Origin of the sequence: Qipengyuania soli (genome assembly GCF_015529805.1) — a bacterium.
In the GTDB taxonomy this organism is placed as follows: Bacteria; Pseudomonadota; Alphaproteobacteria; order Sphingomonadales; family Sphingomonadaceae; genus Qipengyuania; species Qipengyuania soli.
The window spans coordinates 1,746,793-1,801,899 of sequence record NZ_CP064654.1 but is presented as its reverse complement, the minus strand read 5'-3'; the positions used below and the strand labels follow the sequence as shown (position 1 = coordinate 1,801,899).

Sequence of the window (55,107 nt, the reverse complement as noted above, 5' to 3'; positions counted from 1 at the left end):
CTCTGATAACGGTTGACGTTTGCGTAAACGTAGCCCAGCAATGGCGCAAGGCAAGTTTCAATTTGCAATGGGAGAGAGCCGCGTGAGCGAAGAAGTCCTGACGAGCGAAGAAGACGGCATCCTTGTCGTCACCATCAACCGCCCGGAAGCCAAGAATGCGATGACCAAGGCGGCTGCGGAAGGCATCGCGGCAGCGATGGATCGCCTTGACAGCGACGACAATCTGCGGGTCGGCATTCTGACCGGCGCTGGTGGCACTTTCTGTTCGGGCATGGATCTCAAGGGCTTCCTGCGCGGCGAATCGCCCAGCATCGAAGGGCGCGGTTTCGGTGGCATCGTGCAGAAGCCGCCAGTGAAGCCACTGATCGCTGCGGTCGAAGGCTATGCCCTTGCGGGCGGGCTCGAACTGATGATCGCCTGTGACCTGGTGGTGGCCCATTCCGGCGCCAAGTTCGGCATTCCCGAAGTAAAGCGCGGGCTCGTCGCCGCAGCCGGTGGCGTGATGATGCTGCCGGACCAGATTCCCGAGCGAGTCGCCATGGAACTAGCCCTTACCGGTGATTTCATCTCTGCTGCGCGGGCCTACGAACTGGGGCTGATCAACCGCGTGACCGATGGCTCGGCGCTCGACGGGGCGAAGGAACTTGCCGCAAGCATCGTGGCCAACGGCCCGCTCGCTGTCCGTGTCTCCAAGCAGATCGTCAAGGAATCGCGCGGCTGGCCGATGGAGGAACGCTACACGCGCCAGGGCCAGCTGATCGCACCGGTCTTCGTCAGCCATGATGCCCGCGAAGGCGCGGCTGCATTTGCCGAGAAGCGCAAGCCAAACTGGACCGGCAAGTAAGCGAAAGAATACGAGAGAGGACCCCCGAGAAATGCCAGCAATCGACGTGCCGCAGCCCGAGTTCATGAACGACGAGGAGATTTCGATCTTCGCCGACGCCGTGGGCAAGTTCTACCAGCAGCATGCGCCTGAAAAGCGCGTCCTCCAATGGCGCGAGAACGGGCAGGTGGAACGCGATTTCTGGCGTGAGGCGGGCCAGGCCGGACTGCTCGGCGTGTCGGTTCCGGTCGAATACGGCGGCCACGGCGGCGATTTCCGCCACGACATGGTGGTCATCGACCAGCAGGGCAAGCACGGGGTCGAAGGCTTCGCCGCCTCGCTGCACAATACCGTGATCCTGCCCTACCTCGTGCGTCACGGGACCGAGGAGCAGAAGAAGAAATACCTGCCCAAGCTCGTCTCCGGCGAACTGGTCAGCGCCATCGCCATGACCGAACCGGGCGTGGGTTCCGACCTCCAGAGCATCACCACCACAGCCCTGAAGGACGGCAACGGTTACCGCATCAACGGGGCCAAGACGTACATCTCGAACGGCCAGACCGCCGACTTCATCGTCGTCGTCGCCAAGACCGATCCCAACGAGCGGGCCAAGGGCATTTCGCTGATGCTGCTCGAAACCGAAGGGGCGGAAGGCTTCCAGCGCGGCAAGAAGCTCGACAAGATCGGTCTCGACGCTGCCGACACGTCCGAACTGTTCTTTGACGATGTCTTCGTGCCGGCCGAAAATGTTCTCGGCGGGGTCGAGGGCAAGGGCTTCTACCAGCTGATGGGGGAACTGCCGCAGGAACGCCTGATCATCGCCATGGGCGCGATGAACGGGATCGAGAAAGCGCTCGAGGTCACGCTGGACTACGTCAAGAGCCGCAAGGCCTTCGGCCAGACCATCTGGGATTTCCAGAATACCCAGTTCGTGCTCGCCGACCTCAAGGCGCGCGGCACTGCGGCGCGAGTCTTCGTCAACGACTGCATCGCCCGCCACCTGAAGGGCGAACTCGACGTCGCAACCGCCTGCATGGCCAAATACTGGGTCACCGAGCTGCAAGGCGAGGTTGTCGACAAGTGCCTGCAGTTCCACGGCGGCGCCGGCTACATCAACGATTATCCGATCGCACGGATGTATCGTGACAGCCGCATCACCCGCATCTTCGGCGGCTCGAACGAAGTCATGAAGATGGTGATCGCCCGCTCGATGTAGGCGAAAGCGGTGGATAGGCCGCGCCTGCAGGTTCGCTGTATGCGCGGCGCGATCTAAACCGGTTCCCGAAGGAGCCGGGACGAGCCATGACGGGTCTGCACAAGCGCCTGCCGCAAACGCGCCACGGTTGGGTCGTGGCCGCCTATGTCGCCATCGCCATGGTCCTGGGTGGGGGCGGATCGCCGAGTGCAGCGGCCGAAATCCTCGTCCAGATCGGCTTTGCGGCCTGCGTCATCGCATGGGTATTCTGGGCCGGCGAGACCCGGCGACTGCCGAAGCAGATCGTCTGGATTGCCGCGCTCATTGTCGGTTTGCCGATCCTTCAGCTGGTTCCTCTGCCGCCGTCCTTGTGGAAGGCCTTGCCCGGTCGCGAATTGTTCGCGGGCTCGCTCGAACTGGTTGGCGCGGAGTCGGGTTGGCAGCCACTGTCAGTTGCGCCCTTCAACACACTGGCCAGCCTGCTCGCGTTGATCCCTGTCGCCGGGACGATGCTCGCTGTCTCGACCCTTAGGTCGGCCGACCGGCGTGCCGTGACCCTCCTCATCGGGCTGCTCGCCCTTGCTGGATCAGCACTTGGGGTATTGCAGATGGCAGGCGGGCCAGGTGCGTTCCGACTCTACGAGGTCAGCCACGATTTCTGGCTCACGGCCTTCCATGCCAGCCGGAATTCGGCTGCAGATGCACTTCTCATCGGATCGCTCGCGCTTACTGCCTGGGTGGCAACGACAACCGGAAGGCGACCGCTTTTCCGCGGCGACCTTGGCCTGTTGCTATTGTTTCAGGCTTTCCTGTTGCTCGCCCTCGTACTGACAGGATCGCGTGCAGGTATCGGCCTGTTGCCGCTGGTCCTTTTGGTGGAGTTCCTCATGCTGCGCAGTGTCGGGCTAGCGCGACAGCTGTCCGCCGGCATGGCTGCTCTGGGGGGGCTCGTTGCGGCGGTCGCAGTGACAGCTACAACATTGTCCGGCAATCCCCGCATCGACGCCGTACTCGCTCGCTTCGATGCCTCGCGCGACTTCCGCAGCGAACTGTGGCAGGACACGGTCACCGCAATCGGTCACTACTGGCCCGCGGGCAGTGGGCTTGGGACCTTCACCCGCGTGTTCCTCCCGGTCGAGCGCGCGCAGGTCCTCGATGACCTGTTTCCCAATCGCGTGCACAACGATTTCCTCGAGTTCTTGCTCGAGGCAGGGGTGCTGGCTCCGCTACTACTCGCAGCGGTACTGGCGCTGATTCTGCCGCTCGCACGCAAGGCGTGGTCGCGTGGCACCGCCGACCGTCCGATGGTCCTACTCTCTTTCGGTATTTTAATGGTGATAGGGCTCCACAGCCTCGTTGATTATCCGCTGAGAAACATGGCATTGGCGAGCCTTGCTGGGGTCGCGGTCGGCCTGCTGGGCGCATTGTCTCGCGTGTCCGGGGATCACCGCAGGATGGACGCGGAAAATGACGGTTCGCAGCTTGGGTTTACGCAGCATGCGTAACATCGGTCTTCTTGCCGCATGCCTGGTCATGACTGCCTGCCAGCGCGGCAATGACTCCATCATCCCTGAGGGGGATGCGGGATATGCCGCGATTGCCATCGACGATTCCGACCGGCTGCCTAGCCGCTACGCACTTTCGCCAGGTGACGTCATTTCCGTTCGGGTCTTCGACGAGGCGGATCTCAGTGTCGAAGAGATTGCGCTCGACAACGCGGGTGTCGTCAGCCTGCCGTTGATCGGTGACGTACATGCAGCCGGATTGACTGCGACCGAGCTCGCCCACGCGGTCGAGGCGGCCTATGCCGCCGACTATGTGCGCGATCCGCGCGTATCGGTGCTGGTCAAGAAGACTCAGGTTCGTACAATCGCGGTCGAAGGCGAGGTCGCGCTTCCCGGGGTATATCCCTATGCCGAAGGCCAGACCTTGCTGACCGCACTGGCGCTTGCCCGCAGCCCTACGGAAAAAGCCCGGCTCGACGAAATCCTCATTTTCCGCACGGTAGACGGTGAGCGGATGGCAGGCCGCTTCGATGCACGGGCCATTCGCGGTGGCCGAATGCCCGACGTCCCCCTGCTGCCGGGTGACACAGTGGTGGTCGGGTTCTCCAGCTCGCGTGGGGCATTCCTCGATGCCATTCGGGCTATTCCCGTGATCGGCATCTTCAGGCCCTGGCCATGAGCGCAGAGCCGGCTATCCCTACTGCGCGCTATCAGGCGGCTTACCTGGCTGCGGGCGAGAACCCGATCAGCGCGAATATCCGCCACGCCGTTGCCGCGCTCCGGCGCCATTTGTGGATGGCCTTGGCGATCATTGGCGCGGCGATCATCCTGGCGCTGATTTCGACGTTGCTGGACACGCCTCGCTATACCGCCGAAACCAGCGTGCAGATCAACGACCAGAGCGACGAGGTGCTTGGCTCCAAGTTCGAGACCGGCACTGTCTCGCCGGTAACGTCCGACTGGGACATCGACCGCTTCCTCAATACCCAGCTGGACGTGCTGCGTAGCCGCGGTCTTGCCGAGCGGGTAGCCGATCGGCTCGATGTAGCGGGCAACGAGCAGTTCTTTTCCGCGATGGAAGTCCCGCCATCGGCTCTCACCGGCGATCAAACGCAGGACCGCGCGCTGGCCGTGGAGCTCCTGCGCGACAATCTTGAAGTGGAGCTTCCCCGCGCCACCCGCGTCGCGAGCATCTCGTTTACTTCGACCGATGCAACGATGAGCGCTTCCGTCGCCAACGCCTTCGCCGAAGAATTCATCCAGGCGAACCTGCAACGCCGCTTCGACAGCACCTCCTATGCCCGTGACTTCGTGGCCGATCAGCTCGAAGAGGCGCGTGCCGATCTCGAGGATTCGGAGCGCGAGCTCAACGATTACGCCAAGAGCGTGGGCCTCATCCGCACGCGTGATGCGCTCACTCCCGACGGACGCGATGCGCTGACCGGCACAGTGACCACGTCCAGCCTCGTGCAGCTCAATGACGCCGCGATCCAGGCGAAGGCGGCGCGGATCGAGGCGCAGGCTCGCTGGCAAGCGATCCAGGGCTCCCCGTTGCTTGCATCCCAACCGGTGCTTGCCAACCCCACGGTGCAGGCGCTGATGACCAAGCGGGCCGAGATCCAGAGCGAACTCCAGGTCGCGAGGGATCGTTACCTCGACAACCATCCTGCGATCAGCAGGCTGGAAGGCGATCTGCAGGCGGTCAGTCGACAGCTTGAAAGCACGGCGCGGCAGGTGCGGGAATCGATCCACGCCGAATATCGCGCTGCGCAGAGCGCGCAGGACCAGCTGGATGGTCAGGTAAAACGTGCTCGTGGAGACAGTCTTGCCGAACAAGACCAGTCGGTTCGTTACAACGTTCTCGCCCGACAGGCGGATACGGCGCGCTCGATCTACGACGGCTTGCTCCAGCGCTATCGCGAACTGAATGCGTCGGCCGGTATTGCATCGAGCAACATCGCGATCATCGACCGCGCGGAGGCACCGACCGACCCGTCTTCGCCCAATGTGCCGCGCAACCTTGCGTTGGGCCTTTTGCTGGGGCTCGGCCTTGCCGGTGTCGCGGTATTCCTGCGCGACCAGCTCGACGACGTGATCCACACGCCTGAAGACGTCGAGGACAAGCTCGAAATGCCGCTCCTGGGCGTGGTCCCGCGTACCGAAGATACGTCACCTCTCGAAGCGCTGGACAATCCCAAGTCGCCAATCGCCGAGGCGTACAATTCGCTGCGCGGTGCCTTGCTCTATTCGACGCCGCAAGGGCTGCCCAAGGTGCTTGTCGTCACCAGCGCCCAGGCGCACGAAGGCAAGAGCACCTCGAGCCTCGCCATCGCCATGGGTTTTGCCCGCATCGGTCTGAAGCCGCTGCTGATCGATGCCGATTTGCGCCGTCCGGCCCTCGACAAGCTGCTTGGGCTTCGGCTCGAACGGGGGCTCACAGACCTGCTTGTTACGCAGGACGATCCCAAGACCGCGATCGTGAAGATCAAGGATCGCAAGATCGACCTTCTCCCGACCGGCCCGCTTCCGCCGAGCCCTTCGGAAATGCTTTCATCGCCGCGGATGGCGCAGTTGCTGGAAAGCTTCGCCGACACCTACGACGTGGTCATCCTCGACAGCCCGCCGGTCCTCGGCCTCGCCGATGCGCCAATGCTGGCTGCGATTGCGGACGGCACCATCTTCGTCGTCGAGGCGGAACGCGGACGGAGCGGTTCGCTGAAGGCGGCGCTGCGGCGCTTGCGGTCGATGAAGCCGGTCCTGCTCGGTGCCGTGCTGGCAAAGTTCGATCCGACCAAGTCGGGTAATCGCTACTCGGCCTACTATGGCTACGATTACTACCAGTACGCCACCGGCGAGCGGCGTAACGAGGCCTGATCGTGGGGCGCCGGCACCTGGCTACAGGGGTAGGTGTCCTGGCATTTGCCTTCCTCGCGCTGGTGAACGGTTTCGACCGGATGAGCGAGCAGCGTCCCTCGTTCGGGCGATTCGTCCCTCAGACCTTCGCTGCGACTTCATCCCGACGTGCTGCGGCTGATTTTCTCCTCGAACCTGATGTGCAGGCGGCGCGAGGTGCAGCAGCCGCTGCAATAACGAAGGATCCTCTCGAAGCGAGATCTCTGGGATTTCTCGGCACTGCTCTGCTTCAGTCGGGCCAGGTCTTGCCCGCGCATCGCGCCTTCCTCCAGGCCGCGAAGCTGAGCAAGCGCGAGCCACTTTCCCAACTCTATTTCTTCGAGCAGGAGCTGTCCGTGGGCTCCTATGCGCGGGCAGCTGCCCGGCTCGATGCATTCTTGCGCAGCGTCGCCAATCGGGACGTGGCACAGGTGATGCTCGCAATGTTCGAGGAAAGGGCAGGCAACGGGGCCTACCTCACCCAACGGCTGGCCGATAGTCCGCGATGGGCCGATGCCTATCTCAGGGCCGAAGGAGCTGACCCCGAAAGGTTGCGCAAGCGTGCGACATTCCTCGCGCGCAGCGATGTTTCGCTCGACGCTATCGGTTGCGACGCGGTTCTTCCGATGATCCGCGAACTGGGCCGGCTCAATTTCCGTACCGAGGCGGACAGTGTTACGCGAAGGCATTGCCCCGGCAGGGCGCCGGAAGGTGACATTGCCGATGCCGAGTTCGAAGCTTTTGGCGACGATACGGCTCCCCTCGGCTGGCGACGCTATCGCAGCGGCGATGTTCGGGTGACACGCCTTGCAGGAGATGAAGCGCGTATCGAACTTGAGAACCGGTCGAGTGTCACGCGACTGGTGCTGTCGCAGCCGGTGTCGCTGGCGCCTGGCAGCTATGTGATCCGCGCCAAGGTCGACGGTCCGGGAGGGCAGGACCTCGTGGCCTCGTTAAACTGTACTACCCCGTCGCGTCCGCGGGCGCAGCGCCAGAGGATAGATCGCGATGGTCAGACGTTGACCGCCGTGACCTGCGCGGATGCAGTTCTTGGCTTGTGGTTGCGACCGGGGTCGGGACGGGTGGTGGTCGACCGGATCGAGCTTTCGCCGCTCAACCCCTGATCAGGGCTGCATAGGTCGCTTCCCACTGCGCTAGCACGGCGTCCCTCCCGAAGGTTTCGCCTGCAAGCCTTTGCGCAGCGCGCGACATGGCCCGCCATTGGGTCTCCGTCATTGCGAATGCTTCGACCAATTTCGCGGCAATTCCGTCTGGTTCGGTGGAACAGGCAATTGCCGCACCTTCCGCATAACCCCCGTGCAGGTGGCATGCCTCGGTCATGATGGTCGGTGTCCCTGCCGCCCAGGCCTCGAGCACGGTTACGGGCAGGCCCTCACTCTTCGTCGGCAAGACGAAGAAACGGGCCATGTCGAACAGCGCGGCCTTTTGCGATTCGAACACCGTGCCGACGAAATCGATCGAGTCCTCGCCGGCAACAAATGCGCGGTTGAGCGCATCGATGCTGGCATCGTCGCCCCATCCCGCAATGGTCAGATGGGCGTCTTGCGGAAGGTGTGGGCGGGCAAGGCGCCAGGCTTCGATCAATGCACCGATGTTCTTCTTCTCGTGGATACGGCCAAGGTAGATTGCGCTGGCCGAGGGCATCGAAGTCCGGCTTGGGCCTGGCGGAGGAGCCATGTTGGGAATGATCGACACCAGCATGCCGGGTACCTCGCGCAGGCTATCGTGCGCTTCGGCTTCGGTGAGGGCGTGGAACGCGTTGGCCGAGCGCCATGCCCTATGCTCCCACAGCATTCGCGCGGGCAGCTTCTTCCAGCGGTTTCGCCGGGTGATCCACGGGTCGAGCATTCCGTGCGGGCTGAGCAGCATCGGCTTGCCGGTCCTGCGCGCCCACTTGCCCGCGGCGTGGCTGGGGAATTGCCAGATGCCGTGGAGGTGCAGCAGGTCGAGCTTCGCATCGGCCAGAATGCCGTCCAGTTCGGGCGAGTAGGCGAGGACCTTGGGGCCGGTCCTGCGCGCCAGACGCACCTCGAATCCTTCAAGGCGGTGACGGTCCTTCTCGTGCGCCTCGTCTTCGACTGCAATCACGACAGGGATCGCGCCAAGCGAGCGGAGCAGATCCGCCTGCGCGATGACGGCCTCGAATATCCCGCCATTCGCCCGGCTCGCCCAGGCCGACAGCAGCCCAATGCGCTTGCCGGTCAAAGACGGTTCGGGTGGCGAAGGCGTACTCAGGCTTGCACCACCTTCTGCTCGATCGCACCGAAGATCGAGTGATGGTGGGCATCCTTCATCTCGACGCGGACGACGTCGCCCGGCTTCATGAAGGGCGTGCTCGGCTTGCCCGTAGCAATGGTCTCGATCATGCGGATTTCGGCAATGCAGCTGTAGCCGAGACCGCCTTCGCTGACCGGCTTGCCCGGGTCGCCATCGGGACCCTGGTTCGACACAGTGCCTGAACCGATGATGGTGCCTGCGGACAGGCGCCGGGTCTTGGCAGCGTGAGCGACGAGTTGCGCCAGGTTGAAGGTCGCGTCCTTGCCGGCATCGGCACGCCCGAAAGCCTCGCCATTGTAGTCGACCATCAGCGGCAGGTGGACGAGGCTGTCGCGCCAGTCGTCGCCCAGCTCGTCGGGTGTCACCGCGACCGGGCTGAACGCACTGGCCGGCTTGGACTGGAAGAAGCCGAAGCCCTTCGCGAGCTCGTCGGGGATGAGACCGCGCAGCGACACGTCATTGACCAGCATGACCAGCTTGATGTGATCCGCGGCAGCCTCCGCCGACACGCCCATCGGCACGTCGTCGGTGATGACCGCGACTTCGCCTTCCATGTCGCAGCCCCAGGCGATGTCGCCCAGCGGGATGTCCTCGCGGGGACCAAGGAAGGCATCGCTGCCACCCTGGTACATAAGCGGGTCGTGATAGAAGCTCTCCGGCACTTCGGCACCGCGCGCCTTCCTCACCAGTTCGACGTGATTGATGTAGGCCGAGCCGTCAGCCCACTGGTAGGCACGCGGGAGCGGCGACATTGCCTCACGCTCGTGGAAGCGCTCGCACGGCACCGCCTGGTGCTCCACATCGCGATAGAGCGCTTCGAGGTTGGGCGACACGCGCTCCCAATTGTCGAGCGCATATTGCAGCGTGGGCGCGATATAGCCTGCGGCGCAGCAGCGGGTCAGGTCTTTCGAGACCACCACCAGCTTTCCGTCACGGGTTCCGTCGTTGAGCGTGGCGAGTTTCATGGCGTCAGTCTCCTTGCGGTCCCTTGTAGTCGGGACTGTCTATCTGGTTGTCCGGATATGCGCGCCGGAATTCGTCGCGCGCGAGGCAGGCGGCCTCGATCCGGGTGATGTGGGGGTGGTTGCCGAGGTCGAAAGACAGCTTCCGCGCGTTGAACACCTGCGGCAACAGGACGACTTCGAACAGGCCGGGACGATCCATCAGGAAGTCCCCTGATCCCAGCTGGGCAAGCTTCACCTCGACCGGGTCGAGCGTGCGGGCGAGCCAGTGGCGGTACCATTCGTCGGTTTCCTGCTCGCTATGGCCCATCGCGCCGCGCAGGTGCTTCAGCACCTGCAGGTTGTTCAGCGCATGGATTTCGGTCGCGATGGCATAGGCCAGTTCGCGCACGGTGTAGCGATCCTCGACCGAGGCAGGCAGCAGCGGTTTTTCCGGATAGGCCTCGTCCAGCCATTCGAGGATGGCCATCGACTGCGCCCGGTCGCGTCCGTCGGCTTCGAGCATGGGCACGCCGCCGAACGGATTGCGCGCCACGAATTCCGGCGCCTTCTGCCCGTCGGTGCGCAGGTCGACCGGGATGACCTCGTAGTCGAGCCCCTTGAGGTTAAGGGCGATGCGCAGGCGATAGCTGGTCGAACTGCGGAAGTAGGCGAAGAGGCGCATCATGATTCCGCTCCTACAATATGGAACACATGGAACACGGTCCTGGAAATAAGGACGAAGGGCGCCCGAAATGCCGCAAAACCGAGGCTTTCAGCTGGTTGCGAACCGATCATGCGACCTTCCTGCCACCATGCCGAAAAGTGGGAAAGGGCTTCAGAACGCCGCAATCCCCGTCACCGCGCGACCCAGGATCAGCGCATGGACGTCATGCGTGCCTTCGTAGGTGTTGACCGTCTCCAGGTTCACCATGTGGCGGATGACCTGATACTCTTCCGAGATGCCGTTGCCGCCGTGCATGTCGCGGGCCTTGCGCGCGATATCGAGCGCCTTGCCGACATTGTTGCGCTTGACGATAGAGATCATCTCCGGCGCGAACTTGCCTTCGTCCATCAGGCGCCCGACGCGCAAGGACGACTGCAGGCCGAGCGAGATTTCGGTCATCATGTCGGCCAGCTTCAATTGGTACAGCTGCTTGGAAGCCAGCGGCACGCCGAACTGGTGACGGTCGAGTCCATACTGGCGCGCGGCGTGCATGCAGAATTCGGCCGCGCCGAGCGCGCCCCAGCTGATGCCATAGCGGGCACGATTGAGGCAGCCGAAGGGGCCCTTGAGGCCCTGGACCTCGGGCAGCAGCGCGTCCTCGCCCACTTCGACCTCGTCCATGACGATCATGCCGGTGGTCGATGCGCGAAGGCTGATCTTGCCCTTGATCTTGGGGGCGGAGAGGCCCTTCATGCCCTTTTCCAGGATGAAGCCGCGTATGCCGCCGCCATGCGCCTCGCTCTTCGCCCAGACGACGAAGACATCAGCGAAGGGAGAATTTGAAATCCAGGTCTTCGAACCGGAAATGACGTAGCCGCCGTCGACCTTCTTAGCGACGGTCTTCATGCCTGCCGGGTCCGATCCCGCATCGGGCTCGGTCAGGCCGAAGCAACCGATGAGCCTGCCGCTGGCGAGACCGGGCAGGTACTTCTTCTTCTGCTCTTCCGACCCGTATTCGCTGATCGGGAACATGACGAGGCTCGACTGGACCGAGGCCATCGAGCGGTACCCCGAGTCGACACGCTCGATTTCACGCGCAATCAGGCCATAGGCCACGTAGCTGGCACCGGCGCCACCGTATTCCGGGTCGATCGTCGCGCCGAGGAGACCGGCTTCACCCATCATGGGGAAGAGTTCGGGATCGTCGATTTCCTTCGAAAATCCTTCGATCACGCGGGGTTGCAGCTCGCCCTGTGCGAAGGCGTGGGCTGCGTCGCGGATCATCCGCTCTTCCTCGGTCAACTGCTCGTCGAGGTTGAAGGGATCTTCCCAGGCGAAGGGCACCATTCCGGCCATGTGGTCTCCTTTGTTACGGTCCCGCCACTGGCAGGCTTGCCCGCCTTCCGCAAGGGGGCGTCAGGCCTGTTGCGGACCCTTGTTGGTGAACAGCGTGTAGCGGCTCTCGTCGCAAATTCCCGTGACCCATTCGTCGTCGACCTTGAGCCAGGCATGGAAGCGCGGGACGCCGGCGTCGTCGCGCATCGTGCCGATATAAAGCTGCGAAGGAATCCCGCGCCGCTCCAGCATACGCCGTGCAGCCAGCGCCTGGGGCAGGCACTGCGGGGACCCCGGCATATTTCGCAGAGCCCGCGACACGGCGAGCCGGATACGGCGCACTGTGGCGATGTCGGTGCCCCTGGGATGCTTTGCCGGATCGGACGGCGCTCCGGTGCCGAAATGCGAGCGCCAGTGCCGCGGAGGGACGGCGCGCACGAGCCATTGGGCCCAGGCGATCCGTCCCATCGCCTCGATCGTGGCGACGCGGTCAGCCGCGTCGAGCGCAATCAGGGTCTGCAGCTTCGGCACATGGCGAGATTACCATGCGCCGTCGCAAATCCAATCAGTTGATGAGGGGCAGCGCCTTGCGGCAGTCCTCTGCGCATTCGCGGCACATCTGCGCACAAAGCTGGCAATGCGGATTGTCATGCCCTTCGCATTCGGCGGCGCAGGTTTCGCAAGCCTTGATGCACGCTTCCACCTGGGCGCGCAGGACATCGATGTTCTGGGCAGTACGGCGCACTGCGAGGCGGGCGGTTGCAGCACAGACGTCGGCGCAGTCGAGGCAGTTGCGGATGCACTGCGCCATGTCCATGTCCTCGGCCACGCAGGCGTCGGCGCAGGAAGTGCAGAAGAGCGAGCACAGCATTGCGTGGCGGGCAGCAAGGACGAGTTCCTCGGTCTCGTCCTGCACCTGCGGATGGGCGGCGATCATTTTCGGGAGCGACATGAAAATTCCTTTCGGGATTGGTGGGTTACCTTACCCAACCGATCCCGAACGGCGCCGGTTCCGAAATTGTCCGTCAGTGCTGGTGGAGGGCCTGCTGTACGCTGGCGATGACATCGGCCGGGGGGCAAGGCTTGGCAAGTGCCTGGGCCGAGGGATAGCGCTGGGCAACCTCGCCGGGGGTCAGCTGGCCCGAGTGGAAGATGACGGGCACGTTCTCGGCCATCATCTGCTCTGCCAGCGGATAGACGATGCCGTCGCCGAGCTGGACGTCGAGAATCGCGACGTCGGGCTTGTTCTTCTGAAAGGCGAGCATGGCGGACGAAATGTCGTCGTAGGGGCCTTCGACTTCGTAGCCGGCTTCGGCCACCGTGTCGCAAAGATCGTAACCCACGATGAGCTCGTCTTCGGCGACGAGAACACGCAATTGCTGTCCCATCCTTGCTCTCCTGTCAGGCGACGACCCTGAGGGAACAACATCGCTTCCGAAGGATTGTTCCCGCCTTAATCGAGCTTGCCGTACTTTCCTGCAAAACCGGCTTCGTCGCCCTCTGCGAGCAGTTTCGCCTGGCCTACCCAGTCGTCACGGCGGATACGCCCCTGGAAGCGACCGAGCTGGGCATCGACCCGCTCGATCTCGGCGTCGTCCCAGGCGGCGATTTGCGCAAATCCGGTGATCCCCATCTCGCCCAGCGTGGTGGCCAGCTTGGGACCCAGGCCCTTGATCCGGGTGAGGTCGTCGCCCGTCGACGGTGCCGGAGTCGCGGCTTTCGGTGCCGGGTCGACGGTTGCCGCGGGGGCGCTGTCGATCAGCGCACGGTTTCGTTCGGCAGGTGCTGCGCCCTCGTCGAGCACGTCATGCAAAGTGCCGGTCACGCGCGTCTTGCGATTGGCGCGGAAGACGTACCAGGCGATGACAAGCCCGACGACCAGCGCGAGCACGATCGCGGGCCAGTAGGTTTGCAGCAGTTCGGTCATTCGCCATCCCTTTCGGTGTCGCTGCGGCCCCAAAGGACCCAGCCAATTCCTATTCCGGCCCCATATCCTGCAAGCATCAGGGCGACCAGTTCGAACCAGACAGGCATCTCAACGCGCTCCCGGGGTATCGACAGGCGTGGGGGTCAACGGCTCGGTCCGTATCACGGCAAATTCGATGCGCCGATTGGCAGGATCTTCGGGCGTCAGGCCGTCAACCGGTTCCGAGGAACCGACCCCGCGCGCCCTGAGCCCGTCGCGGGGAATGCCCCGGCCGACAAGCGCCTCGCGCACGGCGCGGGCACGCTCCATGCTGAGAGCGATATTGCCCGCCTCGTTCCCGATCCTGTCGGTATGCCCCGTGATGGAGATTATCGAACCGAGGCACGGACGCAGGGCATCGGCGACCTCGTCCAAAAGCTTGCGGCTCGAAGGGTCGAGCGAACTCGACGCTTCCTCGAACCTGATGGATCGCGTGCGCAACAGACCGGCGACATCATCCTGACAATGGAGCGGTTCGTATTTCAGCTTCGCGCTCTCGGCACGTGCCGTCCCATCGGCCCAGGCCACGCCGCCAACTCCCGGGACAGCGGCGACGGCATGGGCGACGCGGGCACGGGTGTCGTCATCGAGCCTGCGACCGCCCTTGAGCCACGGATGGCGTGTCGGCGAGCCATTCCGGTCGACGAAATCCGCCTCGACGCCGCGGCCGCCGGCTTCGTCGATGGCTGCCTTGGCTTTCGCCTGAAGCGGAGCGACGAAAGCGTCTGCCGTCGGCAATGCAACGGCATAGCCTATGGCGGCGATCAGGACGGCGCCGGAAAAGATCGCAAGGGAAGGGCGGATGCGCATGGCGGGGTTCCTAGCCGAGCCTGGCCTGCCGTGCCAACCGGGCGCGGCTCAGCTTTCCTCGACCGCTTCCTTGCTGCGGCTGCGCTTGAACAGGACGCGGTCCTCAGGTCCGAAGCCGCGCCGCCAGATGACCCAGCCGTAGACGCCGAGGATCGCGGGAATGCCGAAAGCCAGCTCGGCCCATTCGGGCAGCCTGGTCGCGATGAAGCCGACGACCACGGCGGGTGCCGCAGCCCAAACCAGTGCCCAGCGGAAATTGTTGATCGACTGGCCGAGGATCTTCGACAGGAGGATCGCCTTGACGAGGCTCGCCGTGCCAAGCGCAAGGGCAAGTGCGATTGCGGCAGCGGCAGCCTTGAAAGGCTCGCCATAGCCGCCTGCCACCATTGCCTCGATCAGGACGACGGTAAGCACGCCCTGCAGCACAATGGTGCCGATCGAGATCCACAGGTTCTTGACCCGCGCGACATAGATGAGGACCGCTTCGGAAACCACGGCCGTAGCGGCCACGACTTCGGCTGCGAGCAAGAAGGCCAGCGCACCCGTTCCGCCGACGAATTCGGGACCGACGAGGCCCATGACAGCCTCGCCCGGCACGCCCAGCGCGAGGGCAATGCCGGCCTGCATCGCGACGATCCAGAAGCCGACCTGGCAAACCTGTCTGGCGATGGCTTCGTAGTTCTTGGTCTTGAGGTTCTTGGTGATGACCGGCCCGAGGATTGGCTCGAAGCTGGTCTTGAGCTTCTGCGGCAGGCTCGCGACCTGCTGGGCGATGTAGTAAACGCCGACGGCAGCAGGCGCGGCGAAGAGGCCGAGAATGAAGATGTCGAGCCTGCGCGTCCCCCACTCGATCGCATCGGCAGTGGCCAGCGGAAGCGCCCTCGCTGTCATCCGCGCCATGTAGGACGGATGGGGTCGCCATGCGCGGGGCGGGCCATAGCTGCGGAAAAACGACCACAGCCCTGTCAGCAGGCCGGCGTAGATCGACACGAGGTATGCCAGCGCGAGACCGGATTCGCTCGTCGCCGGAATGAAATAGAATACCCCGGCCATGATCGAGATCGTCCACGGCTCGACCACGGCGCGTGCGCGCACGGTTGTCGCGATGTCGTAGCGATAGGCCTGCGCCGCGAGCACGATTTCGGTCAGCGCGTATCCCGGGATAGCGAGCACGACCAGGCGGTCGAGTTCGGTATACTGGCCCGAGGGAAACAAGGGGGCAGGGACGAGCCAGAAGAAGGCAGCCGCGACCGCCGAGAACATGACCGCCAACAGCATGCCGTCATAGACGAGGTTGGCAGGGTGGGCGTCCTCTCCTTCGGTCAGTCGTTGGGCCAGCCCGCGCTTCTCGCCCATCGCGCAGATCATCGCTGCGAGTTCGACCACGACCAGGGCAGAAGCAAAGCGACCGAGCGCGTCGGGGCCATAAAGGCGCCCGGCGATGAACAGGAACGGCAGGCGTGCAAGCAGGCGCAGGAGGAAGCCGATGAAGTTCTGGCGTCCGCCCTTTGCGAGTGCGGTCAGGTCCTCGTCGGACTGGTCAGCGCTCATCCGGCGTTTTCCTGCTCGGCGCGCAAGGGCCGCGAAAGCAGGGCCGAGACCGTAGCGCGCGGGTCGTTGCCCTTGATGAGGCCGTAAACGGCGGTGACGATCGGCATGGCGACGCCATGGCGTGCGGCGAGTTCGACAAGCACGGGTGCGGTATGCGCGCCTTCCGCCACCGTCCTGCGATCGGCCATCAGGTCTACAGCGCTGTGACCTTCTCCCAGTGCCTTGCCGAGCGAGAAATTGCGGCTCGAGGTCGAGGAACAGGTAAGGACCAGATCGCCGAGGCCGCACAGGCCCGCCAGGGTCTCGACCCGGGCCCCAAGTGCCTCACCGAAACGCAGCATCTCGGCATATCCGCGTGCGATCAGGGCAGCGCGGGCATTCTGGCCAAGGCCGAGGCCATCGACCACTCCGCAGGCAATGGCGAGGACGTTCTTGACCGACCCGCCGATCTCTGCCCCGGTAACGTCGTCGGAGAAATAGGGCCGGAAGGTCGGCCTTGCGATGACCGGAGAGAGGCGTTCCCACTGCTCTTCGCCTCCACCACAGGCCAGTGTGACTGCGGTTGGCAATCCGGCAGCAACCTCATGCGCGAATGTCGGGCCCGACAGGACTGCGATGGCGCTTCCGGGCGCAGCGTCGGCTGCAACGTGGTTCATCAGTCGTCCGGTGCCCGCCTCGATACCCTTGGAACACAGCACGAGGTCGCGCGGGTGTCGGGGCATTGCAGCCAGCACGCTGCCCATGTGCTGCGCCGGAGTGACCACCAGGAGCGTGTCCAGCGCTGCCATTTCCGCAAGGTCGTTGGTCGCCTTCACCTCTGGTGACAGGTCTGCGGAGGGAAGGAAGATCGAGTTGGTGTGCTGCGCGTTGATTTCGGCGACGAGCTCTTCCTCGCGTGCCCACAGGAGCACCTCGCGCCCGTCGCTCGCCAGCATCTGCGCGAGCGCCGTGCCCCAAGCGCCCGCACCGAGGACGCCGACGCTCATGCCTTCACTCCGGCACCGCGAACAGGTGCGGCGTCGGGATCGAGCGGCCAGCGCGGGCGGGCCGAGATATCGAGCGGGGCGGGGGAGAATTCCGGCAGCGCAAGTCGCTCGACCCCGGCCCAGGCAATCATCGCGGCATTGTCGGTGCACAGTTTGGGCGGCGGGGCGGCGAAGCGCATGCCGTGGTCTGCCGCCACCTGCTCCAGTGCTGCGCGAACCGTCGCATTCGCGGCCACGCCGCCCGCGACGACCAGCGTGTCGATATCGTCGGTTTCCGCTAGTGCGACCCTCAACCGGTCGATGACGCAATCGACCGCTGCCTGCTGGAAGCTGGCAGCGATGTCGGCGATTTCGAATTGGCCGCTTTCGTGCGCGCGGAGGACGGCGCTCTTCAATCCCGCGAAAGAAAAATGGGGCTCGCCGCTGCCGACCATCGGGCGCGGCAGGGGAACCGCCGAGGGATCGCCCTCCATTGCCTTGCGCTCGACTGCGGGGCCGCCCGGAAAACCGAGGCCGAGGATCTTGGCGGTCTTGTCGAACGCTTCGCCCAGCGCATCGTCGATCGTGGTGGCAAGGCGCTTGTAGCGTCCGACGCCGTCGACCCGCAGGATCTGGCAGTGTCCGCCGGACACCAGCAGCAGGACATATGGGAAGCCGATGCTGGCGTCGGCCAGGCGCGGGCTCAGGGCATGGCCTTCGAGATGGTTGATCGCAATCAGTGGCGTGTCGCTCGCCATGGCGAGCGCTTTGGCGCTGACGAGACCGACCATGACCCCGCCGATGAGACCCGGGCCGGCGGTCGCGGCAATCGCGTCGCAATCGGCCAGGGTAACGCCGGCATCTGCAAGAACGCCTTCGATCATCGGAGCGAGGCGCTCCGCATGGGCGCGCGCGGCGATTTCCGGGACGACACCGCCATAGGGCGCGTGTTCCGCGTCCTGCGAAGCGATGCGCTGTGCCACGATGCGGCGATCACCGTCGACCAGCGCGGCTGCGGTTTCGTCGCAGGAACTTTCTATGCCGAGAACCAGTGTCATCAGTGGCTTCCCCTTAGCGCCCCTGCTCGCTAGGGCAAGCAAACCCGATGCCAGTCTCACCGATCATTCGTCTTGGAACCAGGCGTTCGCCGCTTGCCCTGGCGCAGGCGCACGAGGCCCGTGCGCGCCTGTGCGCGGCCCACGAATGGGACGAATCCGCCGTCGAACTGGTCCCGGTCGTCGCAAGCGGCGACAGGATACAGGACCGCCCGCTCGCCGAAATCGGCGGCAAGGCCTTGTGGACCCGCGAACTCGACCAGTGGCTGGTGGATGGCCGGATCGACATTGCCGTCCATTCGATGAAGGACGTCGAGACCATCAGGCCAGCAGAGATCGCGATCGCTGCCATCCTGCCACGCGCGGACAAGGCGGACCGCCTGCTCGGCGCGCCCTCGATTGCCGGGATTCCGCAGGGCGCGCGCGTCGGCACCAGCGCACCACGCCGGGCGGCGCAATTGCTTCATGTGCGCCCCGATCTGGAGGTCGTGCCCATCCGCGGCAATGTCGCCACCCGTATTGCCAAGCTCGAGGCGGGCGAGGCCCATGCCACTTTCCTAGCAGCAGCTGGGCTCGACCGGTTGGGCGAGGACGAAGTCGGCGTCAGGCTCGATCCCGAAGACTGGCTGCCGGCGCCGGCACAGGCAGCCATCGGGATCGAGTGCAGGAGCGACGATGCCAAGGTGCGCGATCTCCTGGCAGCCATCGACCATGCCGACAGCCATGCCGAAATCCGCGCCGAACGGCGCTTGCTCGAAGGCTTGGGTGGCGGCTGCAGCAGCCCGATCGCGGCTCTGACGCAGCGCGAGGGCAACCGGCTGCACCTGCGTGCGGCGATCTACAGCGCAGACGGAAGCGTCAGGGTCGAGGAAGCCGCGACTTTCGGCGATGGCGACAATAATGCGCCACTCGAACTTGCCCGGAAGCTGCTCGGGTCTGCACCTCCCGAGGTTGTCCGCCTGTTCGACGGATTGGCGTGAAGCCGCTGTTCGTCTTCAGGCCCGAGCCGGGCTGGTCGATTACCGTCGAAACGGCGCGGGCAATGGGTCTCGACATACAGGGCGCACCGCTCTCGGTCGTCGAACCTGTCGAGTGGCACATCACCGATCCGGACGAATTCGACGGACTGCTCGTGGGCAGCGCGAACGTGTGGCGCCATGCGGGCGCGGAACTGGAAAAGCTCAAACGCCTTCCGGTGCATGCCGTGGGAGAGACCACAGCCGAGACGGCGCGCGCCGCAGGCTTCCTTGTCGCGAGCACGGGGCGGGGCGGACTCCAGCCGCTGGTCGACCAGCTTGGCGGACGCGAGCTCCGGCTACTCAGGCTCGCCGGGGAAGACCGCGTACCGCTGGACCTACCCGAAGGGATCAGGGTGGAGACGCAGGTGGTCTACCGCACCGTGCCCGAACCTCTTCCACCAGAAGCATTGACGGCCTTGCGCGGGGGCGGTGTGGCGATGCTCCATTCCGCCAGCGCTGCACAGCGGCTGTGCGAGGAGTTCGATAGGAATTCGCTCGACCGCTCGCAGGTCGACCTCATCGCCATCGGCCCGCGCGTGGCCGCGGCCTGTGGCGAAGGCTGGCGATCCATCCACACCGCAGCCGCCCCGACCGATGCCGACATGCTGGCATTGGCGGAATCTTTGTGCCAGAACTGAGCCTTGGAGAGGGTCGCATCCTGATGGCGGATGTCGGGGTCGCAGAACGGATACTATGAACGATTTTTCCAGCAGCAGGCGCACGGGGCCTTCGGGGCGGCCCGTACTGATGGCTGTGCTTGCCTCATTCGTGCTCGGCGGGACACTCGTCGGTTACGCAGTCTACAAGCTCAACGGCAGCGGTTCTTCCGTGGAAATCGCGGCCGATGCGCCGCAGCAGGTCGCGGCGAGCCCAACCACCGACCCGTCACCTACGCCCAGTGCGACGGCCAGTCAGGCGGCTGCCCAGAAGGCAGTCGAGAGAGTGGCCGAACAGCAGGGCGGGATCGACCAGCGCCTTGCCGCTGCCGAACAGCGCCTCGCGCGGCTCGATCTGCAGGCTCAGGCCGCCGCCGGCAATGCCGCGCGCGCCGAGGGGCTACTGATCGCCTTTGCCACCCGTCGCGCGATCGAGAAGGGCGCCGAACTCGGCTATCTTGCCGACCAGCTGCGCCTGCGCTTCGGCGATGCCATGCCCAACGCGGTCGACACGCTGATCCGATCGAGCCGCAATCCGGTGACGCTGGACCAGCTCACTGCACGCCTCGAAGGCCTTGCGCCGCGTCTCGCGGAACCGACGAACAGGAGCGGTTTCGCGCGATTTCGCGAGGAGCTCGGCAGCCTCTTCGTGGTGCGCCGTGAGAGCGCCCCGTCGCCGCAGCCGCAGCGCCGTCTCGAACGGGCGCGGATGTTCCTCGAAAGCGGGCGGACCGAAGCGGCGATTGCCGAAGTGCGCAACCTGCCGGGTGCCGAAAGTGCCGATGGGTGGATTCGCGATGCCGAGCGTTACGCCGCTGCCCAGCAGGCGCTCGACCTGATCGAGACCGCCGCCGTGCTTGAGCCGCGCCGCCTGCGCGATGGGGCGGGCAACCGTATCTCGCAGCCGAGCCTCGCCGAAAACTAGGCCTTCAGCATCTCCGGCAGGCGCCCCGATACTCCACGCGCCTCGTCCATGAAGAAGCGCTTGAGCCAGCCCGAACGCTGCACTCCGGCCATTCCGAACCGGCGCACGGCACTGGCCGCCTTGCCGGGGACGCCAAAGAGGCGCGTCAGGCCGTCGGTCGCGCCCATGACCATCAGGGAATCGAGCGCGCGCCATTCCTCGTATTTCTTGAGCACCTGCGCATCGCCGAGGTCGAGGCCGAGCCGGAGCGCCTCCTCGAGCACCTCCACCAGCGCGCCCACATCGCGCAGGCCAAGGTTTAACCCCTGACCGGCAATCGGGTGCATCCCGTGCGCGCTGTCGCCGATCAGGGCGAGGCGGTGTTCGACGATGCGCGCCGTGTGCTGGAAGCTGAGCGGCCAGGACGATCTCTGGCTGTTGAGCGTCAGATCACCGAGGATATCGCCCATTCGCTTGCGCACTTCGGCAAGGAAGGCACGGTCGGACAGCTTGAGCACGCCCGCTGCATCCTTCTCGTCCACCGTCCACACCAGCGCGCTGCGGTGCTGGCCACCCGGCCCGTCGAGCATGGGCAGTAGGGCGAAAGGACCGTCGGGATAGAAGATTTCCCACGCGACATTCTCGTGCGACTTGGAATGGTCGAGGCCGACGATAAGCGCGCGATGGCTGTAGTCCCAGGTGGCCATCTTGAAGCCCGCCTCTTCACGCGAAGGCGAGCCACGTCCTTCCGCACCCACCATCAGCGTCGCTTCGAGCACCGTGCCGTCGGCCAGCCTTGCCGAGACCCCGAATTCGCCGCGCTGGCGATCGACCACGGTCACCGGCGCGTGCCAGGCGATGAGCGGTTCCTTGGCCGCCGCCTCGTGCAATGCGAGTCGCAGCTGGCGGTTGGCGAACATGCGTCCGAGCGTGCCTTCGTGCGGCTCGGGCCGGAAATCGATGCGGCCGGGTTTCATCTGGTCCATGACCGCGATGGCGGCGATATCGCAGCCGTGCGGTTCGAGCGCGTCTTCGAGACCGATATTGCGGAACAGGCGCCAGCTTGCCGTCGATATGGCCGAGGCGCGTCCGTCGAAGCCTTCCGCGGTCAGTTCGGACGGGTCGGCACGGTCGACGACGTGGCTCGACAATCCCTTCTTCGCGGCGGCGAGCGCCAGGGTCATTCCCACCAGGCCACCGCCCAGGATCAGCAGGTCACGCTTGTCTGTCATCGGCGGCATCCCTAGAGCGAGCGGCGTGATCGAAGCAAGGATATTGGAGCGCGTCGCCGCACTGTTCATGCTGCTGGCGCTGGCCTTCGCCGCGCCCGTCAATGCCCAGGGTATCGGCAGCGACAGGATATCGGTCGAACTCGTGGCGGATGGTCAGCCCCGACCGGGGCAGGAATGGACGCTGGCGCTGCATTTCACGCCGTCATCCCCCGAATGGCACGGATACTGGTCCAACCCCGGCGATGCGGGGCTGGGCATGGATCTCAAGTGGCAATTGCCCGACGGGTGGAAGGCCGGGGAACCACAGTATCCTCTGCCGCAGCGGCTGGTGGTCGGTGACCTGATGAACCATGTCTACGAAGGGCCGTACACGGTCCTCGTTCCCATCACGGTTCCGCGGCAGGCAGCGATTGGCAACACCGCGCCGATATCGGTCGTCGCGAGCTACCTCGCCTGCACCGACAAGATCTGCGTACCCCAGGAAGCGCGGTTGACCCTTGATCCCGCCAAACTGGCGAGGGACCCGCGCTTCGGCAAATGGCGTGCCGCGATAGTCCCGCCGCTGGGATCGGAGGCAGGTTTCGAGTTCAAGGGCGATCGCCTCAGGATCGGCATCCCGCTCCCCGCAGCGAGCGATCTTGCGGGCGAACCGCACGTCTTCATCGCCACGGGCGAGATCGGGCAGGGCCAGCAGGTCATCTACACGGGGACCCAGACCTTCATCCGCGAGGGGGACCTTCTGGTCGTCGAGGTGCCGCTGGCGTCAATCGCCATTCCTGACACCGTCGAGCTCGAAGCGACACCGCGCCCGCCAAGGATCGAAGGCATCCTCGACCTCGGCAACGGTACCGGCGTCCGGTTCACAGCTTTTCCGGCCGATGTGCCGCTCGAGGGGGTCAAGCCGATCCGGGGCGGGCCGCAGCCGGTGCTGTGGCAACTGCTGCTGGCGGCACTCGTCGGCGGGATGCTGCTCAACGTCATGCCGTGTGTCTTCCCGATCCTCAGCCTGAAAGCGCTGACCCTGGCGAAAGCCGGGGGCGACGAGCATGCCGCGCGGCACGACGCGCTCGCTTATGCGGCAGGGGTTGTGCTGGCATGCGCGGGATTGGGGCTGGCGATCCTAGCACTGCGCTCTGCGGGCGAGCAGGTCGGTTGGGCGTTCCAGTTGCAAAACCCGGTCGTGGTGGTGGGCCTTTTCCTCCTGGCACTAGCACTGACCGCGAATTTCCTTGGCGTCTTCGAAGTCCCCGGCTTCGCCATTTCGGGCGGCAAGCCATCGCGCGGAAGTTCGTTTGCGACGGGCCTCCTGGCGGCATTCGTCGCGACACCGTGCACTGGCCCCTTCATGGCGCTCGCGCTGGGTGCAGCGCTGGTGATCCCGCCGCTCGACGGGCTGCTCGTCTTCGTCGCGCTCGGCATCGGGCTTGCGCTGCCGTTCCTCCTTGTCGGTTTCGTGCCCGCGATCCGCGCGCGCCTGCCCAGGCCCGGACCATGGATGGAGAAGTTCCGGCGCTGGATGGCGCTGCCGATGGGGCTGACGGTGCTGGCGCTGGGTTGGCTCATCTGGCGCATCGGCGGGGCCGGTTTTCTGTTCATGGCCCTGTTGCTGGGGATGGTCCTGCTCCTGTGGCTGACATTGGCCGGGCGCTTGCAGGCACAGGGCAGATCGGGCCCGGTCTTTGCAGTGCTGGCCCTCTTCATGGGCGCAGCCCTGGCATTCCTCCCGCAGCCGCAAGCTCAGGAACGAGCCGCCGAGGGCTTGCTCAAGCCGGTTGCCTTCAGTGATGCAGCGCTCGCGCAGGCCCGCGCGTCGGGGCGCCCTGTCTTCCTGTGGTTCACCGCCGACTGGTGCGTGACCTGCAAGGTCAACGAGAGCGTCGCGATCGAACGCGAGGACACGAAGGAAGCCTTCGATAAGGCCGGGGTCATTGCGATGCGCGCCGACTGGACGCGGCCGGACGAGGAGATTTCGCGCATGCTGACCCAGGAGGGCGTCGCTGGCGTCCCGCTCTACCTGTGGTACGCGCCCGGCAAGGATGCCGAGCAGCTGCCGCAGGTCCTTACGCCGGATCTGCTGGCAGAGAAGGCGCGGGCTTCGCGATAGCGCGGCAGGCTTCGACCAGCTCGCCCGGCAAGTTGCTGGGATTGAGGATCAGGCTTCCGGCGCCGGGCACCGTCGCCTCGACCTCGCGCGCACCCGTCAGGACATCGAGCAGGGTGTCTTCCGCCGCTACGGCGCCCTTCCACAACCATGCGCCCTTATGCTCCACCGCGTCGATCTTGAGGCGCGAAACATGGCCATTGCCGATGAGGGCGAGGATGGCCTTGGCATGGGCGTCGGCTGCGGCGAACCGCGTGTAGGCGAGCAGCGGGATGCCTTGTGTCGTCTCGCATTCGAGTGCCATCAACGGCCGTCCGCCTGGCTTGCCATACAATAACCGTTGCGGCTTGCCCGAGGGTGCCCAGATGGCACCTTCGCTATCGGGAGAGGGCGCAGGTTCCGAAGGCCCGCTCGCATCGCCGGCAATACGCGAGCGTTCGACATACTCGTCCGACGCGGGCGGTTTGCAGGCGGCGGCCAGAAGCAGCGGCAGGAGAGCGAGTGAGCGACGCATTGCCGCGCTATGGCACAGGCGCGCGCGCATTCAACTGCCCTGCGACGACTGTCCTCAGCGCGATCGGATGAATGCCCGGATATCGCGCGAAAGCTTGGCCCGATCCTCGTCGCGGACGTACATCATGTGTCCCGCGTCGTAGTAATGGAACTCGATCCGGTCCTGCGGAAATCCCGTGCGGCTGAGCGCATACTCGGCAGCGAAAAACGGCGTGGCGAAATCGTACCAGCCCTGGCCGACATAGATGCGCATGCCCGAATTCTCGCGCAGCGCGCGGCCGAGATAGGGGGCGACGCTGAGATAGGCATCGCTGTCGCGCCCGCCATTGAGGCGCCAGTCCCAGTCGCTTACCCCGCCAATAGTCACATACTGTCGCTCGGTCTTGTAGCCGATGGTGTCCCGCATGTAGGCGTTGGCCGCGGCGGTATAGCCGCCGTCGATGCCGTAGAAGCTCGGATCGTTGTCAGGGTATTCGCCGGCATTGTCGTAGTCCTTGCCGGTGTAGCGCGAATCGAGCCGTCCCACGGTCTGGCCACGGTCGCGCAGCAATTCCTTGTAGAACCTGCCCGATGTCACTCGCAGGTCGGCGCTTTCGAGATAGGCTTCGCTGAGACCCGTGAAGCGGGCGAGTTCGCCGCGAATTGCAGCGCGTTCGTTCGCGCTGGCTTTCTGCCCCTTGAGCAGGAAGGCAGCGTAGGGCCCGATGGCGAACTGGCGTGCTTCCTCAACGAATTGCTCGACCGAGGGGGCGCTCGCCTTGCCGTGAAAGAGTGCGGTCGCGGCGAAAGAGGGGAGGGTGGTGATATAGCCCAGCTCGGCCCCTTCGGTTTCCGCCCCGGCTGCGAAATCGAGCACGGTCGAAATCAGGATCACCCCGTTGAGCGAGACGTCGTTGTATCCGCCCTCCAGCTCGTTGACGACCGCCGCGCTGCGGGTCGTGCCGTAGCTCTCGCCGCCGAGGTATTTGGGACTGTTCCAGCGTCCGTTCTCGCTGAGCCATTGGCGGATGACCTGCGCGACCGATTTCGCATCCTGCGTCACGCCCCAGTAATCCTTGGGGTCGGTGTCGCCGATCGTGTGGCTCCATCCGGTGCCTACCGGGTCGATGAACACGAGGTCGGTCACGTCGAGCAGTGAATCGGGATTGTCGAGGATCGGATAGGGCGGCCCGCCGTCGTCCCTGGCATCTGATGGGATGGCGACGCGCTTGGGCCCGAAAGCTCCCATCTGCAGCCAGAGCGAACCCGAGCCCGGCCCCCCGTTGAACAGGAAGGTGACCGGGCGGTTCGGGTCGCGCGGCTCGGCGACATATGCGGTCGTGACGATCGCCGCCTTGGCCGTGCCCTTGTCGTCCTTGAGCACCTGCTCCGAAACCGTCGCGGTGTAACTCACGGAACGCCCGCCGAAGGTCCCGCTGAAGCGCTTGGATGCACTGTTCGCTTCGTAGGGGGCAGCGGCAGGTTTCTCGCTCGCGTCCTTGTCGGCGGCATGGGCGGGGCTGAGGGCGAGGGCCGAGCTTGCGGCAAGCAGGGCGAGGATCCGGGCAGTCATGCTCTCTCCTATGGCAGGGTCGGCAATGCAGGCAAGATCGCGAGGATCAGCGTGGCTTGCGGAAGCGATAGACGAAGCGGTCGGTCTTTCCGCGAACGGACGGATCGAAAACCAGCTTGGTATGGTCGTCTTCCGGGTTGGCCAGAAAGTCGCTTTGCGCCTCGAACACGAAGCCGGCGGCCTCGAAATCGGCGCGAACCACTGCCGGGTCGATACGGTGGACGGCATCGACGACCGCCCGGGTATCGCCGGGTTGGCCGACATGGTCGATCACACCGACGATCCCGCCCGGCTTCATCCCGGCATAGAGCGCGCGGACATAGGCCTTGGGGTCGGTGAACGGGATCTTGTACTGTTCGCTCGTCCAGTAAAGGTCGTGGTAGGAGTCATTGATGATCGCGAAATCGAGCGAACTGGCGGGCGGCGCAAAGGCATCGAAGGGGTGCCGCGCCATCTCCACCGCGGGACTGCGGGCGATTAGTCCGGCCCAGGCCGCCTTGCTCTTGTCGTCGTTGTAGAACTGGTCGGGCTGGTAGGCGATTACCTTGCCGTTCTCGCCAACGACGTGGCCCATGATCTCTGCCCAATAGCCCGTTGCGGTGAACAGGTCTGCGGCGACCATGCCGGGCTCGAGACCGAGGAATGCGAGGACTTCGGCAGGCTTGCGGCCTTGGTCCATCTTGCGCGCGTTTTCGGGCCGGTCGGAAGCCGCGACGGCGCTGGCTATGGCGGCGGTATCGACTGCAGGCGTCGGATCGACGGCGGTAGTGGCGCAGGCGGACAGGACGAGCGCGACGGGTGCCACCGCGAACAGGAACCTAGGTGTCATGACAGTTCTCCCCTGGTGCAGGGCATCGCGTGACCTGCCCGATGAGGCAAGGACTATCGGACGAACGCCGTTGCGGGGCGACAAACTGCTCTAGGGCTTGCCCCCCATTCGTTTGTATCTTGTCTTGCCGTAACGGGTCTTGCGTGTGCCTGGCTTGCCTTCATTGGAGCGGCCGACGAGCGGCGCCTTCTTCTCGCCATCGCCAAGGCCGAGCTCGTCATTCTCGAGCCTGCGGATTTCGTCGCGCAGACGTCCGGCTTCCTCGAATTCGAGATCGGCGGCAGCGGCGCGCATGCGCTTCTCGAGATCCTCGATATAGGCTCGCAGGTTGTGGCCCACGAGGTTGTTGCGCTCGTCATCCCCGGTGTCGACGGTGACTCCGTCCTGCGCGGCAGTGTGGGCAACGATATCGGCGATCTGGCGCTTGATCGTCTGCGGCGTGATGCCGTGTTCCTCGTTGTACTCGCGTTGCTTTTCGCGGCGGCGCTCGGTCTCCGCCATCGCGCGCTCCATGCTGCCGGTGATGCGGTCGGCATAGAGGATCACTCGCCCGTCGACATTGCGCGCGGCGCGGCCGATGGTCTGGATGAGCGAGGTTTCGGAACGCAGGAAGCCTTCCTTGTCGGCATCGAGGATGCAGACCAGCCCGCATTCGGGAATGTCCAGGCCTTCGCGCAACAGGTTGATGCCGACCAGCACGTCATAGACGCCGAGGCGCAGGTCGCGGATCAGCTCGATGCGCTCCAGCGTTTCGACGTCGGAGTGCATGTAGCGCACGCGCACGCCGGCCTCGTGCATGAACTCGGTCAGGTCCTCGGCCATGCGCTTGGTCAGCGTGGTGACGAGCGTTCGATAGCCCTTTGCCGCGGTCTTGCGGCACTCCTCGATGCAGTCCTGCACCTGGTCCTCGACCGGCTTGATCTCGACCGGCGGGTCGATGAGGCCGGTGGGGCGTATGACCTGCTCGGCGAAGACGCCGCCCGACTGTTCCAGCTCCCACGGGCCGGGCGTGGCCGAAACCGCAATGGTCTGAGGGCGCATCGCGTCCCATTCGTTGAAGCGCAGTGGGCGGTTGTCGATGCACGAGGGCAGGCGGAACCCGTATTCGGCTAGCGTGATCTTGCGGCGGTGGTCACCGCGCGCCATCGCGCCGACCTGCGGCACGGTCTGGTGACTTTCGTCGACGAACAGCAGCGCGTTCTCGGGCAGGTATTCGAACAAGGTCGGTGGCGGTTCGCCCGGCAGGCGACCGGTGAGGAAGCGGCTGTAATTCTCGATCCCCGCGCATGAGCCGGTCGCAGCAATCATCTCGAGGTCGAAATTGGTGCGCTGTTCCAGCCGCTGCGCTTCGAGCAGGCGGCCTTCCTCGTGCAGTTCCTTGAGCCGCTCTTCGAGCTCGAACTTGATGGCCGCCATGGCCTGCTTCATCGTCGGCCCGGGGGTGACGTAGTGCGAGTTGGCGTAGATGCGCACCTTGTCGAGCGCGGCGCCCTTCTTGCCGGTCAGCGGGTCGAATTCGCTGATCTCCTCGATCTCGTCGCCGAAGAAGCTGATCCGCCAGGCGGTATCCTCGAGGTGGCTCGGGAAGATTTCCAGATTGTCGCCGCGCACGCGGAAGTTGCCGCGCTGGAATGCGGCGTCGTTGCGCTTGTACTGCAGCGCGACCAGCTTGCGGATTATCTCGCGCTGGTCGACCGTGTCGCCGGTCTTGAGGTCGAAGATCATCGCCGAATAGGTCTCGACCGAGCCGATGCCGTAGAGGCACGAGACCGAGGCGACGATGATCACGTCATCGCGTTCGAGCAGTGCGCGCGTGGCCGAGTGGCGCATCCGATCGATCGCCTCATTCACCGAGCTTTCCTTCTCGATGTAGGTGTCCGAGCGCGGCACATAAGCTTCGGGCTGGTAGTAGTCGTAATAGCTGACGAAATACTCGACCGCATTGTCGGGGAAGAAGCTCTTGAATTCGCCATAGAGCTGCGCAGCGAGGATCTTGTTGGGTGCGAGGATCAGCGCGGGTCGCTGCATTTCCTCGATCACCTTGGCCATGGTGAAGGTCTTGCCCGAGCCGGTCACGCCCAGCAGCACCTGCGTCTGTTCGCCGTCCCTTGCGGCCTCCACCAGTTCGGCGATCGCCGTGGGCTGGTCGCCCGAGGGCGTGTAGTCGCTGACGAGCTTGAACGGCCGCCCGCCCATCGACTTGTCGGGCCGTGTCGGCTTGTGGGGTACGAACTCCCCGGTGGTGTCGGGTTCTTCGAGTCCGCGTCGGATTACAAGCTCAGCCATGCGTGCACATATGGGGAACAAAGTTGTGTGCTGCAACTTCGCTTGCGCAATGGCTTCCGACTGTTAGCTTCGTCGCCAGTCCTAGGGAGATTTCAATGCGCCGTTATCTACTGCTCGCTGCTGCAACCGCCCTCGTCGCCGCGTGCGGCAGCCCCGAAGCGGACGCGGACGGCGATGGCAAGATCACCATGAAAGAGGCAGCGGAGAAGTCGAAGGACCTCGTGAAGCCCGAACCGGGCCAATACCGCGCCACGGTCGAAATGGTGAATGTCGAGGTGCCCGGCGCGCCCAAGGAAATCCAGGAGATGATGAAAAAGATGATCTCCGTCGGCCCGCAGACCCACGAATACTGCCTGACGAAGGAAGAAGCCGCCAAGGGCTTTGAGGAAATGGCCCGCCAGTCGAACAAGAACGAGGATTGCAGTTTCGAGAAGTTCGAGACCGATGGCGGGACGATCGACGCGGTGATGAATTGCTCGCGACCCGAACATGGTATGGCCCGCATGACGATGCAGGGTACCGGAACCACTACCTCGTCCAGCATGACCATGACGATGGATGCCCAGACACCCGACGGCAAGACCATGAAGATGACCATGAAATCGAACCAGGAGCGGATCGGCGACTGCGACGGTTGAATGACCGTTTGATTTTCGGGAGCCGTTCATCGGCCTCGTGCATTATTACGCGGTGATGGCAACGTTACCGTTCAGAGACACGAATTTCATCGACCGCGAGGAACTCGCCCGGCGGCTGTCGCTGGCGGCCGAACCTTGCCCGGACGACGCGCGCGGCCCGCGCTGGCAATTGTTCCTGCGCGAATTCCTGTGGCCGTTCGAGCCGCTGCGCCGCAAGCTCGGCCAGCCGCTCGCGATCGCTCCCGCACGCCGCCCACAAACGGTCATGCTGCTGCCCGGCTTCGGTGCACACCCGATCCGGATGCGCTGGATGGCACGCAGGCTGGAGGCCGCGGGGCACATCGCGAAGAAGTGGGGGCTCGGCTACAATCTCGGCGCGACCGCGGACCGTTTCGATCGTGTCGAAAAACGCCTGCTCACCCTGTTCGAGAAGGATGGCGAGCCGATCGCGCTCGTGGGTTGGTCGCTGGGCGGGGTCATGGCTCGCGAACTGGCCAAGAAGCATCCGGACAAGATATCGCGAGTGATCACTCTGGGCTCGCCCTTCTCGGGTAGCCCGCGCGCCAACAACGGCTGGCGTGCCTATCAGGCCATTGCCGGCCACCGCGTGGACGAACCGGAGATAGATACCGTCCTGTCGGAGAAGCCGCCTGTCGAGACTGTGGCCATCTGGAGCCCGCGCGACGGGGTGGTGCACCCGCGTTGCGCCTGCGGCAAGCCCGGCGAACGCGACCGCGCGATAGCGGTTCGTTGCTCGCATATGGGCCTCGTCATGACGAATGAAGCCATAGCGGTCGTGCTTTCGGAACTTGACCGCGCCTGAATGCTTGTGTTCCTGTAAGTCACCGGCGGGTTCTCCTCCGGTCGAATCCCCGGGGGACAATGAGCGGTAGCGCGGGAAATTTCGACGAGATGCACAATGCCGATGGCACCGTGCGCGAAGCCTATGCCTCCTATTGCAGCTGGTTCGACGAGCAGAAGACCGCCCTGCTGAAGCGCAAGCACGGCGAGGCGGAGACCAATTTCCGCAAGACCGGCATCACTTTCAATGTCTATGGCGAGGACGAGGCCGAGGAACGGCTGATCCCCTTCGACATGGTGCCCCGGGTGATCACGGCCGCCGAATGGCGCAAGCTCACCCGCGGGATCGAGCAGCGTGTTTCTGCCCTGAACGCCTTCATGCACGATCTCTACCACCGGCAGGAGATCATCCGCGCGGGTCGCATTCCGGAACGGCTGTTCCGCGACAATGCCGCATGGCTGCCAAACATGGTCGGCTTCACCCCGCCCGGCGGGGTCTATACCCATATCGTCGGCATCGACCTTGTCCGTACCGGTCCGGACGAATTTTTCGTGCTGGAGGACAATGCCCGCACGCCATCGGGCGTCAGCTACATGCTCGAGAACCGCGAAACGATGATGGCGATGTTCCCCGAGCTGTTCATGCGCATGCCGGTGGAGGCGGTTTCGGATTATCCGCGGCGCCTCGCGAAGAGCCTCGCCGCCTGCGCTCCCAAATGTGCGCAGGACAAGCCCGTCGTCGCCGTGCTGACGCCGGGCATCTACAATTCCGCCTATTTCGAGCATGCCTTCCTTGCCGACCAGATGGGCGCAGAGCTGGTCGAGGGGAGCGACCTGCGCGTGGTCGATGGCCGCGTCGCAATGCGGACAACCGCGGGATACCAGCCGGTCGATGTGCTCTATCGCCGTGTCGACGACGACTTCCTCGACCCGCTGACTTTCAACGAGGACAGCGTGCTGGGCGTACCGGGCATCATGGACGTCTATCGCGCTGGCGGGATCACCATTGCCAATGCCCCCGGCACCGGCGTCGCCGACGACAAGGCGATCTATTCATTCATGCCTGAAATCGTCGAGTTCTATACCGGCGAGAAGCCCCTCCTGCCCAATGTCGAGACACACCGTTGCGCCGATCCGGACGAACTCAAGTACGTCCTCGACAACCTCGCCGAACTGGTGGTGAAGGAAGTCCACGGATCAGGCGGTTACGGCATGTTGATCGGTCCTACCTCGAGCAAGAAGGAGATCGAGGAGTTTCGCCGCAAGATCGTCGCGCACCCGGAAAACTACATCGCACAGCCGACGCTTTCGCTTTCCACCTGCCCGATCTTCACCAAGAAGGGGCTCGCGCCACGGCATGTTGACTTGCGGCCCTTCGTCCTTGTTTCGCCCGACAAGATCGACATCACGCCCGGCGGCCTGACCCGGGTAGCACTGAGAGAGGGTTCGCTCGTCGTCAACTCGAGCCAGGGAGGCGGCACCAAGGACACCTGGGTGCTGAAGGACTGATATGCTCGGCAGGACCGCAAACGGACTGTTCTGGATGTTCCGCTACCTCGAGCGGGCGGAGAACACTGCGCGCCTGCTCGATGCGGGCCTGCGCATGGCATTGACCCGCGATCTCGTCACGGCGGAAGAGGAGTGGCGGTCGGTCATCGCCACATCCGGCCAGCGCGCCAGCTACGAGGCGAAGCACGGTACCTATACGGGGATGCAGGCATGGAACCACATCCTGCGCGACAAGGACAATCCGTCCTCGATCCTCGCCATGTTCGGGCTGGTCCGCCAGAATGCGCGGCTTGCCCGCAATGCCATCAGCGGCGAATTGTGGGAGGCGATCAACGAGAACTGGCTGGTGATGAAGGACCAGCTTGCCCGCCCGGTTGGCGAGAACCGCGTGCTCGACATCGTCGCGACGATCCGCCGCGCCGGTACGCTGGCCCATGGCGCCATGGCCGGTTCGATGCTGCGCGACGAGGGCTATCACTTTGCCCGCGCCGGGACCTTCCTCGAAAGAGCGGACAGCATCGCCCGCATCCTCGACATCAAGTACTACCTGCTGCTGCCGTCGCTATCCTATGTCGGGTCGAGCCTCGACACCGGCCAGTGGGACCAGGTGCTGCGCTCGGTTTCGGGCGACCGCGCGTTTCGCTGGCTCAATGCCGGCCAGATCGACGCACGCGGGATCTGCGAATTCCTGATCCTCGACGATCGTTTTCCGCGCAGCCTTGCCTTCTGTCACTCTGCCTTGCGCGAGACCTTGACGGCGCTCGCACGGCTGCACGGCCATGAAGGGCAGAGCAACGCCCTGATGCGTGATTCCGACACGCACCTGACCGGTCTGACCATCGAAGAGGTGTTCGACCAGGGGCTCCACGAATTCCTCGTCGAGTTCGTATCGACCAACTCCGCCATCGCGAATGCGATCGCCGACGATTACCGGTTCCTCTCCTGATGCGCCTCTCGATCCGCCATACCACCCGCTACCGCTTCCACGCTCCTGTCGTGCACGCCCTGCAGCGGCTGCGGCTAACGCCGAAGGAGACGCAGGGGCAGAGGATCATCGAATGGGACATGGAGTACCTGAATGCCCATCCCGAACTGACATTCGAGGACCAGCACCACAACACCGTCACCCTGATCGGGGTGGAGAGCGGCGCGCAGGAAGTAACCGTGACGTGCCGCGGCGTGGTTGAAACCAGCGACCAGGCCGGGGTTATCGGTCGCCATGCGGGCCACCTCCCCCTGTGGAGCTTCCAGTCGCAGACCGCGCGCACGAAGCCGGGCGGCGGGATGCGCAAGCTCATGAAACAGCTCACCGACGGGGGGACCGACCGGCTGGACATGCTCCATCGCCTGTCCTCGCGCATCCTCGAACAGGTCGAATACAAGACCGGGACAACCCATTCACGCACGACGGCTGAAGAGGCTTTCGCGCAGGGCAGCGGGGTCTGCCAGGACCATGCGCATATCTTCATCGGCATCGCCCGCGCGCTCGATGTGCCGGCGCGCTACGTCAGTGGATACCTGATGATGAACGACCGCATCGAGCAGGAGGCCGGACACGCCTGGGCGGAAGCCTATGTCGAAGGTCTCGGCTGGGTCGGCTTCGACATTTCGAATGGCATCAGTCCTGATGCCCGATACGTGCGCGTCGCGACCGGACGCGATTATCGCGATGCCGCGCCGGTGACCGGCATCAGCTTCGGCGGGGCTTCTGCCGTGCTGGAGGTGGACGTCGCGGTCGAACAGCAGCAAGTGCAGCAATAGCTGCCGGAGATTCGGATCAATGACCTATTGTGTTGGAATGGTGCTCGACAAGGGCCTCGTCCTGATGAGCGACACGCGCACCAATTCGGGCGTCGACAACATTTCCGTGTTCCGCAAGATGTTCACCTGGACCGTTCCGGGCGAAAGGATCATCACCGTGATGACCGCCGGAAACCTCGCTTCGACCCAGGCGGTGATCAGTCTGCTGGAAGAACGCAGCAAGGAGCCCGGGGAGCGCGACAACGTCATTCTGGGCAGTCCGACCATGTTCCAGGTCGCGACCGAGATCGGACGACTCCTGCGCAGGGTCATCGGCGACCGGCAGGATGCCAATGGTGCGCGCGGGCAGGGCAAGTTCACAGCTTCCATCATCGTCGCCGGCCAGATCGCCGGCATGGAGCCCCGCCTGTTCATGGTCTATCCCGAGGGCAACTTCATCGAGGCCAGCCACGACACGCCGTTTTTCCAGATTGGCGAAACCAAATACGGGCGCCCGATCATCATACGTGGCTACGACAGGCAGATGAGCCTCGAAGACGGGGTGAAGCTGCTCATGGTCAGTTTCGATTCGACGCTCAAGGCGAACCTTTCGGTCGGACTTCCGCTCGACCTGCAGGTGATCGAGCGCGACAGCTACGAACCGTCACACCAGCATCGCGTGAATCACGACGATCCCTATTTCCAGGCCATCTCTTCAAGCTGGGGCGATGCACTCAAGAACGCCTTCCATTCCCTGCCGGATTACAGTTTCTATCGCGGGGACGATTAATAGGTCCAAATTGGATGACTTGAAAACCGGCGCGAATACCCAAGTCTACGGGCAGTAGAACGAAGTAAACATCCGAATAGGTAGTGATCCGGATTTGGCAAATTTGCGTATTGCGGCAAGCCTATGTCCATGGAAACACGACAAAATCTTCATATCGTCGGTGGATCAAGTCGTTCCCGGGCCGAACAGGCCCATCTCGGTTTCGACCTTGGTTACCATTGCGAAGTCTACGCCGACACTTCGGAGCTTCTCTCCTACAATCCGGTTCGCGGAGTCGTGCTTGCCTACGACGATCCGGATCGTGGGGGCGTTGCGCGTGTGCTGCGGGCACTGGCGGTCGATGGGAAATGGCTGCCGGTTGTCGGAACCTCGTTCGAACCCCGGCCGGGCCGGGTGGTTGAGGCCATAAAGGCAGGAGCACTCGACTATCTCAGCCTGCCATTGCGTGAAGAACGACTGGGCGATGCCATTGCCCGCATTGGCGGCGAAGCCGACGCCTATGCCGAGGCCCGTCGCAAGATGGTCGAGGCGCGCAACCGCATTGCCGCCCTCTCCCCGCGCGAACGCGAGGTCCTCGACTGGCTGGCCGAAGGGTGCAGCAACAAGATGATTGCGCGGGAGTTGTCGATCAGCCCGCGCACAGTGGAAATCCACCGCGCCAACATGATGACGAAATTGGGGGCCGAACATCCCAGCCAGGCTGTCCGCCTGCGGATGGAAGCCCATCTGGAAGGCGGCGCCAGGATCGTCGCGGGATAGGGCGGCAACAGCCCTTCGGTTCGCTCAACGGCAGTAAGAATTGCCACCGAATTCGAGGTGCAGGTGATCGTGGTGCGCCGCGTTGTAATCGGGGCCGAGCACGGTGCCGAAGCGCTTGCAGGCGCTCTGGTGGACGGTACGCAGGAATTCGCGTTCCTTTGGCGAGGCCGACCAGCCGTCCTTGACTGAAATGCGCCGACCGTCGGCCAGCACGAAAGCCGAGACATCGACAGCCTCTGCACGCGCGTGGGCCGACAGGCGCCCGGTGCCGGCGACATTGCGGCAGGAATAGCTGCCCATGGTCTCAAGGCGCCTGAGGGGGCTGCCCATGATCTGGCGAGCGGCGCGATCGACCCCGAAGCGCGCCCAGCTTGCCAGCGTATTGGCGGCGGGACATGCGAGAGGGCCGAGGTTGGTGACCATGAACTGGCCATTGTCCCCGCCGATTCCATCGAGCTTCACGGCGTTCAGGGCTGAACAGCCGGCTCCGTAATACTTGTCCGGCAGCGGGGCGAAGTTGGATCCTGTCCTGCCCAGTTCGGTTTGGCACTGGACCGCCTCCGGCCGCATCTGGGAAATCGTCGGCATGCCAGCTTCGGTGCTGACGCGCTTGGGAGCCCTGCTGTCAGGAACAGCGCCGCATCCCGCCACCGCGAGGAGGAGAGGAGAGAGCAGGGCGGGATGCAGTCGCATGAGGGAGACTATCGCCAAACATGGTTAACAAGGCGCTAACACGCGCATCGTGGCCATGGTGTCACGGAGCCTCGACCTGCTCCCACAATTCGATCTTCACGCCATCGGGGTCGAGCAGCCAGGCAAACTTGCCGTACCCCTCGTCGACACTGTCGAGCACGTCGACACCCTTTTCCCTGAGTTGTGCCACGAACACGTCGAGATCATCGACGCGCAGGTTGATCATGAAGCCACCCTTGCCGGGCTTGATGTACTCGTCGTCCTTGAAGTGGCTGATCAGCGAGTAAGGCTGGTCCTTGGTCTCTTCCGACCAGTTGAGTTGCGGGCCGTAGTCGCCATCCACCCCCAGCGTGTCACGATACCATGCGCGTGTCGCCTCGGGATCCTTCACGACGTAGAATACGCCGCCGAGGCCTGTGATCTTGGCCATGTCTCAGCTCCCTTGTGCTACGGCCTCCGCCTGCGTTGCCTTGCTTACCACGACGATTGCCAACCATGCAGCGATGAAGCCCGGCACGATTTCATAGAGGCCGCCATCGAAGCCGGGCATTGCGGCATTCCAGCCGAGCGCGATCCACGCCCCCACTACCACTGCGCCGGTTATAAGGCCCGCGACGGCACCCGATCCGGTCATGCGGTCCCAGGTCAGCGACAGGACGATCAACGGGCCGAATGCTGCGCCGAATCCGGCCCAGGCGTTCGATACGAGCCCGAGAACCTCGCTGTCGGGGTTGCGCGCAATGAGGATCGCAACCAGCGCAACCAGCGCAACGCAGATCCGCCCGACGTTTACGCTCTCGCGCTCGCCCGCGTCCTTGCGGAAGAACAGCTTGTAGAAGTCCTCCGTCAGCGAACTCGAGGCGACGAGCAGCTGCGAGCTGATCGTCGACATGATGGCCGCGAGAAGGGCCGCCAGCAGGAAACCGGTCACCAGCGGGTGGAACAGTAGATTGGCGAGCACGATGAAGATCGTCTCCGGGTCGTCGACCACCAGGCCGTTCCGGTCGACATAGGCCCGTCCGGCCAGTCCGATGCCGATCGCTCCGATAAGCGCGACGCCCATCCATGCCATGCCGATATTGCGTGCGGTCGGCATGTCCTCGACGCTGCGCACCGCCATGAAGCGCACGATGATGTGCGGCTGGCCGAAATAGCCAAGGCCCCATGTCACAGCGCTGATGAAACCTAGGACAGTCAGCCCCTGCGTCAGGCTGAGGAAGCCCGGGACATCCACTTGCTGAAGCGATCCGCCCGCGCTGCCTCCGGGTCCGAACATGATGACCAGCGGCATGATTACAAGCGCGGTGACCATGATCAGGCCCTGCACGAAATCGGTCAGGCTGACCGCTAGGAAACCGCCAACCATGGTGTAGGCGAGCACGACCAGCGCCGTTACCCAGATGCCGAGCATGTAGTCGCTCATGCCTGTGTTGCCGAACAACCCTGCGAAGCTGGTCTCGAACAGTTTGCCCCCGCCGACGAGGCCGGCGGCAGTATAGACCGAGAAAAAGACCACCACGATGAGCGCCGATACAAGCCGCAAGGCGACCGCCTTGTCCGGGAACCTGTTGGCGAGGAATTCGGGAATGGTCAGCGCATTGCCAAGTTCCTCGGTCTGCTGCCGCAGGCGCGGGGCGACCACTATCCAGTTGACCAGCGCGCCGAAGAACAGGCCGATGCCGATCCAGGCCTCGACAAGGCCGCTGACATAGAGCGCGCCGGGCAGGCCCAGCAGAAGCCATCCGCTCATGTCCGACGCACCGGCCGAAAGCGCCGCAACTGCGGGGGAAAGACCCCGTCCGGCAAGGAGATACCCCTCGCTCGTATCGGTCGAACGTTTCCACGCCCACAGTCCGATCGCGAGCATGAGGATGAAATAGAGTGCGAGGCTTATGATTGTTCCTGTCTGCATGCGCGCACGGCTAACAGGGCGGCGGGCCATTGGCCACAGCCAGCACCGAATTGACCGCAAGCCTTGCTGCTTGGCGCAGGGCCGGCAGGAGGGTAGCAAGGCTCCAACCACAATCGAGAGGAGCCGATGCCATGACCCAGCCCGCCCGTTTCACCGGCAAAACCGTGATCGTCACCGGATCCTCCATGGGTATTGGCGAGGCGATTGCGCGCCGGTTCCATGCGGAGGGAGCGAATGTCGTCCTCAACTCGCGCAAGGCGGAGGACTGCGAGAAGGTCGCGGCATCGCTTGGCGGCGATCGGGTGCTCGTCGTGGCAGGCGACGTGTCCTCCTCCGCCTTTGCGAAGGAGATGGTCGAGAAGACCGTCGCGGCCTTCGGCGGCATCGATGTGCTAGTGAACAATGCCGGGGTGGGGCGCGCAGGACGGCTGTCGGACGCGTCGGACGAGTTCATCGACACCATCATCGACATCAACCTGAAGGGCATCCTCTACCTGACACGCGAGGCGTTCCCGCACCTGCTCGCGGCGAAAGGCAACATCATCAACATCTCGAGCGTTTCAGGCCTCGGCGGTGACTGGGGCCTGGGTGTCTACAACGCGTCGAAGGGCGGGGTGTGCAACCTCACCCGGGCGATGGCGCTGGAGTTCGGCAGCCAGGGCGTGCGCGCCAATGCCATCTGTCCCTCGATGACCCGTTCGGACATGACCACCGGCGTGACCGAGAACGAAGGCGCGATGAAGATGCTGTGCAACCGCATGCCGCTTGGTCGCGCAGCCGAGCCGGACGAGATTGCCGGTCCGGTCCTGTTCCTCGCCAGCGATGATGCGGTGTTCGTCAACGGCGTGAACCTGCCGGTCGACGGCGGTATCACCGCTTCGAACGGCCAGCCGAACTTCTTCGGCTAGAGCTTCATCAGGTAGACGTGCTCGCCTTCGAGCACGCGTTCGCCCCGCTGGTTGTCGACCGTCGCACTCATGGTGACGACGCCGGTCGTGCGTTGCGGCTTGAGTTCGGCGATCGTCAGGCAGGGGTAGAGCGTGTCTCCGGGATAGGCGCTCTTGAGGATACGCGCGCGTACCTCGACCATGCCGACGAGGTTCTCGCCGACCGTGTAGGGAAAGGTCCCGGCACCCGCGACCGTAAAGCAGAGCACCTGCAATCCATGCGCCAGCGGGCCGGGATGCCCGAGAGCACGGCAGTACTCGGCGTCGTAATGGATCGGGTGATTGTCGAGGCTCAGCGCCTGGAACGCGGCAAAGTTGCCGTCACCCAGCGTCCGTGAGGGCAGGGGAAAGCGTTCGCCGACTTCAAGTTCGGCGAAGCTGCGCTGGGGCACGAGCCGGTGATGCTCGTATACCGGGGGAAGCCGCGAGGTCATGCACGCGAAGCTATCGCGCACATGACCCGCTGACAATCTGGCTGTTTGAAGCCGATTAACCCGCAGCGCGCTTGGCGCGCTTGCGCTCGTGCGGATCGAGGATCGCCTTGCGCAGGCGGATCGACTGCGGGGTGACTTCGACCATCTCGTCATCGTCGATATAGGCGATGGCCTGTTCCAGCGTCATGACCTTGGGCGGGGTCAGGCGAATGGCGTCGTCCTTGCCGGTCGAACGGAAGTTCGTCAGCTGCTTCGACTTCATCGGGTTGACTTCGAGATCGTCGGGCTTGGCGTTCTCGCCGATGATCATGCCTTCGTAGATCTTCGCGCCGCCGCCGATGAACAGGATGCCGCGTTCCTCCAGCGCGTTGAGCGCGTAGGGGACTGCCTCACCCGGGACCATCGAGATCAGCACGCCGTTCTGGCGGCCTTCGATCGGGCCCTTGTGCGCGTCATACTTCTCGAACAGGCGGTTCATGATGCCCGTGCCGCGCGTGTCCGACAGGAACTCGCCGTGATAGCCGATGAGGCCGCGCGAGGGGGCGGAGAAGGTGATGCGGGTCTTGCCCTGGCCCGAGGGGCGCATCTCGGTCAGCTCGGCCTTGCGGCGCTGCATCTTCTCGACGACCGTGCCCGAATGTTCGTCATCAACGTCGATGACGACCGTCTCGAACGGCTCCATGCGCTGGCCGTTCTCTTCACGGAAGAGCACGCGGGGGCGGCTGATGCCGAGTTCGAAGCCTTCGCGGCGCATCGTTTCGATGAGCACGCCGAGCTGGAGTTCGCCGCGACCGGCGACCTCGAAGCTGTCCTTGTCCTCGCTCTCGGTAATGCGGATGGCGACATTGGTTTCGGCTTCGCGGAACAGGCGGTCGCGGATCATGCGACTGGTCACCTTGCTGCCTTCGCGCCCGGCAAGCGGGCTGTCGTTGACGGCGAAGCGCATGGCCAGCGTCGGCGGGTCGATCGGCTGGGCCTGGATCGGTTCGGTAACGCTGGGATCGGCGATGGTGTTGGCAACTGTCGCCTTTTCCAGGCCGGCGATAGCGATGATGTCGCCCGCCTCGGCGCGTTCGACCGGGACGCGTTCCAGCCCGTCGAAGCTCAGCAGCTTGGTTGCGCGGCCGACCTCGATCACGTTGCCCTCGGCATCGAGTGCGCGGATCGGGTCGTTGATGTTGACCGTACCCGACTGGACGCGGCCGGTCAGCACGCGGCCCATGAAATTGTCGCGGTCGAGCAGCGTAGCGAGGAAGCTGAAGGGGCCATTGGGGTCGAGACCCGGGGCGGGGACGTGGTCGACAATCAGCTGGAACAGCGGGTTGAGGTCGCCGCTACGCGCGGTTTCGTCGTCGCTGGCGTAGCCGTCACGGCCCGAAGCCCACAGGCTCGGGAAATCGAGCTGCTCGTCATTGGCGTCGAGGCTGGCGAAGAGGTCGAAACATTCGTCGAGCACTTCCTGCGGGCGTGCGTCGGAACGGTCGATCTTGTTGACGACGACGATCGGACGCAGGCCTAGGGCGAGCGCCTTGCCGGTAACGAACTTGGTCTGCGGCATCGGACCTTCAGCGGAATCGACCAGCAGGATGACGCCATCGACCATGCTCAGGATGCGCTCCACCTCGGCGCCGAAGTCGGCGTGCCCCGGGGTATCGACGATGTTGATGCGCGTGCCGTTCCACTCGACGCTGGTGCACTTGGCGAGAATCGTGATCCCGCGTTCCTTTTCCAGGTCGTTCGAATCCATCGCGCGTTCCTCGACGCGCTGGTTTTCGCGGAAGGTTCCCGACTGACGAAAAAGTTGGTCGACGAGAGTGGTCTTGCCGTGGTCGACGTGAGCGATGATCGCCACGTTGCGCAGGTCGCGGGACATGGATTCTAGCTTTCTTTAAGGGTGCCGTAGCGGCAACGCGCGAGGGCGGGCTGCGTTTCGGGCGCGCCCCTAGCGTAGATGCTGCATTGCGGCAAGGTGCTGCTGTGTAACGCGAAAGGCACAGTCGGCGAATGCGTGTGGGGGAACCACGCTAACCCCTTGAGAGTGGCAGGATCTCTCAATATCTCGCGCTCGCTCGCGTGATTTTGGGGACTGCGCAGCAGACCGACTACACGTCTTGTGAGAAGAGGAACCTCCATGAAATTTACTGCCTTCGGCCGCACTGCGACCGTTCGTACCGTTATGCTTGCCGGTGCTGCGGCGCTGGTCCTTCCCTCCACCGTTGCGGCCCAGGATGCCGACGACGACCAGGCTTCCGTTGCAGACACCGCCGAAGAACAGGCGGAAACCCCCGACAGCAACGTCATCATCGTCACCGCGACCAAGCGCGAACAGACGCTGCAGGAAATCCCTGTCGCCGTCAGCGTGACTACTGCCGAGACCATCGAGCGCGCCCAGATCCGTGACCTCAAGGACCTGCAGACCCAGGTTCCCTCGCTCAAGGTTTCGCAGCTCCAGAGCTCGGCCAACACCAACTTCCTCATCCGCGGCTTCGGCAACGGCGCCAACAACGCCGGCATCGAGCCTTCGGTCGGCGTGTTCGTCGACGGCGTCTATCGCAGCCGCACCGCCTCGCAGATCACCGACCTCCCCGACGTCCAGCGCGTCGAAGTCCTGCGCGGCCCGCAGTCGACCCTGTTCGGCAAGAATGCCAGCGCTGGCGTCATCTCGATCGTCACCAAGGAACCGCAGTTCGAATTCGGCGGCTCTGCCGAACTTAGCTACGGAAACTACAATGCGATCGTCGCAAAGGGCCTCGTCACCGGCCCGATCACCGACGGCATCGCCTTCAGCCTCGCCGGCGGCATCAACAAGCGCGACGGTTACCTCGATGACCTCGGCACTGGCAACGAGAGCAATGGCCGCGACCGCTGGTTCACCCGTGGCCAGCTGCTGTTCGACAACGGCGGCCCGCTGAAGTTCCGCCTTATCGGCGACTTCGACAAGATCGACGAAACCTGCTGCGGTGTCGTCAACCTTCGCCGTTCGGCGGCCAGCAACGCGATCCTTGCCATCGGCGGCCAGATCCCGAACCCGGCCGATCCGTTCGCCGACGTGATCTACAACAACTTCGATTCCTCGAACGACATCGAGAACTGGGGCGTTTCGGGTCAGGCAGACTACGAGATCGGCGACTTCACGCTGACCTCGATCACTGCCTATCGTGAATCGCGCGCCATCACCAACCAGGATTCGGACTTCACCAGCGCCGACCTGATCGGTCGCAACTTCGCCGACGTCGGTCTCGAAACCTTCACCCAGGAACTGCGCCTCGCCGGTGAAATCGGCGACCGCATCAGCTTCTTGCTCGGCGGTTTCTACTTCAATGAAAGCATCGACCAGTCGAACGAGCTGTTCTTCGGCCAGGACTTCCGTGAATACGCGAACCTCCTGATCGGCGGTCCGGTCACCAGCCCGCCGAACGATTTCGCTGTCGACCAGCTCGAAGGCACGATCTCGGCTCTCACTGGCCAGAACTACCTCAACCAGTTCTTCATGCCGGGCCAGGGCCTCACTGAAGCCTACACGCTGAAGAACGAGGCGATCTCGGTCTTCGGTCAGGTCGATTTCGAAGTCGCCGACGGCCTCGTGCTGACGCTCGGCGGAAACTACACCGACGACAGCAAGCGCGTTTCGACCAATGTCGTTTCGTCAGACGTCTTCTCCAGCCTGAACCTCACCGGCATCGGTCGCACCGCGATCTTCGCCCAGGGCCTTGCCACCCAGGTTGGCAGCATCCTCAACCTCGGCCGTCCGGCGACGCAGGCGGAAATCGGTGGCTTCGCACTCGCGCAGCCCGCGATCTACCAGCAGGTTGCTACTGCAGTCGGCAGCTTTGCCGATGCCAACGCCAGCAATCCGGCGGTCAACCCGCTGCTGGCCCTGCGTCCGTTGCAGTTCCTGCCGCCCTTCCTCAACATTCCCAACAGCGTGGAAGAGGGCAAGACCAGCGACAACGACTTCACCTGGACCGCGCGCCTCGCTTATGACGTTTCGCCGTACCTGAACGTCTATGCGTCCTACGCAACCGGCTTCAAGGCGAGCTCGTTCAACCTGTCGCGTGACAGCCGTCCGCTGGCGTCGGATCTCGCGGCAATCCAGACTGCGGGTCTGGCCACCACCAACCTCACCACCGGTTCGCGCTTTGCGGGTCCGGAAAAGACCGAGGTCGCGGAACTGGGTCTGAAGGGCAACTGGGACATTTTCTCGGCCAACCTCACCTTCTTCAACCAGAAGATCAAAGGCTTCCAGTCGAACATCTTCACCGGCACGGGCTTTGCCCTTGCCAATGCGGGTGAGCAGGAGACCTTCGGTATCGAGTTCGACAGCGTTTCGCGCCTGTCGGATTCGTTCAGCGTGATGGCCGCCTTCACCTTCCTGCAGCCGAAGTACAACAGTTTCCCGAACAGCTCGATCGGCGACCTCTCGGGTCGCGACGTGGCCGGAATCTCGGAGTTCACGATGGCTCTGGGCGCCCAGTACAACAAGGAGATCAACTCCGCTGGCGACCGCATCATCCTGAACACCAACTTCTACCACGAAGCTCCGGTGCAGATCGCGGACGGCCTGCCGGGCTTCATCTCGGGTGGCCAGGATGCGGCCTTCGCCGCAGCCCGTCCGTTCCGCCGCCAGGTGGACGAACTGTCGGCCAGTGCGACCTATGCCTTCGGCATGGGCCTGGAACTGACCGTGTGGGGCCGCAACCTGCTCGACGATCGTTATATCACCACGATCTTCGACTCGGTCGCGCAGTCGGGCTCGATCTCGGGCTACGCGAACCAGCCGCGCACCTATGGTGCATCGGTGAAGTACAAGTTCTAATACTTCCGGATCATCCGCGAAAAACGGGAAAGGGGGCCTTGGGGTCCCCTTTTCTTTTGCATGTCATGAACTTGCAGCATCCGTCCCGGGTTGAAACGGTCCCGACGTGGTAGCCCGCGAGGCGGGATGAGATGTTATCAGGAGGTTGCGACCCGTCGGGCTGGTCTTCGCTCTACTGGTCGATATCCTGAACCCCGCGCCATCTTGGCTGCGGGGTTCATTTTTTCTAGAGCGCGCGCAGTGCCTGGGCGGGCTTGGCCCTGAGCAAGGGCAGCGACGCCCCGAGCGCGAAAACCAGTACAACCGCCAGCCCAAGACCGAGCACTGCAAGGACTTGGGGCCAGTCGGGCAGCCAGTCGAACTCGAACAGTCGGGTGACGACCAGCCATGCTGCGAAGCTGCCAACAGCGAGAGCAACGATTGCGAGAGCCGCGGCGAGGATGCCGTACTCGATCAATTGCATGGCGAGGATCTGCCGCCGATCTGCGCCGAGGACCCGCATAACGACAGTGTCATAGGTTCGCGCAGCACGTGCGGCAGCTATCGCGCCCAAGAGCACGGCAAGCCCCGCGAACACGGCGACGCTGGCAGCAGCAAGCGTGGCCAACCCGACCTGGTCGAGGATCGTTCTTGCCTGACCCAGGACGCCGCCCACCTCGATCACCGAGGCCGACGGGAAACTGCGCACCAGTGACTGAAGCAGTGGGCCCGTGGGTGTGCCTTTCGACAGCTCGATCGTGGCGGCAAGATTGTGCGGCACGTCCTGCATCGCATTGGGGCTGAGCACGAAGACGTAATTGAAGCCCATGCTCTCCCAGTCGATCCGACGGAAACTGGTGATGCGCGCCTGCTTTTCGACGCCCAGGACGCCGAACGTCAGCATGTCGCCGATTTCGAGCCCGGCAGCCTCTGCGAAATCCTCGTCGATCGATACCTGCGGCTCACCCGCGTAGAATGGCCCCCACCACTTGCCCTTGGTGATGGTGTTCCCGGGCGGGACTTCGTCGGCATAGGTCAGGCCGCGCTCACCGCGCAGGGCCCAGGCACCTTCGGGCAGCTCCTCGAGGTCTGCGGTACGGGTCATGCGGTCTTCGGGTCCGAACGCAAGCACCGACCCGCGCAGTGCCGGAACCGTACGCCAGTTGGCATTGGGGTCGGCCTGCTGGACCAGCCGTTCGAACTCGGTCACCTGCTCGCGAGGGATGTCGAGAACGAAGTAGTCGGGAGCCTTTTCGGGGACCCGCTTTGCGATATTGCCGTCGATTGCCGACTGGACCGCAGCGAGCAGGACGAAGGCGGAGAGGCCGAAGCCGAGTGCGGTTACCAGGGCTCCGGTGGAGCTTCCGGGGCGGTGCAAATTGGCAAGCGCATTGCGCAGAATGGGATTACGCGCGCGGGGGAACGAGGCCGCCAGCTTGCGAATTGCAAGGCCCAGCAGCGCCAACAGGCCGAGGAGGACCGCAGCTCCGGCAAGGAAACCGCCCGAGAGCATGGGCTGCTCGGCGGTGAGCAAGGCGAGGGCAACGATGGCCGCGAGCCCGCCGCCCACTATCGCGAGCGCCGCCTTGTCCCCTGCCAGCGGCGACACGCGCGCACGCATCAGCGCCATGGCCGGGAAGCGACGTGCCCTCATTAGCGGTGGTGCCGCGAACACGAGCGCTACCAGCAGACCGTAGGCAAGGGCGAGCAGGAGCGGTCCGGGTGCGAAGATGAAGCCGGTCGATACGGGCAGGAGACCCCGCAATGCACCCGCAAGCAGCGGCACGATGGCTATCCCTACGAGGATGCCTGCGATGCTGCCGACAAGGGCAGCGGCGAACACCTGGAGCGCGTAGATCTTGCCGATGTCGCGACTGGTAGCGCCGATTATCTTGAGCGTGGCGATCCCCTGCCGCCTGGCATCGAGGTAGGAACTGACGCCACCACCGATGCCGATCCCCGCGATCACCAGAGCGGCAAGGCCGACGAGGGTCAGGAATTCGCCCATCCGGTCGACGAAACGGTCGGTACCAGGTGCGGCCCTGTCGGCGGTGTCGATTTCGAAACCCGAAGTCGGGAAGCGCTTTTTCAGGCTCTCGGCAACATCTTCGGGGGCCTGTGACCCTGCGAAACGGACGCGGGTCTTAGACTGGTACATCGAACCAGGAGCGATGAGGCCGGCGCGCATGGGCAGGTCCTCTGCGACGATGATCGTTGGTCCGAGCTGGAAGCCTTCGCCGAGACGGTCTGGCTCGTCCTTGATGATGCCGCCGACCTTGATCGGCGCGGTGCCGATCGTGATCGTATCGCCGATCCCGGTTCCGAGCCGGTCGGCCGCGCCCTGCGACAGCCAAGCCCCATCGGCAGGGGGCGGGCCGACAATCCGCCCGTCGGCCAGCACCAGCTTTCCGTACAAGGGATAGGCTTGGTCCACGGCCTTGAGCTCAATCGGCACGGCCTGTTCGCCTGCGCGGGCCATGGCCTGCATCCGAGTGCCGGAAGAAACTGTCCCAATTTGGGACAATGCGGCACGCTCTTCGTCGGCAAGGCCGCGTTGCCATAGTTCGACCTGGAGGTCTCCGCCGAGAAACTGGCGACCGTTCGCCTCCAGCTCCTGCTCTATTGCCGCTGTCAGCGTGCCGATGGCCGCTAGTGCGCCGGTGCCGAGGAACAGGCAAACGAGCAGCAGGCGCAGGCCGCGGAAGCGCGCGCTGAGATCGCGCCGGGCGATGCGCCAGGCGGTTCCCCAGGTCATGCGGCAGTATCGCTGGCGATGCGTCCGTCGGCGAGCGTCAGCACGCGCTCGCAATGCTCGGCGAGTTCGGGATCGTGCGTGATGACCAGCAGGGTCGCTCCGGTTTCCGCGCGGCGGGCGAACAGCAGTTCGACGATCTCGTGGCCGGTTGCTGCGTCGAGATTTCCGGTCGGCTCGTCGGCAAAAATCAGCGCTGGGCGCGGCGCAATCGCGCGGGCAATGGCGACGCGCTGTTGTTCGCCGCCAGACAATTGTTGCGGATAGTGGTCGAGCCGGTGCCCGAGGCCGACTGCCTCTAGTTCGGCCTTGGCCCGCGCGCGCGCGTCGGTTTCGCCGGAGAGTTCCATAGGCGTCGCAACGTTTTCCAGCGCGGTCATGGTGGGGAGAAGATGGAAGGCCTGCAGCACGATGCCGATGCGGCCGCGCCGGGCATGGGCGAGGGCATCTTCGTCGAGTGCAGCAAAGTCCTGACCCGCGACCTGCAGGTTGCCCCCGCTGGCGCGTTCGAGTCCTGACAGTACCGCCATCAGCGAACTCTTGCCCGAGCCCGACGGTCCTAGCAGGGCAACGGTCGAGCCGGTTTCGATGTCGAGGTCGATGCCGCGCAGGATCTCGACGGGCGCGGCGTCGGTACCGAGGGTGAGGGTGAGGTTGCGGGCGGAAATCGCGGCTTGTGGATTGGTCACGGCGCTGCGATGGCATAGGGCCATAGGTTGCACAAGGATACTCGCCGATGCGGCTCAGTCATTGGTCGATAGCACTGCTTGCCCCGGTTCTCGCTGCCTGTTCGCAGGCCGACACTGTTGCGGAACCGGCGGAGACGACCGCCCCTTCGGCCACCTCGCCCGAGCGCAAGGAGGTCGCGGGCCCTGAACGCCGTATCCTCGCATTCGGGGACAGCCTGTTCGCCGGCTATGGAGTAGGCCTGACGCATTCCTACCCGACCAAGCTCGAATACGCCTTGCGCGACAAGGGTATCAACGCGATCGTCACCAATGCGGCGGTGTCTGGGGAGACGAGTGCGGCGGGCGCCAAGCGTTTCGCTTTCGCACTCGATGCGCAGAAGGTGAAACCGGACCTGATCATGCTCGAGCTCGGTGGGAACGATATGCTGCGTGGTCTCCAGCCCACGGAAACGCGCGCCAATTTCGCCGCCATGCTGGGAGAAGCGAAGAAGCGCGGCATCCCGGTCCTGCTCATGGGGATGCGTGCGCCGCCGAACTATGGCCCTGAATACCAAGCGGAATTCGATAGCCTGTATGGCGAGCTCGCCAAGGAATACGGCGCCGCAATCGTGCCCTTCTGGCTCGAGGCGATCTACGAGAAGCCGCAGCTGTTCCAGGCCGACCGCATTCACCCGACGATAGAGGGTATAGACCTTCTTGTAGAGGACACGCTGGATGAGGTGCAGGCCGCGCTGCCTCCGGTAGGCTAAAGGCGCTCGACCAGGCCATTTGTGACGCGCCAGGTTGCTGCATCGCCGGCGATGCTCTCGAAAGGCGCAATTTCGGTGCCGGTCATCCAGACTTGTGCGCCGCTCGCTTCCAATTGTTCGAACAGGGCCGCGCGCCGGACCGGGTCGAGATGCGCTGCGACCTCGTCGAGCAGCAGGATACTGGCGCGGCCCTGCGCCGCGAGGCCGGCATGGGCGAGGGTGATGGCAACCAGCATTGCCTTCTGTTCGCCGGTCGAGCTTTGCGCGGCGGGCATGCGCTTGGCGGCGTGGACGACGTCGAGTTCGTCGCGGTGCGGGCCGGAAAGGGTGCGCTGCGCCGCGCGGTCACGGCGGCGGCCCTCATAGAGCGCTTGCGACAGGCCGTCCGCGTGATCAGGTGCACCGGGCACATAGGTCAGGGCAGGGCGGGCGAAGGGTTCGGCCGGCATCTGCGCCAGCCGCACCGCCAGCGCTTCGACCAGCCGCGCACGGCCAACCATCAGAGCGGAGCCATGTTCGACCATTTGCGCCTCGATCGCGTCGAGCCATGCGCCGTCGGGTTCGCGCTGGTCGGCTAGCAGGCGGTTGCGTTCGCGCAGTGCGCCCTCGTAGCGCGAGACATGTGCCGCGTGCATCGGGTCGAGTGCCAGAGCCATGCGGTCGACAAAGCGTCTGCGGTCGGCGGAAGGGCCGGTGAAAATGCCGTCCATCGCCGGGGTGAGCCAGGTCACGGCCAGCCATTCGCCCAGTCCTACAGCGCTGGCCTCCGCACCGTTGATGCGCACGCGGCGGCGGCCGGGTTGGGCACCTTCGCTGTAGGTTCCGATGCGCAGGGGCTCGTCGCGCGAGAGGAGGTCGGCTCCCACGGCAAAGCCGTTCGTGGCCCCGCTGCGAACCATGTCCGCCAGCGCTGCCCGGCGCAGGCCGCGGCCCGGCGCGAGCAGTGATAGCGCTTCGAGCAGATTGGTTTTCCCGGCTCCGTTCTCACCCACCAGGAGGTTGAAGCGCGCGGTGCCGTCAAGGCCCGTCGCGGCATGGTTTCTGAAGTCGGAAAGCGAGATACGGTCGAGCGCCATGGGGTGCCGAGGCGATAGCGTGCAAGGTCCTGCACCGCCACCCGAAAGGGCGAAATCCAAATGTTGGTGAAAATTCCCAACCTTTCGGATCGATGAACAAGCGGCAATCTCGCCGTTAAGGAAAGAATGGCGGATTTCTGCCGTTTTTCGAGTTTGGCACGGCCCATGCAGTGTAGTTGGCATCCCCGGATGGTCCGGGAGAAAACAGACCAAGGTTCAAGGAGTTACTAAAATGACCGCTTTTGATTATGCCAGCAACCGCGCTCTTGCCGCAGTTTTCGCTTTCGCCGTCTCGGCAGTCTTCATGGCCGCCGCCATCGTTCCCGCCAGCCCGGCCGTCTTCGTTGCCTGAAGCCGGCCACCCGCAACCAAGGAATAGGAAGGAAAAAATGTTCACTTCGGAAAACAGCAGCAAGCTTGCCGCAGCTGCCTTCTCGCTGGCCCTTTCGGCGATCTTCTTCGCCACGGCCATTGTCCCTGCCTCGCCGAACGGACTTCTGGCATGAACGACCTCAAGTTCCGCGAAAGCGACCACGCCGTCCGTCCGGCATCGAGCTTCCGCCTCGATCGCACCAACGGCAAGCTGATGGGCGTCTGCTCCGGCATCGCCCGCTACTTCGGCATCAACGCCACCTGGGTTCGGCTGGGTTTCGTTGCAGGTACGCTGCTCGGTTTCGGCAGCTTCATCCTGATCTACCTGGCGATCGCACTGATCGCAGACTGACCACGGCCCCGCGCCAACCGTCCCGGTTTTCGTGCCGGCCGTGGCTCACAAAAAAGAAAACCGGGAGGGGCCGTCGTGCCCCTCCTTTGATTCCACCCCCCGGTGAAAATCACATGGCCGAGATACCGCCGTCGAGCTTCATCTCGGCACCGGTCATGAAGCGGCTCTCGTCGCTGGCGAGATAGACCACCGCATTGGCGATATCGTTCGGCTCGCCGACGAACTTCAACGGGATCTGCCGCGCCAGCTTTTCCATCAGCACACCCTTGTCGAGATTGTGATTGCGCGCCGTCCCGTCGAGGATGGGCGTGTCGACAAAGGTCGGGTGCACCGAATTGCAGCGGATCTGCATGTTGTTCTTCGCACAATGCAGCGCGATCGACTTGGTCAGCATCCACACCGCCGCCTTGGACGAATTGTAGGCTGGCATGGTGTCGCTGGCGATCAGCCCGGCGATGCTGGAAATGTTGACGATCGATCCCGGTGCGTGCTGGCGCATCAGCGGCAGGGCCTTCTGGCAGCCGTGGAAGATCGAATCGACGTTGACCGAGAAGCAGCGCTTCCAGTCTTCGAACTTGCAGGTCTCGATATTGCCGCCGACGCCGATCCCGGCGTTGTTGACGAGCACGTTGAGCCCGCCGAGTTCGGCATCCGCCGCCTCGACCACACGCTCCCAGTCATCGGGGTTGGTGACGTCGTGCTGGATGCCATAGGCATGGCCCGCGCCCAGTTCCTCGACGATTTCGGCGGCAGTGGCTTCGGCGCCCGCGCCGTTGATGTCGGTGCAAAGGACACGCGCGCCTTCTTCGGCCAGCCGCTTCGCATGGGCCCGGCCCAGTCCCTGCGCCGCGCCCGTCACCAGTGCCAGCTTGCCCGCACACCTGCCTGCCATAACTCTACTCTCCTGCCAGTATCCCTTGTCCCAGCAGCATGAGCATGCGCACGTCGATCCCGCAACCATCGTTGCGCTTCGCGGTGATAAAGTCGGGCAAGGCATCGAGCGCGACGCGATGGACGGTGATGTTCTCGCCCTCGGTCCCGCCGCCTTCGCCGATGCGGGTGAGGCCGGAAGCGCGGACCAGCGTGAAGCTTTCGGAGACCATGCCGGGCGAGGAATAGAAGCAGCCCATGTCCTCGAGCCTCTCGGCGCGGTAACCGGTCTCTTCTTCGAGCTCGCGGCCGGCAGCAGTCAGGTCTTCCTCGTCCTCGCCGCCTGCATCGTCGCCGATCAGTCCTGCGGGCAATTCCACGCAGTTGCGGCCCAGCGGGACGCGGAACTGCTCGACCAGAAGGACGTGGCCATCCTCCACGGCCAGGATCACAGCAGCGCGGATGTTGCGGCTGCGCCCGACATATTCCCAGCGGCCGCGCTTCTTGGCGACGACATACTTGCCTTCCCAGACGATCTCCTCGTCCGCGTCGTGGTCGGGGACCGCCATGATCAGACCTCGATCAGCCGGTCGGGAAGTTCGTTTACATCGTCCTCGTGACGCGGGAATTCCTGGGCGAGGACCTTGCCGACATCGCGGATGCCGGCGGCGAGACCTTCGGCCAGGTGGCCCTGTCGAATCTCGGACAGCATGTCGGCCATGGCCTCTCCCCAGACTTCGGCCGGGACCTTGAGTGCGATGGGTTCGTCGGCGACGATTTCCGCCCGGTGCTCGCGCATAGAGAGGTAGACGAGCACGCCGGTGCGGCCATGCGTGCGCCGCTCCGCACCGACCTTGAAGTGCTTGATCGCTGCATCGCGCACGCGGGCCTTCTTCACCGGGCCGGGGACGAGCAGGAACTTCAATGGCTGCCACAGCTGGATCGCCACCGTGCCGAAGAACTTGAGCAGGCCGATGCCGATGATGATCGTCATCAACTGGCCGGGCGTCCAGTCGTGGGTCCACCCGCCCATCAAGCCGTCGATAATGTCGAGGTAGAACTGCGGGATCAGCGCAAACACGCTCATCGCGGTGAAGGCCACGGCGATCGCCCACCACAGAGCGACGTCCGTGTAACCGTCCGACCGGTCGGCCAGGACGGTGACGATCTCGCCGCTGGTGTGCAGTTCCGCCTCGGCGACGGCCTTGGACACGATGTCGTGTTCGGCCTCGGTCAGATAGCCCATTTACCAGCCCCCCGAGGCGCCGCCGCCCCCAAAACTTCCGCCGCCGCCGGAGAAACCGCCACCGCCTCCGCCGCCCCAGCCACCGCCTCCGCCCCAGTCGTCGGAATCGGTGATGCCGCGGGCGATGGCCTTTCCGGCCTCCCACAGGATGATGTCGCCGACCGCCCCGCCGAGGCCGCTGCGATAGCGCCTGCGCCGGCCGCGACCGAACGCCGGCAGGATGAAGAAGACGAGGATGAAGATGAACCAGATGATTGCACCGACGGGCACGCCGCCTTCGCTTTGCCGCGCATCGACGCGCTCCTGCGCGACCTTGGCGGCCTCTTCGGGCGGCAGTTCGAGCTGGGTGATGATCTGATCTGCACCCCAGTTAATTCCGCCGGCAAAGTCTCCGTCGCGGAAATAGGGCTTCATGCCCTCGATATACTCGAAGGCAAGACCGTCGGGGATGATACCCTCCAGCCCATAGCCGACCTCGACGCGCATCTTGCGCTCGTTGGGGGCTACGATGAGGATGATGCCGTCGTTGCGCTCCTTGTCGCCGATGCCCCACGCCCGACCGAGCTGGTAGCCATAGTCGGCGATGTCGTAGCCTTCGAGATCGGGGATGGTGACGATGACGAACTGGCGCTGGTTCTTCTCTTCGAAGGCATCCAGCTTGGCGGTCAGCTCCGCTTCCGTCGCGTCGTCGATGATGTTGGCCGCATCGACCACCGGCGCAGTCCCGCGCTCGGGGAAGGTCTGCGCGGACGCGGGCAGGGCAAGACCCAGCGCGACCGCGCAGAACAGCAGCAGGCGTAGGAGGTCACGCATCGGCGTGCTTCCCCTCTATCGCTCAGTTGGCGACGGCGGCGGGGGCCTCGGTCGCGGTGTTGTCGTTGGCTCCAGCGGCCGGCGCTGCAGGAGCGCCGCTGGCGCGCATGTCGAGCTTGGGGGCGACTTCCGCGCCTTCGCTCACAGCCTCGTAGGGCACCATCGGCTTGGCGCCGTGGATGATGTTCGCGCCGATCGTATCGGGGAAGGTGCGGATGGTGGTGTTATACTTGCGCACCGCCTCGTTGTAGTCGCGGATGGCCACGCGGATGCGGTTCTCCTGACCTTCGATCTGGGTCATGAAGCGGCCGAAGTTCTCCTGGCTCTTGAGTTCAGGATAGCGCTCGACCGAGACGAGCAGGCGCGACAGCGCACCGCCGAGGGTATTCTGGGCCTGCTGGTACTGCGCCATCTTGGCCGGATCGTTGAGGTCCGCGCCGTCGAGCTTGATCTCGGGGCGGGTGGCGGCGGCACGGGCCGAAATCACGTCGTTGAGCGTCGCGCGCTCCTGCTCGGCCGAGGACAGGACGATCTGTTCAAGGTTGGGGATGAGGTTGGCACGTTCCTGGAACGCGGCCTCGACATCGGCCCACTTGGCCTTGGCAGCTTCTTCGTCACGAGGGACCGAATTGATACCGCAGGCCGACAGCGCAAGGGCTGCGGCAGCGACGATCGTTGCGCGGAATGCGGCGAAGCGGGTCATGGGAGAGTGTCCTTCAATTACGCCTGGGGAGAGAGTGACTGTCTTATCAAGATAGCACGCCTATCGTGCACTTCAAGCTTAACCCGAACTTGTCGAAAACCGGTGGTCGTGTCAGGAAGTGCGCGGGTCACAAGGGTTAAAGGGGACGTAGGGTGCTAAAAGAATTCAAGGAATTTATCGCGAAGGGCAACGTCATGGAATTGGCGGTTGCCGTGATCATCGGTGCCGCATTCGGCACCATCGTGACATCGCTAACCGACGAAGTGATCATGCCAGTCGTCGGAGCGATTTTCGGCGGGGCCGATTTCTCGAACTACTTCGTGCTCCTTTCGGCCCCGGCCGGATACGAAGGTTCGATGACGGACTATGCAGCGCTCAAGGAAGCGGGTGCGGCGATGATCGGTTACGGCGCGTTCCTGACCGCGGTGATCAACTTCATCATCCTGGCCTTCATCATCTTCCTGCTGGTCCGCTACACCAAGAAGGTGACCGAGGAATTCAGCCACAAGGAACCAGAGGCTCCGGCAGGTCCGACCGAGGTCGAACTGCTCGCCGAAATCCGCGACGAGCTGAAAAAGCGCGCCTGACGCGCGCCTTCAACGGCCGCTCACTTCACATTAAGACCGGCATCGCTATATAGGCGGTGCCGGTTTCGGCCGGCTATGGCGATAAACTGCGCCGTGCAATAGGTACAACGGACCCGGGGGCAGTACCCGGCGGCTCCACCATAACCCGCTGTAATTGGCGGTTTTTGACGGGGCCGAACCAGGATCGACGTGTGCTGAAAGACGGTGTTTTTGCCCGGGCTGAGTAACCCGCATAAGGCTCACAACACACAAGTGCCAACGATAACGAAGCACTCGCTCTCGCAGCGTAATCTGACGGGCTAACGCCCTGATCTTACAAAGCTAAAGCGCGGTTGGACCCACCGGGCAACAGAAGCGGATTCCGGGGCTCCGAGGGTAGCTAGCAACAGAAACCCTCACCTTACTTTTAATACGTTTCCCGCGATCAAAGTGCGGATGGTGGGCAATGCCAACAATGGCTTGCTTAAGGGATGTAGACGGCCTCGACAGAGATCGTGAAGTCATCGTTCGCGCCTTGCAGCCTTGCATGGAGTGCCAGATCGCTCACCGCTTCTGAGCGTGTAGTGAGGTCAACCAAGACTAGCCAGTACCCGTCCATCCAACGATAGATAGACCGCTTCCATGTCGCGTCGTCCAATGGCGCTAGCTCGTCGCCATACGCCCCAATGTTTTAAGCAATGCAATCCGCCGTATCAGCGTCGATAGGCCGAACACCTACAACTGGATGATCGCGAAGTTGAAAATCTCCGACAACGAAGGACTCTACAATTTCACGAATAATCGGA

General features: G+C 64.1%; 55 protein-coding genes and 1 other RNA gene. 25 read left to right on the top strand and 31 right to left on the bottom strand.

The window, feature by feature from the left end:
• The first annotated feature begins 82 nt into the window (after positions 1 to 82).
• The 6 genes from IRL76_RS09030 to IRL76_RS09005 all read left to right on the top strand — a co-directional run bounded on the left by IRL76_RS09030 (position 83) and on the right by IRL76_RS09005 (position 7,539).
• Positions 83 to 844, top strand: coding sequence for a crotonase/enoyl-CoA hydratase family protein (locus tag IRL76_RS09030; RefSeq protein ID WP_425504489.1), 762 nt, complete (start codon positions 83 to 85; stop codon positions 842 to 844).
• Positions 845 to 875: 31 nt separating this feature from the next.
• Positions 876 to 2,039 (top strand): acyl-CoA dehydrogenase family protein, encoded by a 1,164-nt coding sequence (locus tag IRL76_RS09025; protein ID WP_200981040.1) that lies wholly within the window; start codon positions 876 to 878, stop codon positions 2,037 to 2,039.
• Between the two features lie 86 nt (positions 2,040 to 2,125).
• On the top strand, positions 2,126 to 3,523 hold the full coding sequence (locus IRL76_RS09020) for an O-antigen ligase family protein (RefSeq protein ID WP_200981039.1): 1,398 nt from the start codon (positions 2,126 to 2,128) through the stop codon (positions 3,521 to 3,523).
• Positions 3,516 to 4,202 (top strand): polysaccharide biosynthesis/export family protein, encoded by a 687-nt coding sequence (locus IRL76_RS09015; protein WP_200981038.1) that lies wholly within the window; start codon positions 3,516 to 3,518, stop codon positions 4,200 to 4,202. The genes IRL76_RS09020 and IRL76_RS09015 overlap by 8 nt, the downstream gene beginning before the upstream one ends.
• The gene (locus IRL76_RS09010; RefSeq protein ID WP_200981037.1) at positions 4,199 to 6,397 is read left to right on the top strand and encodes a GumC family protein; all 2,199 of its coding nucleotides are present in this window, start codon (positions 4,199 to 4,201) and stop codon (positions 6,395 to 6,397) included. Before IRL76_RS09015 ends, IRL76_RS09010 begins: the two co-directional genes overlap by 4 nt.
• A gap of 2 nt (positions 6,398 to 6,399) precedes the next feature.
• A complete protein-coding gene (locus IRL76_RS09005) occupies positions 6,400 to 7,539 on the top strand; it encodes a hypothetical protein (protein WP_200981036.1) in 1,140 nt (379 codons plus the stop codon).
• Here IRL76_RS09005 and IRL76_RS09000 read toward each other — a convergent pair.
• The 12 genes from IRL76_RS09000 to tsaD form a co-directional block, all read right to left on the bottom strand.
• On the bottom strand, positions 7,529 to 8,641 hold the full coding sequence (locus tag IRL76_RS09000; RefSeq protein ID WP_200981035.1) for a glycosyltransferase: 1,113 nt from the start codon (positions 8,639 to 8,641) through the stop codon (positions 7,529 to 7,531). The two genes, IRL76_RS09005 and IRL76_RS09000, sit on opposite strands and share 11 nt — an antisense overlap.
• A 26-nt stretch (positions 8,642 to 8,667) precedes the next feature.
• Complete coding sequence (locus IRL76_RS08995) at positions 8,668 to 9,678, bottom strand: fumarylacetoacetate hydrolase family protein (protein WP_200981034.1); 1,011 nt, start codon at positions 9,676 to 9,678, stop codon at positions 8,668 to 8,670.
• A 4-nt stretch (positions 9,679 to 9,682) separates the two neighbouring features.
• The gene (gene maiA / locus IRL76_RS08990; protein ID WP_200984254.1) at positions 9,683 to 10,339 is read right to left on the bottom strand and encodes a maleylacetoacetate isomerase; all 657 of its coding nucleotides are present in this window, start codon (positions 10,337 to 10,339) and stop codon (positions 9,683 to 9,685) included.
• Positions 10,340 to 10,492: 153 nt separating this feature from the next.
• A complete protein-coding gene (locus IRL76_RS08985; RefSeq protein WP_200984253.1) occupies positions 10,493 to 11,668 on the bottom strand; it encodes an acyl-CoA dehydrogenase in 1,176 nt (391 codons plus the stop codon).
• 69 nt (positions 11,669 to 11,737) lie between these two features.
• Positions 11,738 to 12,187: a lasso peptide biosynthesis B2 protein gene (locus tag IRL76_RS08980; RefSeq protein ID WP_200981033.1), complete on the bottom strand. Its 450-nt coding sequence runs from the start codon at positions 12,185 to 12,187 to the stop codon at positions 11,738 to 11,740.
• Positions 12,188 to 12,221: 34 nt separating this feature from the next.
• Positions 12,222 to 12,608, bottom strand: a complete 387-nt coding sequence (locus tag IRL76_RS08975; RefSeq protein ID WP_200981032.1) for a four-helix bundle copper-binding protein — start codon at positions 12,606 to 12,608, stop codon at positions 12,222 to 12,224.
• 73 nt (positions 12,609 to 12,681) lie between these two features.
• Positions 12,682 to 13,044, bottom strand: coding sequence for a response regulator (locus IRL76_RS08970; RefSeq protein ID WP_200981031.1), 363 nt, complete (start codon positions 13,042 to 13,044; stop codon positions 12,682 to 12,684).
• Positions 13,045 to 13,109: 65 nt separating this feature from the next.
• Positions 13,110 to 13,583: a hypothetical protein gene (locus tag IRL76_RS08965; RefSeq protein ID WP_200981030.1), complete on the bottom strand. Its 474-nt coding sequence runs from the start codon at positions 13,581 to 13,583 to the stop codon at positions 13,110 to 13,112.
• A 108-nt stretch (positions 13,584 to 13,691) separates the two neighbouring features.
• Positions 13,692 to 14,432, bottom strand: coding sequence for an OmpA family protein (locus IRL76_RS08960; RefSeq protein ID WP_200981029.1), 741 nt, complete (start codon positions 14,430 to 14,432; stop codon positions 13,692 to 13,694).
• 48 nt (positions 14,433 to 14,480) lie between these two features.
• Positions 14,481 to 15,983: a lipopolysaccharide biosynthesis protein gene (locus IRL76_RS08955; RefSeq protein WP_200981028.1), complete on the bottom strand. Its 1,503-nt coding sequence runs from the start codon at positions 15,981 to 15,983 to the stop codon at positions 14,481 to 14,483.
• Positions 15,980 to 16,969 carry an NAD(P)H-dependent glycerol-3-phosphate dehydrogenase gene (locus IRL76_RS08950; RefSeq protein WP_200981027.1) on the bottom strand — a complete coding sequence of 330 codons (990 nt, stop codon included), beginning with the start codon at positions 16,967 to 16,969 and terminating at the stop codon, positions 15,980 to 15,982. Before IRL76_RS08950 ends, IRL76_RS08955 begins: the two co-directional genes overlap by 4 nt.
• Entirely contained in the window at positions 16,966 to 18,006 is a 1,041-nt protein-coding gene (tsaD, locus tag IRL76_RS08945; RefSeq protein ID WP_200981026.1) for a tRNA (adenosine(37)-N6)-threonylcarbamoyltransferase complex transferase subunit TsaD, read from the bottom strand. Before tsaD ends, IRL76_RS08950 begins: the two co-directional genes overlap by 4 nt.
• Before the next feature lie 47 nt (positions 18,007 to 18,053).
• On the opposite strand from tsaD, the gene hemC reads away from it, so the two are divergent.
• The 3 genes from hemC (at position 18,054) to IRL76_RS08930 (ending at position 20,603) form a co-directional block, all read left to right on the top strand.
• Entirely contained in the window at positions 18,054 to 18,983 is a 930-nt protein-coding gene (gene hemC / locus IRL76_RS08940) for a hydroxymethylbilane synthase (RefSeq protein ID WP_200981025.1), read from the top strand.
• On the top strand, positions 18,980 to 19,660 hold the full coding sequence (locus IRL76_RS08935) for a uroporphyrinogen-III synthase (RefSeq protein ID WP_200981024.1): 681 nt from the start codon (positions 18,980 to 18,982) through the stop codon (positions 19,658 to 19,660). The genes hemC and IRL76_RS08935 overlap by 4 nt, the downstream gene beginning before the upstream one ends.
• Before the next feature lie 109 nt (positions 19,661 to 19,769).
• Entirely contained in the window at positions 19,770 to 20,603 is an 834-nt protein-coding gene (locus IRL76_RS08930) for an MICOS complex subunit MIC60 (RefSeq protein WP_246449633.1), read from the top strand.
• Here IRL76_RS08930 and IRL76_RS08925 read toward each other — a convergent pair.
• On the bottom strand, positions 20,600 to 21,814 hold the full coding sequence (locus IRL76_RS08925) for an FAD-dependent monooxygenase (protein WP_200981022.1): 1,215 nt from the start codon (positions 21,812 to 21,814) through the stop codon (positions 20,600 to 20,602). The genes IRL76_RS08930 and IRL76_RS08925 overlap by 4 nt on opposite strands.
• Before the next feature lie 67 nt (positions 21,815 to 21,881).
• On the opposite strand from IRL76_RS08925, the gene IRL76_RS08920 reads away from it, so the two are divergent.
• Positions 21,882 to 23,918, top strand: a complete 2,037-nt coding sequence (locus IRL76_RS08920; RefSeq protein WP_200984252.1) for a protein-disulfide reductase DsbD family protein — start codon at positions 21,882 to 21,884, stop codon at positions 23,916 to 23,918.
• On the opposite strand, the gene IRL76_RS08915 is transcribed toward IRL76_RS08920, so the two are convergent.
• From IRL76_RS08915 to uvrB, 4 genes are all read right to left on the bottom strand, one after another.
• On the bottom strand, positions 23,875 to 24,429 hold the full coding sequence (locus IRL76_RS08915) for a hypothetical protein (RefSeq protein WP_200981021.1): 555 nt from the start codon (positions 24,427 to 24,429) through the stop codon (positions 23,875 to 23,877). The two genes, IRL76_RS08920 and IRL76_RS08915, sit on opposite strands and share 44 nt — an antisense overlap.
• Positions 24,430 to 24,483: 54 nt before the next feature.
• A complete protein-coding gene (locus IRL76_RS08910) occupies positions 24,484 to 25,980 on the bottom strand; it encodes a S10 family peptidase (RefSeq protein ID WP_200981020.1) in 1,497 nt (498 codons plus the stop codon).
• Between the two features lie 46 nt (positions 25,981 to 26,026).
• The gene (locus tag IRL76_RS08905; protein ID WP_200981019.1) at positions 26,027 to 26,809 is read right to left on the bottom strand and encodes a class I SAM-dependent methyltransferase; all 783 of its coding nucleotides are present in this window, start codon (positions 26,807 to 26,809) and stop codon (positions 26,027 to 26,029) included.
• A gap of 90 nt (positions 26,810 to 26,899) precedes the next feature.
• Positions 26,900 to 29,095, bottom strand: a complete 2,196-nt coding sequence (uvrB, locus tag IRL76_RS08900) for an excinuclease ABC subunit UvrB (RefSeq protein WP_200981018.1) — start codon at positions 29,093 to 29,095, stop codon at positions 26,900 to 26,902.
• Positions 29,096 to 29,190: 95 nt separating this feature from the next.
• Between uvrB and IRL76_RS08895 the strand changes: the two genes are divergently transcribed.
• The 7 genes from IRL76_RS08895 to IRL76_RS08865 all read left to right on the top strand — a co-directional run bounded on the left by IRL76_RS08895 (position 29,191) and on the right by IRL76_RS08865 (position 35,332).
• Positions 29,191 to 29,733, top strand: a complete 543-nt coding sequence (locus tag IRL76_RS08895) for a DUF3617 domain-containing protein (protein ID WP_200981017.1) — start codon at positions 29,191 to 29,193, stop codon at positions 29,731 to 29,733.
• Between the two features lie 37 nt (positions 29,734 to 29,770).
• The gene (locus IRL76_RS08890; protein ID WP_343072230.1) at positions 29,771 to 30,556 is read left to right on the top strand and encodes an esterase/lipase family protein; all 786 of its coding nucleotides are present in this window, start codon (positions 29,771 to 29,773) and stop codon (positions 30,554 to 30,556) included.
• A 59-nt stretch (positions 30,557 to 30,615) separates the two neighbouring features.
• Complete coding sequence (locus IRL76_RS08885) at positions 30,616 to 32,043, top strand: circularly permuted type 2 ATP-grasp protein (RefSeq protein WP_200981016.1); 1,428 nt, start codon at positions 30,616 to 30,618, stop codon at positions 32,041 to 32,043.
• A 1-nt stretch (position 32,044) separates the two neighbouring features.
• Entirely contained in the window at positions 32,045 to 32,989 is a 945-nt protein-coding gene (locus IRL76_RS08880) for an alpha-E domain-containing protein (RefSeq protein ID WP_200981015.1), read from the top strand.
• On the top strand, positions 32,989 to 33,804 hold the full coding sequence (locus IRL76_RS08875) for a transglutaminase family protein (RefSeq protein ID WP_200981014.1): 816 nt from the start codon (positions 32,989 to 32,991) through the stop codon (positions 33,802 to 33,804). Before IRL76_RS08880 ends, IRL76_RS08875 begins: the two co-directional genes overlap by 1 nt.
• A gap of 19 nt (positions 33,805 to 33,823) precedes the next feature.
• Complete coding sequence (locus IRL76_RS08870) at positions 33,824 to 34,573, top strand: proteasome-type protease (protein WP_200981013.1); 750 nt, start codon at positions 33,824 to 33,826, stop codon at positions 34,571 to 34,573.
• Positions 34,574 to 34,702: 129 nt separating this feature from the next.
• Positions 34,703 to 35,332 (top strand): response regulator transcription factor, encoded by a 630-nt coding sequence (locus tag IRL76_RS08865; RefSeq protein WP_200981012.1) that lies wholly within the window; start codon positions 34,703 to 34,705, stop codon positions 35,330 to 35,332.
• 24 nt (positions 35,333 to 35,356) lie between these two features.
• On the opposite strand, the gene IRL76_RS08860 is transcribed toward IRL76_RS08865, so the two are convergent.
• The 3 genes from IRL76_RS08860 to putP all read right to left on the bottom strand — a co-directional run bounded on the left by IRL76_RS08860 (position 35,357) and on the right by putP (position 37,937).
• A complete protein-coding gene (locus tag IRL76_RS08860; RefSeq protein WP_200981011.1) occupies positions 35,357 to 36,025 on the bottom strand; it encodes an extensin-like domain-containing protein in 669 nt (222 codons plus the stop codon).
• 61 nt (positions 36,026 to 36,086) lie between these two features.
• A complete protein-coding gene (locus tag IRL76_RS08855) occupies positions 36,087 to 36,455 on the bottom strand; it encodes a VOC family protein (protein WP_200981010.1) in 369 nt (122 codons plus the stop codon).
• Positions 36,456 to 36,458: 3 nt separating this feature from the next.
• The gene (putP, locus tag IRL76_RS08850) at positions 36,459 to 37,937 is read right to left on the bottom strand and encodes a sodium/proline symporter PutP (RefSeq protein ID WP_200984250.1); all 1,479 of its coding nucleotides are present in this window, start codon (positions 37,935 to 37,937) and stop codon (positions 36,459 to 36,461) included.
• 131 nt (positions 37,938 to 38,068) lie between these two features.
• Between putP and budC the strand changes: the two genes are divergently transcribed.
• Entirely contained in the window at positions 38,069 to 38,845 is a 777-nt protein-coding gene (gene budC, locus IRL76_RS08845) for a meso-2,3-butanediol dehydrogenase (RefSeq protein WP_200981009.1), read from the top strand.
• Here the strand turns inward: budC and IRL76_RS08840 are convergent.
• Entirely contained in the window at positions 38,842 to 39,318 is a 477-nt protein-coding gene (locus tag IRL76_RS08840) for a MaoC family dehydratase (RefSeq protein ID WP_200981008.1), read from the bottom strand. The genes budC and IRL76_RS08840 overlap by 4 nt on opposite strands.
• Positions 39,319 to 39,373: 55 nt before the next feature.
• Positions 39,374 to 41,191 (bottom strand): translational GTPase TypA, encoded by a 1,818-nt coding sequence (gene typA, locus IRL76_RS08835; RefSeq protein WP_200981007.1) that lies wholly within the window; start codon positions 41,189 to 41,191, stop codon positions 39,374 to 39,376.
• A 258-nt stretch (positions 41,192 to 41,449) separates the two neighbouring features.
• On the opposite strand from typA, the gene IRL76_RS08830 reads away from it, so the two are divergent.
• Positions 41,450 to 44,134 carry a TonB-dependent receptor gene (locus tag IRL76_RS08830; RefSeq protein WP_246449630.1) on the top strand — a complete coding sequence of 895 codons (2,685 nt, stop codon included), beginning with the start codon at positions 41,450 to 41,452 and terminating at the stop codon, positions 44,132 to 44,134.
• Between the two features lie 226 nt (positions 44,135 to 44,360).
• On the opposite strand, the gene IRL76_RS08825 is transcribed toward IRL76_RS08830, so the two are convergent.
• Positions 44,361 to 46,868: an ABC transporter permease gene (locus IRL76_RS08825; protein ID WP_200981006.1), complete on the bottom strand. Its 2,508-nt coding sequence runs from the start codon at positions 46,866 to 46,868 to the stop codon at positions 44,361 to 44,363.
• The gene (locus IRL76_RS08820; protein ID WP_200981005.1) at positions 46,865 to 47,578 is read right to left on the bottom strand and encodes an ABC transporter ATP-binding protein; all 714 of its coding nucleotides are present in this window, start codon (positions 47,576 to 47,578) and stop codon (positions 46,865 to 46,867) included. The genes IRL76_RS08825 and IRL76_RS08820 overlap by 4 nt, the downstream gene beginning before the upstream one ends.
• 23 nt (positions 47,579 to 47,601) lie before the next feature.
• Between IRL76_RS08820 and IRL76_RS08815 the strand changes: the two genes are divergently transcribed.
• Positions 47,602 to 48,303 carry an arylesterase gene (locus IRL76_RS08815; RefSeq protein ID WP_200981004.1) on the top strand — a complete coding sequence of 234 codons (702 nt, stop codon included), beginning with the start codon at positions 47,602 to 47,604 and terminating at the stop codon, positions 48,301 to 48,303.
• Here the strand turns inward: IRL76_RS08815 and recF are convergent.
• Entirely contained in the window at positions 48,300 to 49,379 is a 1,080-nt protein-coding gene (recF, locus tag IRL76_RS08810) for a DNA replication/repair protein RecF (protein WP_200981003.1), read from the bottom strand. The two genes, IRL76_RS08815 and recF, sit on opposite strands and share 4 nt — an antisense overlap.
• Before the next feature lie 232 nt (positions 49,380 to 49,611).
• On the opposite strand from recF, the gene IRL76_RS08805 reads away from it, so the two are divergent.
• From IRL76_RS08805 to IRL76_RS08800, 3 genes are read left to right on the top strand one after another with little or no spacing between them, the layout of a single operon-like run.
• Positions 49,612 to 49,731 carry a recombination protein F gene (locus tag IRL76_RS08805; RefSeq protein WP_200981002.1) on the top strand — a complete coding sequence of 40 codons (120 nt, stop codon included), beginning with the start codon at positions 49,612 to 49,614 and terminating at the stop codon, positions 49,729 to 49,731.
• A 37-nt stretch (positions 49,732 to 49,768) separates the two neighbouring features.
• Positions 49,769 to 49,885: a recombination protein F gene (locus IRL76_RS14705; RefSeq protein ID WP_425504488.1), complete on the top strand. Its 117-nt coding sequence runs from the start codon at positions 49,769 to 49,771 to the stop codon at positions 49,883 to 49,885.
• Complete coding sequence (locus IRL76_RS08800; protein WP_200981001.1) at positions 49,882 to 50,103, top strand: PspC domain-containing protein; 222 nt, start codon at positions 49,882 to 49,884, stop codon at positions 50,101 to 50,103. Before IRL76_RS14705 ends, IRL76_RS08800 begins: the two co-directional genes overlap by 4 nt.
• Positions 50,104 to 50,212: 109 nt before the next feature.
• Here IRL76_RS08800 and IRL76_RS08795 read toward each other — a convergent pair whose 3' ends face one another.
• From IRL76_RS08795 to IRL76_RS08775, 5 genes are read right to left on the bottom strand one after another with little or no spacing between them, the layout of a single operon-like run.
• A complete protein-coding gene (locus IRL76_RS08795) occupies positions 50,213 to 50,995 on the bottom strand; it encodes an SDR family oxidoreductase (protein ID WP_200981000.1) in 783 nt (260 codons plus the stop codon).
• 4 nt (positions 50,996 to 50,999) lie between these two features.
• Positions 51,000 to 51,542: an NUDIX hydrolase gene (locus IRL76_RS08790; RefSeq protein ID WP_200980999.1), complete on the bottom strand. Its 543-nt coding sequence runs from the start codon at positions 51,540 to 51,542 to the stop codon at positions 51,000 to 51,002.
• Between the two features lie 2 nt (positions 51,543 to 51,544).
• Complete coding sequence (locus IRL76_RS08785; RefSeq protein WP_200980998.1) at positions 51,545 to 52,219, bottom strand: TPM domain-containing protein; 675 nt, start codon at positions 52,217 to 52,219, stop codon at positions 51,545 to 51,547.
• Positions 52,220 to 53,032 (bottom strand): TPM domain-containing protein, encoded by an 813-nt coding sequence (locus IRL76_RS08780; protein WP_200980997.1) that lies wholly within the window; start codon positions 53,030 to 53,032, stop codon positions 52,220 to 52,222.
• Positions 53,033 to 53,054: 22 nt separating this feature from the next.
• Entirely contained in the window at positions 53,055 to 53,735 is a 681-nt protein-coding gene (locus IRL76_RS08775) for a LemA family protein (protein ID WP_200980996.1), read from the bottom strand.
• 152 nt (positions 53,736 to 53,887) lie between these two features.
• Between IRL76_RS08775 and mscL the strand changes: the two genes are divergently transcribed.
• Positions 53,888 to 54,322 (top strand): large conductance mechanosensitive channel protein MscL, encoded by a 435-nt coding sequence (gene mscL / locus IRL76_RS08770; RefSeq protein ID WP_200980995.1) that lies wholly within the window; start codon positions 53,888 to 53,890, stop codon positions 54,320 to 54,322.
• A gap of 20 nt (positions 54,323 to 54,342) precedes the next feature.
• Positions 54,343 to 54,685, top strand: a transfer-messenger RNA (tmRNA) gene (gene ssrA / locus IRL76_RS08765).
• Positions 54,686 to 54,785: 100 nt separating this feature from the next.
• Here ssrA and IRL76_RS14700 read toward each other — a convergent pair.
• Positions 54,786 to 54,989 carry a DUF7668 domain-containing protein gene (locus IRL76_RS14700; protein ID WP_425504520.1) on the bottom strand — a complete coding sequence of 68 codons (204 nt, stop codon included), beginning with the start codon at positions 54,987 to 54,989 and terminating at the stop codon, positions 54,786 to 54,788.
• Between the last annotated feature and the right edge of the window lie 118 nt (positions 54,990 to 55,107).

Excerpts from the sequence above, each read along its gene's own strand:
- IRL76_RS09020 (WP_200981039.1), top strand. The coding sequence starts at position 2,126 with ATGACGGGTCTGCACAAGCGCCTGCCGCAAACGCGCCACGGTTGGGTC.
- IRL76_RS08950 (WP_200981027.1), bottom strand. The coding sequence starts at position 16,969 with ATGAGCGTCGGCGTCCTCGGTGCGGGCGCTTGGGGCACGGCGCTCGCG.
- tsaD (WP_200981026.1), bottom strand. The coding sequence starts at position 18,006 with ATGACACTGGTTCTCGGCATAGAAAGTTCCTGCGACGAAACCGCAGCC.
- budC (WP_200981009.1), top strand. The coding sequence starts at position 38,069 with ATGACCCAGCCCGCCCGTTTCACCGGCAAAACCGTGATCGTCACCGGA.
- IRL76_RS09010 (WP_200981037.1), top strand. The coding sequence starts at position 4,199 with ATGAGCGCAGAGCCGGCTATCCCTACTGCGCGCTATCAGGCGGCTTAC.
- IRL76_RS08885 (WP_200981016.1), top strand. The coding sequence starts at position 30,616 with ATGAGCGGTAGCGCGGGAAATTTCGACGAGATGCACAATGCCGATGGC.
- IRL76_RS08915 (WP_200981021.1), bottom strand. The coding sequence starts at position 24,429 with ATGCGTCGCTCACTCGCTCTCCTGCCGCTGCTTCTGGCCGCCGCCTGC.
- IRL76_RS08855 (WP_200981010.1), bottom strand. The coding sequence starts at position 36,455 with ATGGCCAAGATCACAGGCCTCGGCGGCGTATTCTACGTCGTGAAGGAT.
- IRL76_RS08815 (WP_200981004.1), top strand. The coding sequence starts at position 47,602 with ATGCGGCTCAGTCATTGGTCGATAGCACTGCTTGCCCCGGTTCTCGCT.
- putP (WP_200984250.1), bottom strand. The coding sequence starts at position 37,937 with ATGCAGACAGGAACAATCATAAGCCTCGCACTCTATTTCATCCTCATG.
- IRL76_RS09015 (WP_200981038.1), top strand. The coding sequence starts at position 3,516 with ATGCGTAACATCGGTCTTCTTGCCGCATGCCTGGTCATGACTGCCTGC.
- IRL76_RS08960 (WP_200981029.1), bottom strand. The coding sequence starts at position 14,432 with ATGCGCATCCGCCCTTCCCTTGCGATCTTTTCCGGCGCCGTCCTGATC.
- IRL76_RS08795 (WP_200981000.1), bottom strand. The coding sequence starts at position 50,995 with ATGGCAGGCAGGTGTGCGGGCAAGCTGGCACTGGTGACGGGCGCGGCG.
- uvrB (WP_200981018.1), bottom strand. The coding sequence starts at position 29,095 with ATGGCTGAGCTTGTAATCCGACGCGGACTCGAAGAACCCGACACCACC.
- IRL76_RS08965 (WP_200981030.1), bottom strand. The coding sequence starts at position 13,583 with ATGACCGAACTGCTGCAAACCTACTGGCCCGCGATCGTGCTCGCGCTG.
- typA (WP_200981007.1), bottom strand. The coding sequence starts at position 41,191 with ATGTCCCGCGACCTGCGCAACGTGGCGATCATCGCTCACGTCGACCAC.
- IRL76_RS08790 (WP_200980999.1), bottom strand. The coding sequence starts at position 51,542 with ATGGCGGTCCCCGACCACGACGCGGACGAGGAGATCGTCTGGGAAGGC.
- IRL76_RS08970 (WP_200981031.1), bottom strand. The coding sequence starts at position 13,044 with ATGGGACAGCAATTGCGTGTTCTCGTCGCCGAAGACGAGCTCATCGTG.
- IRL76_RS08785 (WP_200980998.1), bottom strand. The coding sequence starts at position 52,219 with ATGGGCTATCTGACCGAGGCCGAACACGACATCGTGTCCAAGGCCGTC.
- IRL76_RS08910 (WP_200981020.1), bottom strand. The coding sequence starts at position 25,980 with ATGACTGCCCGGATCCTCGCCCTGCTTGCCGCAAGCTCGGCCCTCGCC.
- IRL76_RS08800 (WP_200981001.1), top strand. The coding sequence starts at position 49,882 with ATGAACGACCTCAAGTTCCGCGAAAGCGACCACGCCGTCCGTCCGGCA.
- IRL76_RS08865 (WP_200981012.1), top strand. The coding sequence starts at position 34,703 with ATGGAAACACGACAAAATCTTCATATCGTCGGTGGATCAAGTCGTTCC.
- IRL76_RS08780 (WP_200980997.1), bottom strand. The coding sequence starts at position 53,032 with ATGCGTGACCTCCTACGCCTGCTGCTGTTCTGCGCGGTCGCGCTGGGT.
- IRL76_RS08825 (WP_200981006.1), bottom strand. The coding sequence starts at position 46,868 with ATGACCTGGGGAACCGCCTGGCGCATCGCCCGGCGCGATCTCAGCGCG.
- IRL76_RS08840 (WP_200981008.1), bottom strand. The coding sequence starts at position 39,318 with ATGACCTCGCGGCTTCCCCCGGTATACGAGCATCACCGGCTCGTGCCC.
- IRL76_RS08920 (WP_200984252.1), top strand. The coding sequence starts at position 21,882 with ATGCTGCTGGCGCTGGCCTTCGCCGCGCCCGTCAATGCCCAGGGTATC.
- IRL76_RS08985 (WP_200984253.1), bottom strand. The coding sequence starts at position 11,668 with ATGGTGCCCTTCGCCTGGGAAGATCCCTTCAACCTCGACGAGCAGTTG.
- recF (WP_200981003.1), bottom strand. The coding sequence starts at position 49,379 with ATGGCGCTCGACCGTATCTCGCTTTCCGACTTCAGAAACCATGCCGCG.
- IRL76_RS08905 (WP_200981019.1), bottom strand. The coding sequence starts at position 26,809 with ATGACACCTAGGTTCCTGTTCGCGGTGGCACCCGTCGCGCTCGTCCTG.
- IRL76_RS08930 (WP_246449633.1), top strand. The coding sequence starts at position 19,770 with ATGGCTGTGCTTGCCTCATTCGTGCTCGGCGGGACACTCGTCGGTTAC.
- IRL76_RS08975 (WP_200981032.1), bottom strand. The coding sequence starts at position 12,608 with ATGTCGCTCCCGAAAATGATCGCCGCCCATCCGCAGGTGCAGGACGAG.
- IRL76_RS09025 (WP_200981040.1), top strand. The coding sequence starts at position 876 with ATGCCAGCAATCGACGTGCCGCAGCCCGAGTTCATGAACGACGAGGAG.
- IRL76_RS08925 (WP_200981022.1), bottom strand. The coding sequence starts at position 21,814 with ATGACAGACAAGCGTGACCTGCTGATCCTGGGCGGTGGCCTGGTGGGA.
- IRL76_RS08805 (WP_200981002.1), top strand. The coding sequence starts at position 49,612 with ATGACCGCTTTTGATTATGCCAGCAACCGCGCTCTTGCCGCAGTTTTC.
- IRL76_RS08955 (WP_200981028.1), bottom strand. The coding sequence starts at position 15,983 with ATGAGCGCTGACCAGTCCGACGAGGACCTGACCGCACTCGCAAAGGGC.
- IRL76_RS08895 (WP_200981017.1), top strand. The coding sequence starts at position 29,191 with ATGCGCCGTTATCTACTGCTCGCTGCTGCAACCGCCCTCGTCGCCGCG.
- hemC (WP_200981025.1), top strand. The coding sequence starts at position 18,054 with ATGCCAGTCTCACCGATCATTCGTCTTGGAACCAGGCGTTCGCCGCTT.
- IRL76_RS08875 (WP_200981014.1), top strand. The coding sequence starts at position 32,989 with ATGCGCCTCTCGATCCGCCATACCACCCGCTACCGCTTCCACGCTCCT.
- IRL76_RS08860 (WP_200981011.1), bottom strand. The coding sequence starts at position 36,025 with ATGCGACTGCATCCCGCCCTGCTCTCTCCTCTCCTCCTCGCGGTGGCG.
- IRL76_RS08830 (WP_246449630.1), top strand. The coding sequence starts at position 41,450 with ATGAAATTTACTGCCTTCGGCCGCACTGCGACCGTTCGTACCGTTATG.
- IRL76_RS14705 (WP_425504488.1), top strand. The coding sequence starts at position 49,769 with ATGTTCACTTCGGAAAACAGCAGCAAGCTTGCCGCAGCTGCCTTCTCG.
- IRL76_RS08820 (WP_200981005.1), bottom strand. The coding sequence starts at position 47,578 with ATGGCCCTATGCCATCGCAGCGCCGTGACCAATCCACAAGCCGCGATT.
- IRL76_RS08870 (WP_200981013.1), top strand. The coding sequence starts at position 33,824 with ATGACCTATTGTGTTGGAATGGTGCTCGACAAGGGCCTCGTCCTGATG.
- maiA (WP_200984254.1), bottom strand. The coding sequence starts at position 10,339 with ATGCGCCTCTTCGCCTACTTCCGCAGTTCGACCAGCTATCGCCTGCGC.
- IRL76_RS08880 (WP_200981015.1), top strand. The coding sequence starts at position 32,045 with ATGCTCGGCAGGACCGCAAACGGACTGTTCTGGATGTTCCGCTACCTC.
- IRL76_RS08775 (WP_200980996.1), bottom strand. The coding sequence starts at position 53,735 with ATGACCCGCTTCGCCGCATTCCGCGCAACGATCGTCGCTGCCGCAGCC.
- IRL76_RS08995 (WP_200981034.1), bottom strand. The coding sequence starts at position 9,678 with ATGAAACTCGCCACGCTCAACGACGGAACCCGTGACGGAAAGCTGGTG.